The following is a 57671-nucleotide window of genomic DNA, read 5'->3' as shown; positions in this document are numbered from 1 at the left end:
CTCCTTTAGGATGTCTGTAAAATAAGGGAAGACCTAGCTCTTCTTCCAACTTGCGAATCCTTGCCGTTACATTCGATTGTACGTAGCCCAATCGTTCGGCAGCCCGGGAAATGTTCCGTTCTTCTGCGATGGCCAGAAACACCTTCAGATCCGATAGCTCCATTTACGACTAACCCTCATTTCGGTATCAATAATAATGATGCTAGTATGATTTTCAATCATTATACGCCAAGTCGATCCTGCCTTACAATGATATTGCCGAGGGACGTTACTACACACGAAACTACGACAGAATACACGGGGAGGAATCAACAAACATGAGTGATATAACGGTTATTGGGGCGGGTCCTATGGGTTCAGCGTTAGCCCGGACCTTGCTGCGCAGCGGAAAGAAAGTGACGGTCTGGAACCGGACAAGCGAGAAGGCAAGGGCTCTCGTTCAGGATGGAGCGGTTTTTGAACCCGATGCTGCACTTGCTGTGAATGCCAGCCCAATCATTATCGTATGCGTGGCAACCTATGAGATATCGCGGAGCATCTTGGGATCAGAGGATGTCGCCGCTAGAATGGCCGGTAAGTTAGTGGTGGAGCTCAGCACGGGGACTCCTCAAGACGCAAGGAACAGCGAGGCGTGGGCTCATGAACAGGGTGCCGATTATCTGGACGGTGCCATTATGGCAACACCTCCTCAGATAGGAATGCCTGATACACCAATATTCCTGTCAGGCTCGGAAAGCGCATATCGGCGGAGTGAGCCGGTTCTTAGAGTATTAGCCGGAAACCTGATATATCTGGGCGAATCGGTTGGATCCGCCTCTGCATGGGATTTGGCCGCCCTTTCCACGATGTTCGGCTCGATGTTCGGCTTCTTTCACGGCGCGCGCATTCTTGAATCCGAAGGCCACCGGGTCGATACGTTCGGTTCTATGATAGCCGACATCTCCCCAGTTTTCGGACAAATGATCAAGCATGAAGGAGAAGTGATTCAGTCGGAGACTTATAATCAGCCCCAAAGCTCGGTCAAAACCTGCATGTCAACGGCAGAGTTATGGGTGAAGCAGGCGCGCGAGGCACGGATCAATCCGGATTTCCCCAATTTCGCCAAGGGATTATACGAAAAGGCGATACAAGCCGGATACGAAAACGAAGAGCTTGCTGCGGTCATTAAAGTTCTTCGGACGGGCAATGAATGAGGCAAACAGATACCCTCGAGTTCAAATGAAATTTTATTTACATCGACACCTAAGTCATATTGTCTACAGAAATTCGGCGTGATAGAATATGTACACTTACAATCGGTAAAGAAAAAGGGGAATCGACAGGATATGCTCCTCACTGGTCGTTCTGAAGTGCAGGCTTAATCGCATACGAAAGCCGGAAATCGCCATCTTTGACGTTCTGTCAATCAGCAGAGCTTTGATTCGATGCGCCTTTTTCCTGCTTCCCACTTCAGAACATCAGAACAACAAGCAGCACTTCGGCCCAAGGCAGGCGCTCTTTCGCGCTCCTCAGTACCGAAGCTGCAAGCTTCCGTGGACTGTAGTTCCATGGGAGCTTTTTTGCTGCCGTAAAAGGAGAATAGCCATGTACCCTTCTAAAGCTTTACCTTACGTTTTTTTCGGTTTGCAGGGTTTTTCCATGTTGGGGAGCCGCATGACCTCCATCGCGATCGGGCTCAAATTATACCATGAAACGGGACAATCGACCCCCTTGCTGCTGCTGGCACTTTTCAATGAGCTTCCCCTCTTGTTCTTGGGCGGCTGGATCGGCATCGCCGCTGACCGTTGGAAGCGCAAAACGGCCATTATTGCCGGAGATACAGGCCAGGCGGTCTGTACACTGCTGCTCGTGATATGCCTGATGAACATCCATTCCACGCTGTGGCCGGTCTATGTTATTGCTGCCGTGCAGGGATTGTTTGTGGCGCTGCAGAGCACGGCAACCTCCGCCATGATCCCGCTTATGGTGAGGGATGAAGAGCTGGATCGCATGAATGCCATGAAAGAACTGCTCTTTCCGCTTGCAGGGGTGATCGCCCCTTCGTTGACTGGTTTACTTTACGAACCGTATGGAATTAGCATCATCTTGACGGTGGATCTGCTCACCTTCCTGATAGGGACCGGCGTGGTCGCTTTACTCCCGCTGCCTGAAATGAAGCACGAAGAGAGACCGCTCGAGGAAGTTCGCATATGGAACGATGCCGTCCAAGGTTTCCGATTTTTGTGGAGAAACAAACCGCTTCTCTATCTGCTTCTGTATTTTGGATGGTGGAATTTTATTCTGAACGGGCCGCTTGAGCTGGCTATCCCTTTTTTTCTGCAGCGTACGGGGAGCAGCGACGCCTTGACTTTTCTGTTGGGAGCAATGAATGCCGGTGCTTTAGCCGGTGCGGCTGTTGCTGTATGGTGGGGACATTTTCGCTATAAAATCAGGTTCATCTTCGCCGGCTCAATCCTTACCTCCTTGATGTTTGTTCTGCTCGGAACGAGCACTCATGTCATCATGCTGGGAGCCGCCGTATTTCTGCTTATGCTTCCACTCGCGATGACAGGGGCTTTGTTTTACTCCATTTTGCAGCGTAAAACGCCCCTTTCCCTTCAAGGACGAGTATTTGCCGCATATGGCCAGCTATGTGCCGTCACGGCGCCCATGTCATTCCTTATTACGGGGCCGCTGGCCGATCAATGGCTCGAAAGGCTCCTCCCTGGGGCGAAGCTGTCCCCTTGGCTTACCTGGATCATCGGTTCAGAAAAAGGGACCTGGATTGGGTTCATCTTCGTCGTAAGCGGTATTCTGCTGCTACTCGGAGCGATGTGGACGCTATCCTCACGCCAGGTTCGCCGTTTAGATTCAGACATCGACCTATAGGATAGAAAATTTAACGCCGCCGGTATATTACCGGCGGTGTTAAGGTTTTAATCTGATTCGATTAATCAAAATATAATTCCCATTGTGTGACTTGCCGTATTTTGTTCTATCACCGATCCATGGTTGAACCTTCGGCCAAGAAGTAAACGTGATAGCTCTCGTTCTGGACATCTGCCAGCGGAATAAACGTTACGTCGTCCTTTATATAGCGGAATTGGAGCCCTTGCGGTCCGGTTTCCTTGACGAATTGATTGTCCAGATCTTCTTCCTGAAGCGGAAGCCGCAGGTACTCTTTCGAGTCCGATACCGCAGCCAAAATATAAGGCCCGTAAGCAAGCGATACGCATTCTTTCCAGTCAGGAGCCGATTCCAGGCGAATCCGGCAGTCGAGCCTCAAATGAATCACATCGCCGTCCTTCCAATCCCGATCCAGGGACCAATAACCATCTGGCCCCGGCATGTAATCGACCTGGCGGCCGTTGATCTCCACGATGCCGCCTTCCGGGCTCCAGTAAGGTCGGCGGATTTTCAAAATAAACCTACCATCACCCTGTATCCGCAGTGTAATCTCCCCTGGTTCATGCTTTTGCGCAGAAAGTGCTATGGTTATCCCCTTCTCCGCCCAATTCAAGGCGGAAGACACAAAGAGATTGACGAACAGCGACTGCTCATCGTAAAAATAGATCGCTTCAGGATACTTAAAATGATTTTCCAAGCCGGTGCCATGGCAGCAGGTGTTGCTTGTCGAATCGAATGACTTTCTGCCTCCAGGCCCGAGCGGCATGAAGTACGTGCTTCCTCCCGTTGGTTTGCTGTCGCCCGAAGCCAGGATATGATTAAACATCGTCCGTTCGTAATAATCCATATATTCCGCCGCAGGTTCATAGCCGAACAATTCCTTCGTCAGCTTTAACATATTATAGGAAGCGCAGGTTTCAGCGGTTTTATCGCTGAGGTATTCCCCGATCTTGCCCGCCTGCCGAAACATTTCGCCTTCACCTGTTCCTCCGATCGAATAGATGTGGGCATTCGTCACCGCATGCCAAAAGAAATGGGCGATCTCATAATATTTCTTCTCGCCGGTAGCCCGGAAAATGTTCAGGGCACCGATGACCTGCGGTATATGCTGATTGGCGTGAAGCCCGCCGAGCGCATCGATGCGCTCCTGCATCGGAACGAATAGCCGGTCGTTGTCAAACCATTTAGCCGCCGCCAGATGGCTTGGTTTACGCGTCAATTGGTACAGCTCCGCAAGCGAATCGTTCATGCCGCCGAACTCGCCGGCGATGTACATGCTCCACATCGTTTTCAGCACGTGGTTGGGCAGCCTGTCTAATCGGTGATATACCCAGTCGCCGAGACGGTCGGCGATCCCGAGTGCGGTGTCGCTGCCAAGAAGACGATGAACGTCAAGCAATCCGGCGAGGATTTTATGCAGCGTATAATAAGGCGCCCAAATTTCCGGATATCTCGTAAATGATTCCAAGCGGTCAAATTGCTCCTCGGAGTAACCGCTCAAGAATCCCTCATGATAACCGGGTTTTGTGGAAAAAGCCTGCTGGCATTCCTCTAACGAGCCGATCATATAGTTCGCCTTTTTCTTGATGTCTCCATCCCCTGTTGCCGCGTAGCCGAGTGCCAGGGCGGACAGGTAGTGCCCCGTCGTATGTCCTCTGAGCAAACAATCCGGCGAATCCCAGCCGAGCATTTCCGGAGCACCCTTCGTATCCAATCCGGCAGCAGCCCGGAAATTATACAGCATCTGATCGTCATTGACGGATTTCAGAAATGCCAGGCTTCGTTTTTGGGCAGCCTGAAAGGCTGTTTCGCTGCCAAGCCGGACTGCGCTTGGAGAAAAGCTTTTTACAGCGGGAAGCGGATCCATCTTTTCCTGCTCAACTTTGGCTTGAACCAAAATTTCCGCAGTGACCGGAATTTCCGTATCCTTGAGAAAGCCTCGCGCGGCTGCAGGTCCGGTTTCTTGAAACAAGCGTTCTTCCCCGCTTTCCCAAGCCACAGCATGGGTTATGACCTCATGCTCCTCGGTTTCAACCACCATGACGGAAGGCAAATATACCTTCTTACCGAGTTCAGCTCTCAGGGTTATGGGATAAATCCAGGAAACTTTGATGTTATTTTCTTCTTCCAAAATGGTCACGTGATACACTTGTTCCTTTACGCTTTCTCCATAGCGGAACGTCGCAATCAGCGGAACGGTCCGTGTGCCGAGACCGTATTTTGGACGGGTCACCTTGCCGTCATCCTTGATGAACCGGCTATCTCCCGACTGCCAGGAGATCTGCGATCCGTACTTTCCTTCCCTGGGCAAGTTGATGTCGAATTCGACTGTGCCGAGATTACCCAGATACAGGGCTTCCATGTCTTTTAAGACGATCATTTCGTCGTCGTGAATGGAATTCATGTCATCCCTCCTTCTTTATCCCATGCTTCTCCCTCTGAAACCTGCCCCATTTCCGGTAAAATTGCTCCCTGGCCTCCTGGATGCCCGGCCGGAATTGAATGAGCGCGGAGGCGCGCACGCGTCGGACATCCTGCATAGCTTCCAGCACTTCGCGCTCATGATGTTGACCGAGCAGGCCTGCGTCACCGCAAATCGTGGCGGCCGCAAGGCGCCCTTGAGCCATGGCTACCAGCGCGCTCTCGATTCCCGTAATATTTCCGGCTACGTACAGACCTTCGACCGGAGTCCGCATTTGCTCATCGTGAACCGGTACGTGGCCCCCCAGCTCTTCCGCATACACAAACGGGCAGCCGGCTACCGACGCCAATTCGGCCAAAGGGTATAACCCTCCGGCTATTGCCACAAAATCGACAAGCTCCTCCCGCTGGCTTCCCGGAATAACGGCGCCTTCTCCGTTGACATCCGCAAGGGTGACCGATTGAACCTGGCTGCGCCCGTTAATGGATACGGCAACGGTTCGCAAACGTAAGGGGATATCCCAAATCTTGATCCCGCTCCTTGGAATGAACCTCGATACGAAACCCGCCATCCCCAAAGCGTTTGCAGCTTTTCCTCCGATCCTCATCAGCGGTGACGGCGCCAAATGGGCCAATCCCATCAGTTCCTTCAGGCTCTCTTTTGGCGATGCTTCTTCGCCGGTTATCGGCCCAATCCCGGGCAGGACGATGCCTGCAATCGAAACGCCGCTCACCGACAGCTCGCGGGAGATCGCCATGGCGAGCACATTCACGCCTATGATCAAGCCGCGGCGTCCCGGTTTGACGTAATGGACATTGGCCATCACCTGTGCGGCGCCGATCGACATGACACCCGGCAGCGTCCACCCCGGCAGGGGATGAGGAATTTCGGCGCTGCCGGTGGCGAGCAGAACGTTCCTCGCCTGCATGGATCCTTCGGAGGTCTTCAAGACCCAAACGGCACCGCTTCGCAGTATGCTGTGGACGGATGCTCCGCATTGGATCTTCACTCCTAGCGCGGAGCACTTGTCGAGAAGCTGCTCGGCCACCTGTCTTCCGACCCACCAATGCCCTTTCTCCTCGTGAAACTGCCCTAACATGCGGCCTCCCGGTTCGGGGAATTCGTCCAACACGGCAACGCGGAGACCGCGGTCGGCAGCTTCCACAGCCGCCGACAATCCTGCCGGGCCGGCACCGACGATCAACAGATCAAAAGGAATCGCCGGCGTCATGGAAGCCTCCTCCCCGTAATCTCATTGGGAAGCCGCTCCCCTTCAGAGATGCACATCCCCGCTTCCAAAGGAGTCAGGCAGGCTCTCACCGTACCTTTGCCCTGCACGTTCAGGCGGCACTCCATGCAGTGGCCGATAGAGCAGTACAGACCGCGGGGGCTGCCGGATTCCTCATGCCGACGCAGTGTCCGTATGCCCACGGCGAGCAGCGCTGCCGCAATCGGCTCGCCTTTCAGCCCTGCCCATTTCTGACCGTTAAACGTAAAATCTACGGGTTCCCGCTTTGTTTTCCTCGGCCCTAAGATCGGATGATTTTCGATTCTGTCCATTACACCTCTCCCTTCGCCAGCTGCCCGAACGTGACGGGACGGATCGGAGGACGGTAAGACAGCTGCTCCGCATCCCGGGGTAACTGCGGGTTCTTCATATGAACCCACGCGTCGAGCATCTGTCTGCATACCCGGCCCTGGCAGGCTCCCATTGTCGCTCTCGTTTTCATTTTGATCTGCCTGGCTGTACAGCAGCCCGATTGGTAGGCTTCCTCCAATTGTTCCATGGTCACTTCTTCACAACGGCAAACGATCAGGTTTGATGTACTCATGGCCGGCCTCCTACCAATACCGGATGGCGCAGGTTTTCAGCTCGGTATAAAAATCGAGCGCGGCTTGCCCCTGCTCGCGCGAATGTGAGCTCGACAGCTTCAAGCCGCCGAACGGGGATTGGTATTCCACGCCCGCTGTTTCCTGGTTGACGCGGACCATCCCGGCCTGAGCTTCATCCAGAAATCGATGTGCATAAGCCAAATCCCGGGTAAACAACGAAGCGCTGAGTCCGTATAGAGATTGATTGCATAATGCGATCGCCTCGTCGAAATCGGCTGCCTTCATCATCACGGTAACCGGTCCGAAAATTTCTTCCTGAATCAATGGATGGCCTGGATCCACGCCTGCTGCTGCGATCGGCGGAATATAATATCCTTCTTCTTTCGCCTTGGCAGAGCGGCCTTCGGCTACGATTTCAGCCTGCTCCCGCGCAAGCTTCACATAGGACATTACCGTTTCATACTGGCTTGCAGAAGCGACAGGTCCAAGATAAGCCGACGGATCCAGTGACGGAGCCAGCTTGATTCCGTCGATCGCCTTCTTCATCGCTTCAATAAAAGCATCATAAATTCCGGATTCAATGATGATTCGGCTGGTTGCCGTACATTTCTGGCCGGCCGAACGATACGCGCCGCTCACAATCATCGGGGCCGTCTTCTCCAGGTCGGCGTCATTCAGGATCACGGCCGCATTTTTCCCGCCCATTTCGGTCTGATACTTGATGTTTCGTTTCGCACAAATTTGGGCGATGCGGGTCCCTGTCGCCGTTGAGCCGGTAAAGCTTACAGCATCAAGGGAAGTCTGCTCCAGAAGGGCGTCGCCGATCTTGCTCCCTTTGCCGACCACCAGGTTCAGGGCGCCTGGAGGGAGGCCTGCTACCGCAAAAACTTCGCACAGTAGGGTGGCGGTCAATGAGGCGTTCTCCGCCGGCTTCCAAATCACCGTATTGCCGCAAATGAGCGCAGGTGCGATTTTCCATAAAGGGATCGCCACCGGGAAATTCCATGGCGTAATGACACCTACCACGCCCAAAGGAACCTTCTTCGTATGCTGGAGCACGTTTGGCTCGCTTGCGGGGATGACCACTCCGTTTGAGCGGACGCCTTCCGCCGCGTAATACCGAAGCAGGTTGACTCCCCGGATGACTTCGCCTTGCATTTCGGTAATCGGCTTCCCCATTTCCATGCTGGCGAGGCGGGCGACATCCGCGGAGGCGGACTCGAGCGATGCCGCCATGCGATACAAATGCTCACCTCGGGCGGCACCGGTCAAACGGGACCAGGAACGATATGCGGCTCGGGCTGCCTGCTCCGCCTGAGCGATATGCGATGCATCCGACAGATGAAGCACCCCGATCTCCTCATGAATGTTGGACGGGTTCTTCACGGCCAGCTCATCCGACGCGGGGGTGAACCACTCTCCGCCAATCCAATTTCGGCTGTGTACCATACGCTAACCCTCCTTTTTCAATCTCTACTTAAGAGCTCTTCGCTTCACCGGCAGGTTGGTGGTTAACGGCATGCTCAAATGCCCTATGAATCGCTTCGTACTCAGCTTCCGGAAGCGGAAGACGCGGAGGTCTTGTTGGACCTACCGGGAATCCGGCAAGCTCCATCATGTACTTGATCGACTGCACTAACTGGGGACTCGCATCATAATGGAACAATGGGAGCAGGCGGCGGTATAGCGTGGTCGCTTCCTGAACCTTCCCTTGTCTAGCCAGATTAAAAAGCTCCACGCCTTCCTTAGGCAGCGCGTTCGGCACCCCGGAAATCCAGCCCACGGCCCCCATCAGCGGACCTTCCATAGATAAGTCATCGACGCCGATCAGCACATCCAAATCGGTATATTCCAGGATGTCGTGCACCCTGCGGATATCGCCCGAAAACTCCTTCACCGCCACGAGATGCTCCAGTCTCGAAAGCCTGGCGAGCAGCTGCGGCGTCAAATCGACCTTATAATCATGGGGATTATTGTAGGCGATCATCGGCAGGCCGACTTCATTCAGCGCTTCATAATGGGCAATGACCTCATGCTCCAGTGGACGGTACTGGATCGGCGGCAGGGCCATAACGCCTGCAGCGCCCGAATCCTTGGCATGCCGGACCCACTCGGCGGCTTGCCTCGTGGATGGCGCCGCTGAACCGACGACAACCGGTACGCGTCCCGCCGCGGCTTCAATGACGGTATGAACGACCTTTGCCCGCTCCTCATTTGTCAACGTGGCATATTCCCCTAGTGATCCTGTCGGAACCAAGCCGTTGACGCCCTGCGTGATAAGCCAGTCACATAGCTCAGCAAGACGCTTGTAGTCCACTTCAAATGTGGCTGTAAACGGTGTGACGATCGCAACATAAACCCCTTCAAATTTTGGCATATCAAGATGTCTCCTCTCATGATTCAAATTGATATTTGTAAGGCTAATTCAGTACGAACCCATTCGGTAGCGGATCGTCCGGATCCAATACGAAATTCATGAAACCAAGTATATGGGCGGTTCCCGTTAGCTGTGGAATGACGGTTTTATTGCCGGACAGCAGGCTGTCCCCCGCGATGCTTCCAATGACCTGAGCCCCGCTGATCCCCTTGTACACGGCCTGCTGTCCGGGTTCGAGCCATCCACGGGAGCTAAGGACCGCCAAATGAGCGCATACTCCGGCTCCGCCCGGCGACCGGTCAAGCTGCTCCCCGGCAAAGACGCATGCGCTGCGGAAGGACAGACGATCACGTTCATCCCGCTGATAAAAGAACACGCCGTGAATACCGGATATCCAATCCAGCTGCGGATGCTGAAGTTCAAGCCGCATTTCGGCTTCACTGCGGATCATACCTGCCCATTCCCTAAGCTGATGGGGCTCCAAGGAAGTCGCTCCGAACTCGCCTATATCCACTACAGCAAAGAATTCACCGCTAAAAGCGACGTCCACCCGGATTTCCCTCCCTTGAATCGTCACAGGAAGTCGCTCCGAGTGCACATAACTGGGCACATTCCTGAACGACACCGACCGAACCTCGTCTCCCTCCACATCAGCGACCACCTGGACGGTTCCCGACGGGCAATCGATCAGTATACCCGCCGCCGCATCGGACGGGACGATTTGCCCCGTCGCGGTCCAAGCCGTGACCGCGGCGATGATTCCGTGCCCGCTGACGGATGCAAGACCTTGCTGGTTCAGGAACAGCAAACCGAATCGCGCTTCCGGCGTCACCGGCGCTGTAACGATGCCACCGGTCATTGCATAGTGGCCGCGCGGCTCCGACATCAGCAGCTTCCTTGCGTCATCCTCATGCCGCTGGAAGAATAAAGCCTTGTCGCGCATTGTCGAACCGGCCAATGGCGGCAGGCCGCCCGTGATGATCCGAAGCGGCTGTCCGCAGGAATGCACATCGATCGCGGCATACCATTTTTTCGTTTCCATAGTGCTGGCTCCCGTCATAGTGATGTTTAGAGCAGGAAGAACCCCGTATTCAGTTCATCCCGTTCCTGAAGAATGAATTGGTGAAAGCCCATCACCCAAGCCGAGCCGGAAATTTGCGGAATCACGGCCGGCAAATAGCCGACGGTCGTGTCCTCCAGAACACTGGCGCGAAACATCGAACCCACGATGCTCTCATGGACGAATTCCTCTCCGATTGCCAGTTCGCCCTTGGCACGCAGCACGGCTACTTTGGCGGATGTGCCCGTTCCGCAGGGGGAGCGGTCAATCCCCCCGGGAGGGACGACGACCGTATTCCGGCAGTGGGCCACTGGCGATACCGGATCGCTGTAGAACTCGATATGGGTCAGTCCGCGAATGACAGGAATTTCGGGATGGACGATTTCAAGCCTGTCATTCACCGCGTCGCGGATCCGGACGGCGGTACGGACGATCTCCGAAGCCCGCTGGGGAACCAGCGGCAAATGCAGTGATCGGGCATCGACGAGCCCGTAAAAATTGCCGCCGTAAGCAAGATCCAAGGAGACCTCACCGAGATCGCCGACCTGAACCCGGACATCTTGCTTGTAGAGGAAAGACGGAATATTCGTAAAGGTGACCTGTCGGACCTTTCCTCTCTCGATCTCGAGCCTGGCTTCGACAAGGCCGGCCGGCGTGTCGAGCCGGATGACGTCCTTGGTTGCCGGATAATATCCTGCCTCAATCAGCGCCGTGCACAGCCCAATCGTATCGTGACCGCACATCGGCAAATACCCGCCGGTTTCGATAAACACCACCCCAATGTCGGCATTCTCATCGCATGGCGGAGTCAAGATGCAGCCGGACATAACCTCGTGCCCGCGGGGTTCGAACATCAGCGCTTGGCGGAAATCGTCATGATGCTCGGACATGTAGACCATCTTTTCGGTCATCGTTTTTCCGAAGAGCTCCGGAGCCCCGGACATAACGGTCCGGGTCGGATTCCCGCCGGTATGCGTGTCGATCGTGGTGACCATCTTGGACCATCTCATCGAATCACCTCCTGGGGGTGCGGCATGCTACGGAAGCGGTCATAACGAAGACGGTCCACCGGAATGCAGGTCTCCGACCCGCTCAGCAATTCGCTGATCACTTTCCCGGTTACGGCGGCCAGGCTGATCCCGTCCCCTTCATGCCCCGCGGCCACATAGAATCCGGGTACTTCGTCGATTGCGGAAACGATCGGCAGGTGATCCGCCGTCCACGGCCTCAGGCCCGCATAGGTTCTCAGGAGCGGAATCTGTTCCAGCACGGGAAAAAAACGAATGGCTCTTTCCGCAATCAAGCTGATGACCTGCTGATCTACGCCGCTGTCCATCCCGACAAATTGGCGGCTGGAGCCGATCAGGAAGTTTTGCGAAGCGGTAGGCTCGAAGACGAGCGCAACGCCATATCGGTCGAATTTGGGGTCCACGGTACGGGTTCCGCCGAATTTACTCATCAAATATCCGAACTCCATCACCTTCCGTTTCCCGATGTTCGCCCATCGGGATGCGACAAGAATGTGTCCCTTGCGGGGCTCGATCGGAATATCGATGCCCACCATCCGTCCGATATGCTTCGCCCATACCCCGGCTGCATTAATGACGGTGCTCGTGCGGATTCTGCCTTCCGAGGTTTCAACGGCGCGTACTTTCCTTCCCTCGTCAAGCTGAATGCCGGTGACGAGCGTATGGGTTCGAAGCCTTGCCCCATAGTGCCGGGCTGTGGACGCCAACGAGTAGGTTAGCAGCACCGGATTGACCGTTGAATCCGTCGCGCATTCCAATCCGCCTGGCAGGTCTTCGGCCATGTAAGGCCATTCGTCCCTTAGATCCTTCTGACCAAGCATGCGGAAGGGCAGGCCGGCTTCACGCTGACGTGCGACCCAGGATTCGGCAGCGATCATCTCTTCGTCCGACTCACAGACCAGAATGCTTCCGGGAGCCCGGTATTCGAACTCCTCATCGAGATCCCGTACCCACTCCTTGACCAATTCCTGCGACTTCAGCGACATCTGGCTGTCGAAGCCCGGATCCTTGTCGATGGCGAGGATGTTGCCGTCGCATTTGGAAGAGGTACCGCCGGCGATTTCCCCCTGTTCCACGACAAGTACGTCCATGCCGGCTTTCGCGGTATAGTAGGCAATGGACATGCCGATGATCCCTCCCCCGATGATGACAACTTCTGCGGTTTCATCACGCATGGATGCAATCACTTCTTTCGTTTTATAGGACAATCAGCTCTTTGTTTGATTTCGTCAGCACTTCAATCCCGGTGTCCGTCACGAGAATGTCATCCTCAATGCGGACGCCTCCAAAGTCGGGCAAATAGATGCCGGGTTCCACGGTCAAAACCATGCCGGGCTCCAGCAAATCCTCCGTCTTTTCGGAAAGGCGCATCAGTTCATGGATCTCCAGGCCAAATGCATGACCGAGCCCGTGTCCAAAATACTCCGCATACCCATAGCCGGCAATGCAGTCTCTAGCCAAAGCGTCCCCTTCCTTTCCGGTCATCCCCGGCTTTAAGCCTTCCAAGGTCTTTCGATTGGCTTCAAGCACAATCCGGTAAATCTCTTGATGCCGCTCCGTCGGATCACCAATAAAAACCGTCCGCGTCAGATCGGAACAATATCCCTCGTAGCTCGCTCCGAAATCGAGCGTCACAAACTCGTCCCTTCCCAGCGGCTTTGAGCTGGCCAGACCATGCGGCAGCGCCGAACGGACACCGGAAGCCACGATCGTCGGGTATGCGGACGAAACGGCGCCATTTTTGCGCATGAAGTATTCAAGCTCGGCTGCAATGTCCCTTTCGGATACGCCCGGCTTCATGTAGCCCAGGATATGCTCAAAGGCCATGTCCGTAATTTCGATCGACTTTCGAATATGCTCCTGCTCCCGCTCATCTTTGATTCCACGCAGCTTTTCCACAATATTTTGCGTCGGGATCAGTTCAAAGCCCTGAAAGGTTTCAATATAGGTTTGATATGACTCGTAAGTGAGATGATTTTGCTCAAAGCCGAGCTTCCGCACTCCTGCAGCACTCAGCTTCTCCCGAATCATTTCAAGCGGCTGGCCCGTATGCTGTTCAACCTGATACTCTTTGGCCTGTTCCGCCGCTTGACGGGTATAGCGAAAGTCGGTGATCAGCAAGGCCTGATTTTTCGTAATGGCAACAAAGCCGGCAGTACCCGTAAATCCGGTCACATATCTGCGGTTATACGGGCTGACGATCAGTAGTCCGTCGATCCCCTGACGCTCAAGCTCTTCCCGTACCTTGTTGAGACGCTGTGCTTCCATGGTAGGTTCACGCTCCTTATTCATCCTCTCAGCCGTAAAGGATGCAATGGTTTCTTCATAATCAATCTAATGTAACTAAATTCAACCCTGTTGAATGACAGCTGCAGTAATCTGCAATTTTGCAACCTTAACCCTTCATGCCGGTCAGCGTGATTCCCTCGATAAAATACCTCTGCCCGATGAAAAACACGATAATGACCGGCAGGATGACCACTGTGGAGGCTGCCATCAGCAAATGCCACTGCGCGCTGTGAAGCGACTGGAACATTTGCAACCCAAGCGCCAGCGTAAACTTGCTTTCCTCGTTCAAGTACACGAGCGGTCCCATGAAATCGTTCCACGAATTCATGAATGAGAATAAGCCGATGACGATCAGAGGCGGTTTGGATAAAGGAATGATGATCCGCCAGAAAATCGTCCATGGGCCGGCACCGTCCACATAAGCCGCTTCATCGAGATCTCTCGGAATGCTGGCATAAAACTGCCGCAGCAAAAAGATGTCGAATGCGGAACCGAACCAAACCGGCAATATTAATGGCACGTAGGTGTTGATCAGGTCGGCAAGCCTCCACCCGATAAAAGTGGGTATCAGCGTAACTGCACCGGGAAGCATCATGCTGGCAAGCAGCAGTCCAAAGAAAAACTTCTTCCCCGGCCAGTCAAGCCTCGCGTAGCTGTATGCCCCGAGCGAACTGCTGATGAGCGCTCCGAGCAAACAACTGGCGGTGATGGTCAGAGTATTCCGAAAGAATCGGAGAAAGTCGATGGTCGTCAGCGCCTCCGCATAGTTCTGAAACTTGAACGGCGAGGGAATCCATTTGGGCGGCATCTCGAAGATCTGCATGGACGACATCATGGAGCTGCGTACTAACCAGAACAATGGCAGCAAACAGAATACACTCCCCAGGATGAGAATGGCGTATACGATGATCTGTGAGAACCGGCGGCTTTTCCTCATGGGCGCTACACCTCACTTTCATAAAACACCCAAGTTTTAGATGTGCGGAAAAAGATCGCCGTGACGATCAGGATGATGATAAAGAGGATCCAGGCGATGGCTGAGGCCTGCCCCATTTCGCCGAACTGAAAAGCCTGACGGTAAATATAGTAGTTGTAGAACAAGCTGGCGTTATTCGGTCCTCCCTGCGTCATAATCAAGGCTTCCGTAAACACTTGGAAAGCCCCGATCGAACCCATGATCAGGTTGAAGAAAATGATCGGTGTCATCATCGGAATGGTGATATGGCGGAACTTCCGGACCGCACCTGCTCCATCCACGATGGCCGCTTCATACAGGGATCTGGGTACACCCTGGAGGCCTGCCAGGAAAATAATGATCGTGCTCCCCATTCCCCACAGGCTCATGATCACAATGGAAGGAACCACCGTATTTTCAGAGTACAACCAATTTAAGGTGGGCAGATTCAGTGCTTCGAGGAAGCTGTTGAACAGTCCAAGGTCCGGGCTGAAGAGCCAGATCCAGATCATCGAGGACGCAACGGCCGGCACGATCGCCGGCAGATAGAAGATCGTGCGGAAAACCGATTTGCCGCGGATAAATTCCATGTTCAGCAGGAAAGCGGCGATAAATGAGACGATCAGTCCGAGCGGAACGCGGAGAATAACGTATTTAAAAGTCACCCACAGCGAATTGTAAAAATAGGGATCCGTTCCGTCGAAAAGCCGCTTATAATTCGTAAACCCGATGAATTTGGGCGTATTCACGATCCGGTAATCCGTAAAGCTGAGCAACAAGCTGGTGAGCATGGGCAGAATGACAAACAGCATAATCCCAAAGATACTGGGCAGGGCGAAGAGAATGCCCGCCACGGCGATACGGCGTTTGTGCAGCATTGGAATCCCTCCTTTCTGGATCGGTTCGTTCGGACGGGGTTATTTGCCGTAATAGCCTTCAATCAGCGGCTGTACTTTAGGTTCGATCTCTTTCAGTGCTTCCTCCGCTGACTTCTTGCCGGTCCATACCAAGTCAAGGGCAGGGGTCACCAGCGCATTGATTTTATCCAGGTTCTTCACTTCAAAGCCCGGGGTCCGGATGCCGTTTTCAATCGTCTGTTTCATGTAAGCATCTGTGTATCCCTCCGGGTGAGCCTTGTTCCCTGACGCCCATTTATTGATGAGGTCCGGATTCGTATACCACTCTTTCTTGAGCGGCATCCACAAGCCGCCTTCGATCAGCGGCAGAACCGATTCCGGATCCGCCATGTACTTATACAGCATCCATGCCTCTTTCGGATGCTTGGTTGATTTGAAAATGACCGTCGGCGCGCCGTCCAGCAGCGTATTGCTTTTCATTAATTTAGGCAGGACACCGACGCCAAGATTGAAATCCTGTTCTGCAAAAGCCTGGAGCGCCCAGTTGCCGGATACGGTCATGGCGACCTTCTTGGTTTGGAGCGCCATGTCAGGCAGGCTCTTGGTCTGCAGCGGCGTCGGCGATACGTGGTGCACATACATTAAGTCCGCCAGCTTTTGAATCGCGTCGATCGCCTCCGGCTTCGCCAGGCCGAATCCTTTTCCGTCTTCCGTCAGGAAATTGCCGCCGTTCGATACCACCGCTGCCATCATGTTGTACGGGTCGTATTGGAGGCCGAACTGCTTGATCTTATTCGGATTAAAATTAGGATCGAGCGCATTTCGTCCCTGATCGTCCAGGGTCAGCTTCTTTGCGTACTCAATGAACGTGTCCCAGTCCCATGCCTTATCTGCCTGCGTGGGAGGAAGCTCGACTCCCGCCTCTAGGAGCATATCCTTGTTGTACATGAGTCCGTATCCTTCTACAGCTGTACTCATGCCGATCGTGTTGCCCGGTTCGATTTCATACCATACTTGATCCAGATAATCTTCCTTCTTGAATTCCTTGTCCTCCTCGATCAGCGGAGCCAGGTTCAGCAGCTTCCCGTCTTTCCCCCAGCTTAGTGCCGCTCCGGATGATAAATATCCGAGGTCTGGTGCGACATTGCCTGCGACCATCGTCGTCAGCTTGGTCAAATAGTCCGCCGGAATGTGCATAGGCTCCACCTGAATGCCGGTTTTTTGCTCAAAGCTTTCGAGCGCTTCCGTGACCGTCTTCTTTTCGATCGTGTCTCCCCAGAAAGCAAACTTTAGGGTGACCTTTTCTTCCCCGTTGCCCCCATCCTTGGTGCCACCTTCACTTTGGGCTGATCCTCCGCTGCCTGAGCAACCCGAGAGGGAAACGGTTACGGCCAGTAAAGCGGGTAAAGCGATCCCAGCGAGAAATTTGGAAAATCTCATTCTTTTACCCTCCAATCACACAGAATTGATGTTTGTAAATTCATTGTAAAAAACCGGAGGTTCAAAAAAAATTCGAACATTTTTGGAATGGTGGACAATTTTTATGTGTTGTTCATACCGGCAATTTAATTATGACGGTCGTTCCCCTGCCTTCTTCTGAGGTTACGGTCACGCCGTAGGAATGACCGTAGATGAGTTTGATTCGCTGATCAACGTTGCGGATGCCGATAGAGCGGCTCTCTTCCCGTGTCAAACCAGCCAATTTGTGATGCGGGATGCCGATTCCGTTATCCTCCACCATGAAGATCCGCTCATCCCCAATGAGCCGACCCCGGATCACAATCTGTCCACCGCTGTGCAGGCGGGCGAAGCCATGAACGATGGCGTTCTCAACAAAGGGCTGCAGGAACAGCTTTGGGACCTTGTAGGAATACAGCTCAGGCGAGATGTCATAGGTTACCGTGAATTTGCCTTCAAACCGCTGCTCGGTAATCGAAAAATAATGCTTCAACCAATTCAGGTCCTCCTCCAGGTCGCCGATGTCCTGATTGCTTGCAGAAGTATACTGCAGCATCGAAGACAAGCTGACGATCATGGCGCTTAATTCGTTTTGCTCGTTTTCGAGCGCCGTCCAGTTCATGATGTTGAGCGTGTTATACAGAAAATGCGGATTCAGCTGAATGTTCAGGGACATAATCTGGGTTTCTTTCTCTCTCAGCTTCACTTTATAGTTCTCTTCGATCAGGTTGTTGATTTTAACATTCATTTGATTGTACTTGTGGATGAGCAGCCCCATCTCGTTATAGGATTTGACCGGGATGCGGGTATCGAATTCCCCTTCTCCCGTTTTTTTGATCGCTCGAAGCAGCTGTTGAATGGGCTTGGTGATGGAGTTGGCCAGAAAAAATGCCAAGAGAAGCGAGAGCAGCAGAAGGATCAGCGTCAAATAGAACGTGTACGACTTCACCTCTGGCAAAAAGGCACTCCCGAGCGCCTCCGGCGAGATCGTGACACCGGAAATCCAGCCGGTCACCTCGGAAGTGTCGAAGCATACGATGAGCGGCTTACCGTTTCTTGTGATCGTGAGAGTGCCGCTCTTCATCTCCGCCATTCTTTTCAATGAGGTTTCATCCATCGTGGAATCCATCGTGGAATCCTTTTCCTGCGAATCAGCTACCCTCTGACCGTCCCGGCTCATGATAAAAAAAGAAGCCCCGGTGGATGGGAGCACGCTGGCGAAGCGGGAACGGTAATAATCAGGCTGATAGGTAATGACCAGCACGGGAAGCTCGGCTGCACCCTGCAGCTCGATCACCTCACCGTTATTGATCCGAAACAATTTCAGCAGACGGACGCCGGCCAGAAGCTGAACGTTCTCAGAGGGCACGGGGGAACCGGCATCCCGATGAAACATCTCACCAAACGAAAACGTCGGGACCCAGGCCATTCCCCCATCCGCTTGTACGGCAGCCTGATACAGGGCTGTTTGGTTAAACCCTTCATAAGGGATAAAGGTCGTAGCACCGGTAGGCCCGATGTCTGAATAGCTGGTGATTAAGTGGATGGAGTACATGTGCTTCAAGTCTGGAAAATATGTATTCAGCGCCCGGCTTACCTTTTTCTCCATCGTGAACATTTGGTATTCGTCTTTCGGATCGGCGGTGAGGTATTGTTCGTACAGAACCTGCTCCGCGATCAAAGCGAGGCTGCTGTCTTCGACCCTGGCGAGCTCGGCGTCCATAATTTCGTTGTTTTGCTTCACAATGGAGTACAGGTTCTGTCTGGCAAAGTCGGAAATAAACCCGCTGCTCGACACAAAATATCTATAGCTAAGTATCGTTAGGGGAATCGTGACAATGAGGGCATAGGACAACATCAGCTTGGTTCGATAGCTCAGATCCTGAAATCGCGGCATCAATCGGCGGCTTCTCAATGAACATCCCTTCCTTATATGCGGGTAGCGGATAAATGGCGGTATTCATCCGGGCTTGTGCCGTACTCCTTCCGAAACAGCCGGATAAAATATTTCACGTCCCTGTAGCCCACGTTCTCGGCCACTTGGTAAACTTTCTGGGAGGTATGCAGCAGCTGGCTGGCCGCCGCCCTCATTCGGATGTGGGTGATGTATTGGTGGATGGTCATACGGGTGTGGTTTTTAAACAGAATACAAAAATACGAAGGGTTAAAATGAAACCTCACGGCCAGCGTGCTCAGGGACAAATCCTCCTCACCATAGTTGGCTTCAATATAGGTTTTGCAGCTGTCCACCACAGTCTCACTTTTACACTGTCTACGTTGGTCTATATGTTCCGCCATCTCTAAAACCCACTGGAACGCTGTCTTCCGTAATTCGTCCATGCGGCTGCAGCGCATCAGTGCTCCTTCAAGAACGGCATCGGGGAGATGAGAAACTCCCTTTTCCCTCAAAAGTGAAGTGATATGGTGAATCGAGGCGGCGACGGAATACTTCAACCTGGAGGGATCGGGATAACCTTGGGCCAATGTACGATCCAGTTCGGTCTTCAGACACGCATGAATGTCATCCTTTTTGCCGGAAAGAATCGCCTTGGCCAGTTTGCCTGCATCCAAATGGATGATCGTGGACGGGTCTTTAGGGCTCTGTTGGTCAGATTTATACAATTTTCTTGGCCCGTCGTAAAATAAGCTTTGAAGTGCAAAGCGCGCCTGCTGATAAGACAACTGCGCCCCTTGCCCCCACTCTGTAAAGTACATGCCTAAGCCTACTGTTAGTTCCTGGTTATGCTCCTTCTGAAAATGATCCATCAGTTCCTGCAGTTTCGCTTCAAGCGCGCAAGTGACGTCAAACGCGGCATCGGCGCTAAGGATCACCCCCACCAACCATTGATTCGTAAAGTAAAAGGCATGGGCAAGACCAGCTTCCTCCATGATGTGGGCAAGCATGCGTTTAAGCAGGGACAGCATCCGCTTCCGGTCCGTACCGCCTGTGTGTATCACGGCACCCAGAGAGATTCCGCGTCTCCAGCCTGAAAAGGACCTCTGCAGCAAAGTGATGTCTGTTTCGGCAGGACTTCCCTCGAGCAGTTCGGACAAAGCCGATTCGATGGTCGCCTCACGCAGGGCTCCCGCCTTATGTTCGGCTTTCTGAAGGAGAGGCGTAACCTTCTGGGCTTCCACCGGCTTGAGCAGGTAATCGCTTGCCCCGAGCTGCAGTGCGCGCTGTGCATAGGCGAAATCCGAGTAGGCGCTCAAAATCACCACGCTTTCGCTCCCCCCGCGGCGGGTCAAATGCTCCACGAATTCAAGGCCGTCCATGATCGGCATCTGGATATCGGTAAATACCAAATCGATCGGATGGGTCTCCATCCTTTCCAGCGCTTCCGCACCATCCCTGGCATTAAAGATGTGATACTCCGGCCTCAGATTTTTCAGCATCCGCGACAACCCTTGTCTGTGCTTCGGTTCGTCGTCAACGACTAAGACGTTCAGCATATCCAATCCCCCCTGCGTTTGAATGGTACAAAAAATGCCCATCCGGGTTTCAAGTAAATTGAAGGTTATGGCGCTGCCAACCGTTTACAAGAATCCTGTATGAGCAAGTTACAACAAGGACAGAAATCAACTTACCGGGCATTGCTGGTTTGACGGATTCAAGCTTTGGAATCCGAACAGAAAACCGACAAGTACTTTACTTCATCCGTGATGGGCGTATATTTATGATTTTCGTAGGAATCAAAATACAGGCTGTCGCCTGCATGCAGTGTATAAGCTTCCTGGCCGACATAATAAATCATAGTCCCTTCGAGCACATAAATGAATTCCTGCCCGACATGGGAGACCGTTCGCTTCTCCATCTTTCCTTTCTTAGCCACAAAATAAAAGGGCTGCATCAACTTCTCGGGCCGCTCGGCCGCGATGGCCGAAAACGAATATCCTTTCTCTGACGTGACCATCTTATCCAGGGTCCCCGTCATCGAGGAATACACCGTCCCGTTTTGGTCGCTGTCATCAAGCAAAATGGATATTTTGGTTCCAAGCGCTTCGGCGATTTTGATCAGCGTGCCGATGGGCGGAATCGTTTTTCCGTTTTCGATTTTGGACAGCAGGCTTTTGGTAAAGCCGCAGGCATGGGCGATTTCGTCCAGGGTCCGATTTTGGTCCTTGCGAATTTTTCGAATCTTACTCCCCAATTCCATCACATTGATCTCCTAAATAGAATGAAATTCAACTTAGTTTAATAAAATGAAACAATATTTAATGAAGATTGTCAATAAAATTTTTAATTCGTTTAGGCATTTTTGCTGTGTGCGGAAGCACAGAAAACCATCATTCACCGCAAAAAAACAAGGAATATCCGCATCAAGGACACTCCCTGTTCTCAATAATTAATCACATAAATGATTAATATGATGAATCATAAGCTTTCGCGCATCAGCAAGCACTAATTCCAGAAATACTTCATTTCCCTGTAACCGAGATCCCATAATCTCGCATTTCCCTTAATGGTGATCGTAAGTTTATTCGCTTTCTCAATTGGAATTTCGTACGTTTCAGCAGCTCCCTCTTGATAGGTTGGTGCTTCTGTCAGCAGGAGCTGCTGCCCATCGACCGAAATCGCAAGCGTTCCTCCCAGCTTACCCGGTGCTCCATACTTGAAGTAGAGGATGATATCTCTTCCACTTAGTTCAGAGGTGTAAACTGCTGCAGTTTGCTCTTTGAAACTGAACACATTGTACTGAGGCAGCACCTGTTCGCCGCCCAACTCAAAACGATATGGTGGTGTGTGTTGAACTGTATTTCCACTGGCGTCCTTCACTTCGTTGATTGCAACCAAAGGTCCTTCTTTTTTTGTCAGCGCCGTTTCGATAACTTCGCAGCAGCCCCATACGGCAGCGAAAATGAACAATGCGGAATATCCGGAAATTACAAGCTGCTTCTTCATCGTTTTTGCGTTTGATCCAAATTTGTAAGCTGCGTATCCGATGGAAGCCCCTATTGAATTTTGAATCGCGTCGTTGATATCGCCGCTGCCCAGATAAGAGAGCATCTGCACCGTTTCGACCACCATGATGGACAAAAAGAACAATGCAATAAATCGAACGTAGCGCATGGGAAACAACATCGGAATCAAAAAGCCGAAAGGAATAAATGCAGCGAAGTTGCCAAAACCAAACAGAGCCATTAAGGAAAATCGAAACAAATCTGACAAATCCGGTACATGATAAAAATCAATGGGCGTAAAGATAAATTCGTACTCTGTAATCTGGTGCGATGCTTCGAGTCTGCCAAAAGCAAAAAACATAAAATACAAAATGAGGACTGTATAAAGGATGGTGATGATCAGGATAACCTTGCGATTCTTTGCCATAAATTCTGCTCCCCATTGCGAAATGAGTGGATATCTCATGCAAGTTTATCCCAAGATTCATCCTTCTCCTAGGGTTCTTTCTTACACCAAACTTACAGGGTTGTCATATAAGGGAACATTGGAACGCAGCAAAAAGAAGAGCATCAGGTGAACCCTCACCCGTTGCCCTTCTTGAATGTTACCTAGGACCAGCAGCCCGCAGGAGCATGAACACTTCAAGCGGCTGTCTACCAGTTTTGCCTAGGCTTGCAAAGCTTTTGTTATAAGTTCTTTAAGCGTCGTCTGATGTCCGATCAATTGATGTAAATCGTCGGTCGTATTCTCCATAGTTCCTTCTGCAATAGTGTTATAGATAAAGGCCGTCGTTTGAGCTAAAGATTCCGATAAGCCTGCTTGAACGAGCATGGTCTTCTCTTCGTCGAAGGAAACCTTTTGATGGATGATATGCTTACCTGAAACTTCGGAGAGAATTTCCGCCAACTCATCGAAACTCCATGGACGATTGGAAACCAGCGTGTATTCCTTGTTTTCGTGTCCTTCCCCGGTCAGTACCGTCGCGGCAGCAAGTGCCAGATCGCTGCGGCTGACCGCATTCACTCTCCCTGTACCCGTGTTGGTGACGATCGCCCCGCGTTCTACATTTTCTTGAAGGTGGTCATTGATGAAAAACTCCGCATATCCGCCATTTCGCAAAAAGGTATATGGAATACGGGTCGCGCGGATGGCATATTCGGTCGCCATATGAACGAGTGCAAACGGATTTTCCTCGGCAAAAGCAAAGCTGGTGTAGGCAATATGCCTGATCCCCGCATCTCTGGCGGCTTTAATTACATTGGCATGCTGAACGATCCGCAGCGGATCATCGGTATCCGGACTGGATACAAACAGCAGTTTGATCCCGCCTTCAAAAGCTGCGCGAAGCGTTCCCGGATCGTTGTAATCGCCTTGGCGGACTTCCAGCCCTGCCTCCGTTAGCGAAGCAGCTTTATCCAGTTTTCGAACGACTGCAATGATCTGGCTTCCCGGAATCTTTTTCAGTAAATGGTCTATAACGAGCCCGCCTAAGTTTCCCGTGGCTCCTGTGATAACCAGCTTCATCCGATGTGCTTCCTTTCAGAAAAGTATTGGGCGTGAGGAATCATTTCAATTCCTTATGCAACAATCCTACCACAATTAAATGGTAATTAAAGGTTATAACTGAACTTTCCCAGCGCTTATTGATGATGGTCATACGCCGAGATTTTGGCATTTACAGCCAGCTGATAATTAGGTTTAGCCATGCTTCACGACGTTTTCCGAAGTACGGAATGACAAAGCTAGAATCGTCAGTACTGGATTCACTCCGCCGTTGGTTACATGCACGGATCCGTCGCTCACCCACAGGTTGTCGTAACCGTGTACGCGTCCCGTCGGATCGGTGACCGAAGTGGCGGGATCATCCCCCATCCGAAGCGTGCCTGCCTGATGCTGTCCGCCACTAAGCCCGGTTCCCGGAGTCGTTCGCCAAACCTGGCGCGCACCGGCAGCCCAAAGCCACTTCTCGGCCTGTTCGCCCAGCATTGCCGCCGCCCGTAGCGACTCCGGATGAACCTGGCCCGACAGCTGGGCGACTGGCATACCAAAACGGTCCTTGACCGTTCTTGAGAGACGTACTCTCGATTCCGACGTCGGGATCTCTTGAATCGGTCCCTGGATCTGACTGGTGCGCAAATAGCTGTCACGCATCGCTTCTTTGCCTGCCAGCCCCCATCTCGGGTTGTCTGGAGCAAGTGCCCTGTACCAATGGATAAGAGGAAGCCGGGTGAATTCGTTGGCAAGCAGTCCGCCCCCGATCACGCCGCCGCCATTGTCATGGGCGAAGCGAAGCGTAGCGATGCTGACACCAGGGCCAAGGCCGTCCTGGATCGGATCGTCCATGAGACCGTACGCGCCCGTATAGACATGACCCTGCAGATTCCGGCCGACTTGGCCGGACCGGTTGCCGATGCCGTCCGGCTCTGCATCGGTAGCCGAGTTCAGCAGCAAACGCGCGCTTTCGATCGCGCCGGCGGCTACGATGACTTGACCGGCTGCCACCAGTTGACGCCGGATCTTCCCGCCTGCTTCCTGCACCAGCCTTACCCCGGTGGCCCGCTTCCCGCCTTCCGTCTCAATCCGCTCCACCATCGTATCGCAGATGATATCGCAGTTACCTGTGGCGGCCGCTCGGACGAGCATCGTGTTATGTCCCCCGTTTTTGCTGTTGGTTGGACAAGCAAAGCCAACGCATTGGCCGCACTGTCCGCATGCCGGCCTGCCGTCCCGTTCGACCGAGTTGATCAGCAGCGGGACCGATCCGGCGTCCCATCCCAAACGGGCTGCCGCTTCAGCCAGCCGCCGCGCTTCCGCCGTCAAGGGCATAGCCGGCATCGGGTAAGGCCGGCTCCGCTTGGCATGGCCGGTGTGAGCGTTCCCGTCACCGGATACGCCCACCTCCCATTCAGCCCTCACATAATAAGGTTCCAGATCCTCGTACGAGATCGGCCAGTCGCTAAGGGAACTCCCGTCCGGTATGCCGTAGTGGCTTGCCATTCGAAAATCCTCCGGATGGAACCGCCACGCCTGAGCGCCGTACACCCGCGTACCGCCGCCGACCGTCATGGCGTTGTTGTGGTAATCTCCTTCATGCGGAGCAGTGATTCTCTCTTCCCCAGCCTCAGCAAGAAACGTACGCGGACTGCCCTCCAGATCAGGTCCAGTGTTATGGCCGAATTTGCTCAGCCGGTGGTTGCGCAAATGGTCCCGGCCTACCTGGTCATACCGAAGCCAACGGCCGCGTTCGATGACAAGAACGCGCATGCCCGACTCAGCCAGCACCGCTGCCGCTACGGATCCGCCCGCCCCGGCTCCGATCACGACGGCATCGTAGCGGCCTTGAAGCTGATCGAGTGTTCGTAAAGGCAAATCGGCTTCGACTGGCGGTCCCTGCTGGCCGGATACCGGACCCGGCCGAAAACCGATCATTTCCCATGATTTACCCTCGCGATTCCCGCCGGACTCAGGATTTCCATAGTAGCCTTCGACGACAAGCTCCAACAATGCGTTGAAGAACATCGCGGACGAAACAGGCCAATCGCGGACGCGGTCATGCTGGACATCCTGCAGCAATCCATCCTGTTGATCCTCGGTCAGTTCTGAAAATGCGTGCCCATACCGGGCCGACGCTTCTGACTCGAGTGCGCGGAGGCCGGGTTCGATCAGCTTGTTCCAAGCTGAAGGATCCTCATCTGCCCTACGTTCCATATAGACCAGTGCGCCTCCGCTGGCCGCAGACGGCCACTCATTTTCCGGGATAAATCGGTTAGAAACCGCTTCCAGTATGGAATGCCACTCGACTAATCGGGATGTTTGATCGTTCTGATTCATTTGCTGCCACCTTTCTTCTCGTTCGAATTGTCGCTTTTTGGTTTTTCGATACATTCGTAGACTAAAACTGTTCTTCATGCAAAATTGCCGGTTCATCGTAACCGTTCTCACTCTAAGAGATGCATCTAGTATTCTCTTTATTCGTCTCTAAACCCTGCTTGCTTCCATGGTCATTCTGCAAATATACCTAATCATCCATTAAAGATTTTGATTTGACTATATCCAAGTTAAATCATATATTTAATTATATTTAATAAGTAAGTACGTAAGTTTAAGTAAGCAGCAATGACAACATTGCAGATATTTATTTAAAAAGGAGAGAAATCGTATATGAGCAACGTTCAATCCATCGTCAATGAAATTTTGCCGGAGGTGCAAGGACAGCGCAAGTCCGAATACCCGGTTAGCCCGCTATTTCTAAATCGCTGGTCTACACGGGCCTTTTCCACCCGTAAAGTCAGTGATCAGGACCTTTATACCATCCTTGAAGCCGCACATTGGGCTCCATCCTCTTATAATGATCAGCCTTGGCGCTTTATCGTCGCTAAAACCGAAGAGCAGCTCAGCAAATTTCATTCATTTTTAAACGAATTCAATTTAACATGGGCGTCCAGTGCGCCAGTTCTCATTGTGGTCGCTTCCGACAAGCTTAGAGAAAACGGCGACCCGAACGGTGCGCACGCCTTCGATGCCGGCGCAGCCTGGGCTTCCTTGGCGATTCAAGCGACGATCCTCGGTCTGCATACGCATGCCATCGGCGGTTTTGACCGCATTAAAGCCCGTGAAATATTGAACGTACCGGATCACATCGAGCTTCACGCCGTGATTGCCCTCGGCTATCTGGGCGATAAATCCGTACTTCCGGAAGCGATCCAGCAGCGCGAAGTGCCGAATGACCGCCGCCCGCTGAACGAGCTTGTTTTTGAAGGGAAATTCGAGTAAAGTAAGCCGCTCCATCGCATCTATTTAACCAATATGAATACACCTATTAAAAAGCTGGCCGATCTTGGCCAGCTTTTGTTGTGCTGCATCTAATCCCGTGAAAAGAGAACAACCCCTTGGAGAACCAAGAGGCTGTTATGTCTATATTTTCAATTTAAGCCTTGACGGCAATCACTTCGATCTCCACCAGACCACCTTTTGGCAGCTTGGCTACCTGAACCGCACTGCGTGCCGGATAAGGTTCTGTAAAGAATGTGGCGTATACCTCATTGACTTTCTGAAAATCGTTCATATCCTGCAAAAATACCGTCGTTTTAATCACATCGTTCATGGTAAAGCCCGCTGATTCGAGAATCGCTTTTACATTGAGGAGCGATCGCTGTGTCTGTTCCTCTACGGATGCTGGGAAAACGCCTGTTGTGTCCATACCGAGTTGTCCGGATGTAATCAGCATATTACCGATTTGAACTGCCTGGGAGTATGGTCCGATAGCTCCCGGAGCTTCGGTCGTTGCAATAGTTTGTCTCTCTTGTGATGTCATGGTTTCTCTCTCCTTGTCGTGCTTGAAGCACGTTAATGTTTATGGGAATTGCAAAAACTTGGCGTGTATCAACCGTATTTTTGCAAGTACCTGAACGAAAATGAGGTTTTGGTTAATTCGTATGGGCTGCCTTTGCCGCGGCCATCGTTTTCGAATTCATTTCTTCTGCATTCGGACCGTCATATTCTTGCAGCATTTCTTGTTGCTGTTCCGGCGTCAGTTTGGCGATCCCAAAACCAGTGAAGCCCCAGATCATGGCGAAAATGATCCCTGTCCAGCACAGCATAGCCCATGGCAGATAAGAGAGCGTTGCGACGCCCAGCGTACCGGCCATGTAGGCGCCTGCTGCCGTCCATGGCAAGATGGGTTCCGTAATCGCAGCGGAGTCTTCGACGGTCCGCCCGAGATTTTTCGGATGCAGTCCACGGCGAATGTATGTTTCGCGCAGCATTTCACCCGGCATCAGGATGGACACTTGGCCGTTACTAGTAACACCGATCATCGTCAATCCGGTCACGATCGTTGCGACGATCATGGACCCTGTCGAGCGTACATGCTTCAGGATTCGGTTCACGATCAGCTCAAGCGATTTGGTGAGCGATATGGTGCCGGCAAACGTAATTGCGCTGAAACAGATTAACAATGTTCCCATCATGGAGTTCATTCCGCCGCGGTTCAAAAGCTTCGGTACATCCGGAATGACCGCAGCCGGGTCGAATCCTTGGACGTGAACCATCGCGATGTCGAACCCATTCAATACAGAACTTACGACATCATGCAATGTGAAGCCCTGGAATATCAATGCGTTCGCCATTGCAAAGGCAGAAGACAGCAGCATGACCGGCAGCGTAGGCTTTTTCCGGATCGAGCCATACAACACGATGAGTATCGGGACGATGAGCAGTAAATTCCAGTGGTAAATCGTGCCCAGCGTATCCATAATGGTCCCTACTTTTTCAGGGATACCTGCACCTGCAGTATGTGTGTTCAAACCTGTGATGACATAGACGATTCCGGCTACAATAAACGAAGGCAGCGTCGTGTATAGCAAATGACCGATATGCTCATATAGGTTTACACCAGTGGACAGCGCGGCGATATTCGTCGTATCCGATAGCGGCGACAGCTTGTCGCCGAAGTAGGCACCTGCAACCACAGCACCGGCAACGGCTGCCAGATTCACATCCAGTCCGGCGCCAACGCCCATAAATGCTACCCCAATCGTTCCTGCAGAACCCCAGGACGTACCGGTACAGACCGATACGACCGAAGTCACCAAAAAGGCGGTGATGAGCAAAAACTGCGGGTTGATAATTTTAAGCCCGTAATAAATCATCATCGGAATCGTGCCGCCCACCATCCATGCCCCGATCATCAACCCTACGGCAATCAGGATTAGAATGGCCGGCATCGTTTTGGCAATTTTTTGGGCAATGGAATTCAAAATATCGTTGTAACTGTGCCCCAGCCTAACTGCAATGATCCCCGCGACAACCGTTGAAGCAATAATGAGCGGTTCAGGCGGCAGCTCGAACATCACGTATCCCAAGCACAGCAGTACCACCATCGTTATGATCGGAAGTAAGGCTAAAAACAGCGTCGGTTCTTTGATTTGTTTTCCCTTCGTTTGCTCTGTCATCGTTGTATTCCCCCTGGGATAAATGAATTGTGAACTACTTCTCATGCAAAGGATAATGATCTGCCATACGCTGCAGCGCATCCCGAAGAAGAGACCTCGGAGTGGCAACGTTCAGGCGGATATAGCCTTCGCCAATCGCCCCGAATGAGCTTCCGTAGCTGACACTAACCCTGCTCTTGTTTTGAATCCAATCCACTAAATCGCTTTCAACCTTCCCGCAGGCTGTGCAGTCCACCCACAATAAATAGGTACCCTCAGGCTGAATGACTTTAAGTTCGGGCATATGCGTCTGTATAAAATCGATCGTATAGGCGATGTTGTCCGTTATATATGCGCGAAGCTCGTCCAGCCATTCATCGCAAGCCGTATAGGCCACTTCCAGGGCAGGCACGGCAAAAAAGGTCGGATTATGAATCCCTGCCTGCTGCAGCCCATCTTTAAAGCGTTTCCGCAGCTGCTCGTTAGGAATGATGATGTTGGCGATTTCCAGACTCGCGAGATTGAACGTTTTTCCCGGGGATGTGCAAATGATCGAACGGTCTGCCACCTGCTCCGTCAGCTTGGCGATCACGGTATGCTCGTGCCCCTGATGGATGAAATCCGCATGGATGTCGTCGGATACGATCAGCGCATCGTATTGGATGCACAGCTCACTGATCCGCTCCAGCTCATGGATCGTCCAGACCCTGCCGGTGGGATTATGCGGGGAGACTAGCATGACCATCTTCACGCCATCCCTCATTTGCGCTTCCATATCTGCAAAATCGATCTCATATCGTCCGTTCACAAGCAGCAGCGGACTTTCAACCAACTGCCTGCCATTGATCGCAACCGCCTTCGCGACGGGTTGATAAGCAGGTGTATGAATGAGGATGTGGTCACCCTTCTCCGTCAGGTTCTGAATCAGAACCGAGACGGCTTGTACGATTCGTGGGCAGAATACGATCCATTCCTGCGGCACCTGCCAATCATAGGCTTTGGACAGCCAGCCTTGTACCGCTTCAAAATATGGCGGGAACGGATCGGTGTAACCGTAAATGCCGTGTCTGGCCATTTTCGTCATCCGGTCCACCACGGCCGGCGGCGCCGGTAAATCCATGTCCGCGACGGACAGTGCGATCATGTCCTCCCTCTGGGATTGGGCCATTCCGTCCCATTTGGCGCTGTTCGTGCCGTATCTGCTGATGATGTGGTCAAAATTATTTTTCATTGATGTCACCTTCCCTTGATCCTGCGTATGCCAGTTCCTGATTACTTAAGCTTTTGCAAATAACGGTAGACAGTAGGCTCGGATATCGCTAATGCAGCGGCTACTTGGGAAACGCCGCCTTTCAGCAAGAATACCCCCTGCTCGTTTAACTCACGCACGAGCTCGATTTTCTCTTGTGAGGATAACCGGTCGACAGGAATGTTTATTTTGCTGATTACGGATGCGATCATATGAGTAAGCAGATCGTCCGCGTTGCCCTGCAAATATTCCTTGGACTGTTTATCTTCCTGCGGAGCCTCAATCGAAGCTGGAGGAAGCGGCGAGCCGCCTTGCAAAATATGCTGAATCCATTCTGCGGCAGCCTCCATGTGGGTGATGTCAATGTTCAGACACATCAGCCCGACGAGCTCGTTGTCGTCATTTTTGATAAAAAAGGTGGACGATCTGAAGCTTTGTCCCATCTTTCCCGAAGCCTTATAGTTGGCGATAAACTGTTCTTCCCGGTATGCTTCCGCTTTCAGCAGTTTCAAGACCAAGTCCGTGGAGGCGTCTCCTACCTTACGCCCGCTGATGTGACCGTTCTCAATAAAAATAATCGATCGTTCCGGATCGCTGACGTCATGGACTACGACCTCGCATTTGGGCCCAATAATAGCCGCAATAAATGAGGCAATTGGAAAAAACTTCTCAAGGAACTGCCGGTTATCATTCATGTACGGGTGGTCTCCTTCCTTGTAAACCTTATGTGTTGTTATAAAATTTATCAATATAATAAATTATTATCATGATAAGAGTATATTACATTTTTAAAACGGTTTCAATCACTCTTTTGCAAAACTGCGCGAAACATGTCGGAATTTGTTTTTTTGATAAGTACATGGATTATCATTTCTTTAATAGCGCAAAAAAGCCGCCAGGCAAAGCGGCTTCAGCATGATAAATTTTTATCAAATTAATTTAGGTTTACATAATATATCTTACGTTAATCAATCTGGCAATTACTCCTTTTTCAAAGCCACAAGCTCGGCAATCTGCCCAACTAGGCATCCATTGCACGTTTAAACATTCCTTCATACCTTTGTGCGTGTTCTTCGGCTTTCGTATAATGAAGACAATTGGTCATTATAGGAGCCGAAAAATTGTTTATAAGAAGAACCAATGTAAAGGAGACGTTGTTATGTTCGGATTTAGAGCTGCTGCAGGGGCAAGTTCGGTCACCAAGCAGCTATGCAGTTACCTGCGTCAGGAAATTGAGAGTGGTGCACTCGCACCCGGTCTCCAGCTGCCGCCGACGCGCCGGGCCGCCTTAGACCTCGGGGTAGCGCGCAACATCGTGATCGAAGTGTATGAGCAATTGACCGCCGAAGGGTATTTGACGTCCAGAGCCGGCTCCGGAACGTTTGTCGCTGAGGGCATCGAAACCCGCAAAGCTATGAAAATCGACCCTACGCCTTCTTCAGCATCAACCGATCGATCTGAGTCCGTTCCTAAGAAACCGAAACTCATCGACTTTGACGGAGGTTTGCCTGATTTGTCTCATTTTCCCCGCAGGCTCTGGAGCAAATACGTACGGGAGATTACCGATTCGGCGGCGGAAGACATATTTTCGTATGGCAATATTCAAGGGCTGCCTGCACTGCGTGAGGTCATTGCCGGTTATTTGTACCGGGTCAAAGGCATGGCGTGCAGCATGGACCAAATTGTTATTACGTCGGGGACCTCCGAAGGAATTCTGCTGCTTGCGTCTACCCTTTCGGACCGTTATCATACGGTTTACACTGAAGAGCCGACGATCGGGTTTGTCGGAGATATTTTCCAAAGATTAAACTATATCATCCATCCGGTCGAGGTTGATCATCAAGGAATGCAGATCCACCGGATTGAGCATAACTTCCCTGCCGGTCTGATTGTGCTGACGCCTTCCCACCAATACCCGACAGGGAGCATTCTATCGATTCAACGGAGGCAGATGGCTATCGCGCTGGCTGAAAAAGCTGGACATTATATCATAGAGGACGACTATGACAGCGAGTTCCGGCATAAAGGCGGGCCGGTCCCTCCGCTGCAGCTTCTTGCCCCGAGCAAGGTCATCTATGCAGGCACGTTTAGCAAAACGCTGTCGCCCGCCCTGCGGATCGGATTCCTCGTTGTCCCCCCGGAACTGATCGAGCCGGTCATTCGCACCAAAACGGAACTAAACCTGACAACTTCCGGTATCATGCAATCGGCACTTGCGCGTTTTATCTTGGACGGGCATTTTGACAGGCATATTCACAAAATGAGAGCGATATACAAACGAAAACGCGTATATATCGCGGAACAATGCCGCCGCTTATTCGGCGACCGCGTTGAACTGCTGGGTGACGAAGCTGGAATGCATGTTCAGCTCCATTTTAAGCAGGATGCTTACGGGCCGATGGACTGGCACAACATTGAAGGGCTCGGCGTCCGCCTCTCTTCTTTTGAAGACTATGCGGTATTAAAAGGCCGCTCCCCCGGCAAGGTGGTACTCGGATACGGGAATCTGACAGAGAGGGAAATAGCTGAAGGGCTGCATAGAATCCAGCAATTTACCGAATCTTGGAGAAGGATCTGAGATCTAGCTTACGTTTATTGAACTGGTATTTCGTGTCGATCAATCAGTTCCATGGACGGCACTCGAGTTTAAAGTTGAACCTTCAAGTGCTACAACAATATACTTTTGCAATAAGTTCAAGTATATCAAGATAGTTAATTCGCGAAACCGAAAGATTGCATGAATGTTATATGATGACTGTATAAACCATTGGGGAGTGAAATAAATGGAAAAAGTCATCAAGCTCAAGGATTCATCCGAAATCAAAGTTGGTTTGGCGGGACGATCCGGAGGCAAAACAATCATGCTGCCAGTCGCCAAGAAATCCGTGTACGGCCAAGAAGCTGAGAGTCTGAAGCTGTGGGGAGTCGACCCCGAATCCGGACAGCATTTTGTCGAGGGACTGGCTGATATGTTCCAAGTCTTGTACTTTGACTATGAAGGCCATCGCATGAAGCACCCCAATCCCGACCATCTAACACCAGACCAAATCGTAGAAGATCTGCTGTTCATTGCCGACGAAATGAATGTCAGCAGTTTTAGCTATTATGGTTACTCCTGGCTGGCGCTGGTCGGTCTCCAGCTGGCTATCCGTACAGAGCGACTGGAGTGCTTGATCATGGGCGGATTTCCGCCATTGGACGGGCCCTATAAAGAAATGATGGTGGTGACCCGCAGCACTTATGAACAAGCTGTACGCAATCAAAATACCCCTGTAATGAAAGATTGGCAGGATTCGAGCAGCCCGGAAAAGGTGGATTGGGACCAGGTTCAGGTCAAGATCGCCACGAATCAAACCAAACAGTTTATGACGTTGTACCAGCATTTGATGGATTTTGACGATCGGGCGGCCCGTCTGAACCCGGCCGTTCCGAAGCTGGCTTTTGCCGGCGAGAAAGATACGATCGTGTATGGGGAAAACTTCGGCGGCGTCACTGTGGACATTGCCGGGATATTGCAGAGAAACCAACAAGCTTTGGAAGAAATGGGCTGGGACGTTCGCATCTTAACCGGAGACGGGATGGACCATACCAAAGCCATGCACCCGGAGACCGTGCTTCCGGTCATCAAGCCCTGGCTCGTGTCTAGTCTGATGGACAATTAGAGATGTTCCGCTAACGCTTTTAAAGATGAACCAATTGATTATCATTCAAATAAGATTCTTAATTCACCATTTTAAAAAAGGTATCCGGTCGTAGAAACCGGGTGCCTTTATGCGTATATCTCGACAAAAATTTCATAGTCACCTAACGTTTTTTGACTATAGTATCAAGTTTGTTATCTGGAAGCATGGAATCTTCCTTTTATACAATGAATTTACGAAGCGCAAGCTGCAATAGAGAAACCACTGGAAGGAGTGACTAACATGAGTTCAAAAGCCGAGCAAAGCCACAAACGTAAGCGCTTACGTCCACGTTGGCACAAGCAGGATACGGAATTGACCCTGCTCGCCTTGCCGACGACCATATGGTATATCCTCTTCTGCTTTCTGCCTATGTTCGGGATCATTATCGCCTTTAAAAATTTTAGAATTAGCGGCGGATTCCTGAGCAATGTGTTCAACAGCCCGTGGATCGGCTTCAAAAACTTCGAGTTCCTGTTCAAATCGAACGATGCTTGGATCATTATCCGCAACACGATTGGATACAACCTGATCTTTATCGTTCTAGGCATCGTCCTCCCTGTTCTATTCGCCATTATGGTAGGACTGCTGCACAGCCGGAAGGCCAGCAAAATCTATCAAACGATGATGTTCCTTCCCTATTTTTTATCATGGGTGGTCGTATCCGCCGTAGGCTGGGCTTTCCTAAGCTTCGATAAGGGGATCGTCAACCAAATGCTCGTCAGTATGGGCAGCGATCCGGTGAACTGGTACATGGAACCGAAATACTGGCCGTTCTTCCTGATTCTCTTAAACGTCTGGAAAGGCCTGGGCTACGGAATGATTATCTACTTGGCCACCATCACGAGCATTGACAGCACCTATTACGAAGCCGCGGTTATCGACGGCGCCTCGATCTGGCAGCAGACGAGATTCATTACGCTGCCGATGCTGAAGCTGGTCATCGTCATGATGTTCATCTTGGCGGTCGGGCGCATTTTCTACACCGATTTCGGCTTGTTCTACCAGGTCACGCGGGACTCCAATTCCTTGTTCAACGTGTCTACGACCATCGATGTCATGGTATACAAGCAGCTGAAAACCGCTACTGTCGGGATGGCCTCCGCTGCTGCATTCGTGCAGTCCGTCCTGGGCTGTGCGACTATTCTGATCGCTAACTGGATCGTCCGCAAAATCGATCCGGAAAGCGCAATGATGTAAGGAGGTAGGGACGATGTCAACACGAACGGCTTACGATACGGGCCTGGAGAAATTTAATCGTACCCACAGAGTCGTCGACGTCATTTTCCATCTGATATTTATCGTCTTGGCGCTGATCTGTGTCATTCCTGTCGTTGTGGTTCTGTCCATCTCATTTTCCAGCGAAGACTCGATCCGTGAGACGGGATATCATTTACTGCCGACCGTACTATCGGGTGATGCATACGCCTATATCGCCAAACAGGGGACGACGATTTTGAGGGCGCTTGGTGTGTCGGTTCTTGTCACTGTGATTGGGACCGTGCTCGGCGTCCTGCTGACCGCATCCATGGGTTACGTTATTTCCCGCCCCAACTACAAGCTGAAGGGGTTTCTGACCTGGATCGTATTCATTCCGATGGTGTTCAACGGCGGTTTGGTGTCCAGCTACTTTATCAATACGAATTTATTGGGTCTGAAAGACAGCATCTGGGCCCTGATTCTGCCGCTGGCCGTCTCATCCTTTAACGTGATCATCTGCAAAACGTTTTTCAAAAGCACGATTCCCGACGGACTCATCGAATCGGCGGAAATCGATGGTGCGAGCCAGCTGCGGATCTTCTTCTCTATCGTCCTCCCGATCTCGCTGCCTGTGATCGCGACGATTGGATTGTTTCTCTGCTTCGCCTACTGGAACGACTGGTTTCAATCGATGCTGTATATCGACAACCAGAACCTGTACTCGCTGCAGGCCCTGCTCAACAGCCTGATGAGCAATGTCGATGCCCTGGCAAAGAATGCCGCAAGCATGGGCGTCAGCTACGCCGTACTTGTTGCGACGATGCCGAAGGAATCCGCGCGGATGGCTGTTGCGATCCTCATCGTTTTGCCTGTAGCCTGCGCCTACCCGTTCTTCCAGAAGTATTTTATCTCTGGGCTTACGGTCGGTGCTGTTAAAGGATAATGACGAAATAAGCCAAGTCATCTTGGTTTATGATAAATCACTGCTAATCACGGTGATTCAACATCTATAAGGGGGATTTGGAATGAAAAGATCTTTCAGGTTCATCTCGACGCTCTGTTTGCTGACCCTGTTGGCCACAGCTCTGGCGGCCTGCGGCGGTTCGAAGCCTGCTTCTACAGCCGATGGATCGGAGACAACCACGGAGCCGTCGAAGGAAACTTCGACAACGACCAAGGATGTTCCGACGCTAGTCTGGTGGACGATCGGCGGCCAGGTGCCGAGCAACTTCAGCAAGGCGGTTGACGCCATGAATGCCTACACAGCCGAAAAGATCGGCGTGAAAGTGGACATCAAGGTAGCCAGCTGGGGCGAATGGGACACGAAGATGAACACCATCGTCAATACCGGCGAGCCTTTCGACATCATGTTCACGAACAGCGGAAAGTACAGCAAGCAGGTTGCGATGGGAGCTTTTGCCGATATTACCGATCTGGTACAAAGCGAAACGCCTGACCTGTACAAACTGATTCCGCAAAACGTATGGGACGGCACCAAAATCGGCGGAAAATATTATTCCGTACCGACTTATAAAGATTCCGCGTTGACGCAGTATTGGGTATTCGATGACAAGTATGTGCAGAAGTACAATATCGACATCAACAACATTAAGACGCTGCAGGATCTGGATAAGCCGCTTCACGATATGAAGGCCGGGGAAGGTAAAAGCTTCTACCCGCTGCCGATGACCCAAGGTGAAGGTCTGAACGGATTCTTTAACGATTATGACGATTTAACGTTGGGCTTCCCTCCGATTGGCGTGAAAGCGGACGATGCATCGCGCAAGGTCGTTTCCGTTCTGGAGCAGCCTGACGTTATGGCTAACCTGAAGCTTCTGCATCAATGGTATCAAGACGGCATCATCAATCCGGATGCTCCGACCAAAACCGAAGCTGACAAAGGCAGACCGTTCTTTGCGGCACAAGCCTTCCCTGGCGCCGAAATCAGCTGGCAAATCAATGATAACGTCCAGAAATACGATATGGTACAGCATTACGGACCGATCTACACTACGAGTACAATTCAAGGTTCTTTGAACGCGATTTCGGCTAATTCAAAATATCAGAAGGAAGCATTGAAGTACCTTGAACTGGTTAACACCGATCCGAAGCTGCGCAACATGCTGGCCTTTGGCGAGCTGGGCGTAGACTACAAAAACGTCGACGGCGAAAAGGTCATCGAGCGTACAACCGATACTTGGCCGCTGGCTGCTTACACCCAAGGCACGTTCTTTAATCTGGCGGTGACGAAAGGAGCTCCGGAAGATCAATGGGAACAAGTTAAAAAGTTGAACGAAGCGGCCTCCTCTTCCACGATCCTTGGCTTCGCACTGGACATCAGCAATCTGCAGACCGAAGTGGCAAACTGCCAAGCCGTATGGGACAAATACAAGTATGAACTCATTACCGGCGCATCCGATCCGGAGAAAATGGTGCTGAAGATTACCGCTGAACTGAAGTCGGCCGGCATGGACACGATTATGAAAGCGGCTCAAGAGCAAATCGATAACTACTTCAAGTAAAAGAAATTGATGCGCATCCCTTAATGAGACTCTCTTAAGGGATGCTTTTTCCTTCCCATCTATGAAGTTTCGTACGAATCGTGGTACCTTTGCACTAATCGTGGTACATTGGGATTAGCATTCATGCTTTCGACGAGTTGCTGTCAATCGAGGTGTCTTATGGGCTCTTTTTTGCAAATCAAAATTTACCGCCACAAGTTTATCGCCTATGTCATCTTCGTCGTGAGCATCGGACTGACGCTGGGCACGCTGACCTGTGCCATGCTGCTCAACCAATGGGTCGGCAATGCCCGGATCGAGGCGACGAACGCATTCTCGCGCGTGGAGAATGAACTGCAGTATGATGCCGACCGTATCGAGGCTTACATGCAGCGGATTTACTCCAATCCGGGATTGCTCGACGATGCCAGAAGCTTTGCGAGCAGCAGTGCTGAAGGATACTTGACCAGCAGGCTGGATCACAGCATCTACTCGCAGCCGCTGGTTTCCTTTCCCGAAGATCTTAAGACCTACTTATACAGCTGGGCGCAGGGCGAGATCACGCAGATCAGCCTGCACACCGGCGAATACGGCAATGTAGTACGTTTTAACGATAACGGTATCGCCAGTTACACATTCGGACTTCCGAATAAGGACGAGGCTTTTCATGACACGATTACGAAAGGCTTCGTATACCGCAAGAAACTGTCGAATCCTACGCTGGGCTCTCAGGAATTCGGAGAGCTGCGCTTTTTGGTCAGCAGTGAGCAGGTTTTCAGATCGGTCCAAAATTTCCGGGTTGGCGAAGCTGCTGCCGTCAGTGCTGCCGGCGATATCTACCTGATCGGCGGACACGGCGAAGATTTGGAGCAAATGTCCCGCCTGGCCGCGGCAAATGGACGTACACACGGCATTATTTCAAGGGGAATGCTGAAGCCGATATTTTATGTCACCTTCGCCTCCACCAAGTTTAATTTCAAATTCGTCAGCATCATCGATTTGTCCACGCTGATTCGTCAGCATGCCGGGATGCTGATCACCCTCTTCCTGATCGTGCTGGCCGCGATGGTCAGCGTACTGCTGCTCATTGTCTACAATTTACGGGATGATGCCCTCTTCCTGCACCGCATCATCCAGTCGATCGGACGTGTCAAAACGGCCAATTTTACGACGAGCCGCCCGGCCCGGTACCGGAGAAACGAATACGGTATGATCGCCCGTGAGTTGGATGATATGATACAGCAGCTGGATAAGTACATCCGCAATGAATATTTGCTGAAAATAAAGCAGCAGGAAACCGAAATGAAAGCGCTTCAGAACCAGATTAATCCGCACTTCCTGTACAATACGCTGGAGGTGATCCGCTCTACTGCGCTGGTCAACCGGGACACAGATACCGCCGATGCGATTGCGACTTTAGGGACGCTCTACCGCGAAATCGTGAAGAAGGAAAATATCATTTCGATTGCCAGCGAGCTGGAACTGCTGCAGAAATACTTGGAGATTATGGAGTTTAAGTATCCGGGACGTTTTTATTATCAGGTCAATGTCGAACCGGCCCTCCTCTCGATCCCGACCGTGAAATTTTGGGATGCAGCCGCTCGCGGAAAATTTCTTCATTCACGGCTTCGATGCCGGTCATGAGTTTAATTTGTACGTCGTTAATGGCTGGGAAGCCGATGACGGTTATGTGCTTGAATTTGTGGATAACGGGCAGGGAATCCCGGCGGAGCGTTTAAATACCGTTCGGCGCACGCTGTTTAACCCGGATGACGCTTCCTCCGGAAGTATCGGGCTTCGAAACGTATATACGCGGCTGCATTTCTTCTATGGGGACGGCTGTACGATTGAAATCGCGAATAACGAGGAAGCCGGGGTCAAGATTGCGGTACGGATATCAAAAGAGGTGATTGAACATGTACAAGTTGATGATTGTGGATGACGAGCCTCAAATTTTGGAAGGCATGAAACGGATACTGGACTGGAACCAATACGGGTTTGGCCGCATTGAAACCTGTGAAACGACTGAGGAAGCCATGACCAAAGTGGTTGACCTGCAGCCGGACGTAGCCATCTTTGATGTCTGCATTGGCAAGACGCTCGGGTATGAGACCATCAGCAGGCTTAACGAATTTAAGATCCCGACGAAATACATTATTATGAGCGGCTATAGTGAATTCAAATATGCTCAGGAAGCCATTCGCTGCGGTGTCAAAGACTATCTGCTCAAACCGGTGGAACGCACCAAGCTGCAGCAAGTCATTGAGAAAATCATTGTCGAGGATCTTAACGGTTCGATAGGCGATAAGAACAGCGAGGACCTGAACAGGGATCCCGTATTAGGGGTTCAATATGAGCACCTCTCCAAGCTGGTCAACCGCATTTTGCTGATGATCAAGATGGAATACGCCCAGAACATAACGTTAAAATCCGTAGCGGAGCGCTTCCAAATGAACAGTACTTACCTGGGACAGCTGTTTCTTAAAGAGACCGGAATGAAGTTTTCAGAGTACCTCATGGCATACCGGATGCTGCTCGCAGAGGACCGAATCCGTTCAACCGAAGAGAAAATATCTTATATCGCGTTTTCCGTCGGCTACAACAATCTCAATTATTTCTATACGCACTTTCATAGCTTTTTCGGAAAGTCTCCTTCCGAGCTCCGCGGAAAAGCTTAAGCTGCGTACTTTTCAGAAAGGAGGCTGCTGGTGGTCATGAATTATAGACGCAAGCCGGTCTTAATGACCCTCTCTCTGATTCTGCTGCTCTTATCGTCAACAGGCTGCTTTCGTCAGTCCGGCCAAAATAGCGACTCCGATGACGGCGCACCGGTCAATCTGATTTATTATACGATTGGAGAACCTGATAAGGATTTGCAGCTCGTCAACGATAAGATCAACGAAATCATGGCATCCAAAATCGGCGTCACCGTCACGTACATCAAGGTCGGTTGGCAGGAATATGAAGATCGGCTGCACACGCTCATATCCGCCGGCAGTCCATTCGACATCGCCTTTGTTCCCGATTACGCCCCCACGGCAATGCGCGGTGCCTGGCTGAGGCTGGATGACTACCTTCAGGGACTGGGCAAGGAGATGTACGACGAGGTTGACCCGATCTTTTGGCAGGGAGTTCGCATGAATGACGGCGGCATATATGGCATTCCTACCAATAAGGAGCTGGCTGTGCGCGATCAGTGGATGTACCCTGCTTCCATCGTGGATAAATACCAAATCGACATCTCCAAGTACGATACCCTGGAATCGCTTGAACCTCTTCTTAGGATGATTCAACAAAAAGAACCGGATTACGTGCCGATGGAACTCGATCGGGATTCGCACAATTTCTTCGCACTCGACGGTTATGAGTACATCATGAACAACAAAATTCCCTTAATGATCAAATCGCTGGATCCGAGCGCCGAGATTGTCAATATATTCGAAACCAAGGAAGCGCGGCAGATTCTGGATACGCTGCGACGTTATTACAAGGAAGGCTTCATTAACAAGGACGCCGCGCTGCGGGAGCCTGGAGGCTTGAAGCGGGGAGCCAAAGTATTCTGGAAATCCTCCGGCGGCGGTCCCCTTTCCGAGACGACCTGGAGCAAGGACCGCGGCTACAAGGTTGTGGCGAATCCCGTCACGCCGAGCGTTGTCACAACGGAATCGGTCCGGGGAGGGATTATGGCGGTCAATGCCAACACCAAGCATCCCGCCGAGAGCATCAAGTTTTTGAATCTGCTGAACACGGATCCGGAAATACGGAACTTATTTAATTACGGTATTGAGGGCGTGCACTACACGCTTGATGCCAAAGGGCAGGTTGTCCCCATCTCCTCAAATGATAAGGATGGAGCCGATGCCTCGTCCCGTTATGCTGGAGTACAGTATACTCAAGGGAATTGGTTTATCCTGAATACGATGGGCGGCGACTACCCGGAGCCCCTCGATAAATGGGAGCAGTTCCGTCAATATAACGCTGGAGTCGTCAAGTCGGCCGTGCTCGGATTTACGCCGGATCTTAGCAAAATGACGGCTCAAACCGATAACATTGAGATGGTCTGGCAGAAATACTACCCCAGCCTGATGACGGGCTCCGTCGATGTTGGCGCGATCCTCCCCAAGTTTAATCATGAACTGAAGCAGGCAGGTATTGAAGACGTGCGTAAAGAAGTGCAGAGACAGCTGGATGCATGGCGTGCAGTCAGCAGGTAGCCGTTTGCGAATTCAACTTTCGCGTGCAATTCGTTCTTTAAATAGTACTTTCCGGCAGCCGGTCATGCTGCATGTGACCCGCTGCCGGTCATTTCATCGAAAGATACTCTTCTTTTAACAGTCCATAATACACAAGATCCTCGTATTTCCCCTGCTTTTTAGCATGCTGTCGTAACGTGCCTTCATATTTCATCCCCACCTTAGCCATCAATTTGCCCGAAGCGGGATTCCTGCCAAAATGACGCGCAAATACGCGGTTTAACCTTATTTCTTCAAAGGCGTAACGAACGATTCCCTTTGCGGCTTCGGTACAATAACCAAGATTGCTATAGGGCTTCCCGATCCAATAAGCAAGTTCGCCGTGGTCAAATGGCTGATGGAATGCAATGCAGATTGCACCGATCACATATTGTCCTTCCTTATGTACGATAGCCAGCTCGAGGGATCGTCCCTGCTCAAACTGATCTTGGTGGGATGCAATCCAATTCTCCGCTATGCCATCTTCATAGGGATGAGGAATATATAACGTCATATCGGCGATGTAGGGATCCCCGGCTAATTCCTGAACAGCCTTGGCATCGTCTAGGCAAAAAGGACGTAACAGCAGCCTGTCTAGTGGAATGGTCGGCAATGCTTTCATGCACCAGTCCCCCTTTCTTCTTACTTCAATTTAATTAGATTTTAGTTCAAGCGATGGATAAAAAAAAGCCGCTGTTTGGCGGCAGCAAATGGGCACATGTTGTCAGCTTCTCCGATTTCCGGCTAGCCTTGTCGATGATCACTGCTGAACGGACCAGCTCAGCCCGCCATCAGCCGTCACGGCAGTTCCCTGCAGGAACTGAATCCAGCCATGCTGCGGATCGGAAAAGCCAATCGATCGGACGTCTACCATCTCGGCATCCGCGGGAAAAGGATGATCCGCCCAGGTTCGGCCCCCGTCAGCAGTCGTCAGGAGCCGTGTAATCACACCGTCTTTGGCTTCGAAATCTTCAAAAAGCATATACCCGTGCGTTTCATCGCTAAAATAGACAGCGTCCGGATACCAGTCCTTGTCCAGCGTCAATACGGTTTGCGCCGAATGGTCCGCACCGAAGCGAACGAGCTCAAGACTTCCCTTGGTGTCCGTCTGCTTCAGCAGCCATCCACTGGTATAGGAGGTCAAGGCGACTTGCATCTCACTATTTTCTTTGCTCACCAGCGTTTTGCCCCAGGTCTTGCCGCCATCCGAAGTGCGATAAATAGCCTTCCCTTCTCCTGTGGCGAACAAGACACCATGATTTGTGTCAAAAAAACGGAAGGCTGAAACGTCGGATATCCCCAGCTTGTTCAGCGATTCGCTGGAAACTTCATACCAGGTGAGCCCGCCGTCCTGGGTTTTCAATAAAACATGCTGGGGGTCTTTATCCCGGAAAGCGATCATGAAGCCTTCTTTCTCACTGACAAAGCTAATTTTCTCGAGCCGGATATAAGAATCCAGGGAAGCGATGATCTTCCAGCTCGCCCCACCGTCGATCGTTTTCAGGACCTTACCGCTGTCCAGCTGGGTCCCGATGCCAAATCCGAGTTGACGATCGATAAAAGCCATGTCCTCCGTCGGACTGCCATACGGCTCGGATAGCGGATAAGACTCCTGCCAGCTTATTCCCCCGTCAGTCGAGTGAATGAGAAAATCGGAGCCGCTCATCCCATCGACGGCGGCCCATATTACCTTAGCGGACACCATCTGTACCTGATTTACTGCCACCGCCTTGCTCACGCTGGTAAAGCTGCGGCCGCCGTCCTTCGTCAGCCAAATGCCTCCTTCGACCGGTCCCGCGCCTGGGTGCAGCGAAATTACGCCGGATTTCCCGTCGATCAGCTGAATACCGTTTACATAAGGACGTCCCGTCCGCTGTGTGCTCATTTTAGTCCAATGCTTACCTCCGTCAACGGTACGGTAGACGTCCCCGCTCAGCATCCCCTTCTCATTTGTCAGGAGCCAACCGGTATTTTCACTCGCAAACTGGATTTGAAAGGCAGACAAAGGCGAATCCTTCGCAGAGAGATCCAGCTGTTTGGACCATGTCCGCCCACCATTACTAGTCTTTACAACAGCAAGCTTGGTATCATCCTTGCCGACCGTACCGACCACATAGCCGGTGCCGGCTTTCGGAAAGCTGGTGCTGATCGGTTTGAAGTCCTTGATTCCGAACACAGCCGTTTGAAAATGATTTCCCCCATCCTGCGTGAGAAGCAGGCGGCCGTTTACGAGCATCGCGCCGCTTTCCTCATTTACGAACGACAATTTCCGCAGAATGGGATTGCCCTGGCTGTGGTCCTCATGGGATTCGGACTTCCATTTTGTCATCCAGCTGCTGCCGCCGTCTCCGGTTTTCAGCAGGCTGATCTGTTTGCACTGCAGCTGTCCTGCGCTGCTGGAACAGTTGTCTTCGACCAAAGCATACCCGGTTTTGGCATTGATAAAATCCAGGCTGCGTATATACTTCCCAGGCAAAACCTGTTCCTGCCAATGCGTTCCGCCGTCCTGGGTGGACAGCAGCCTTAGTTGAGCGTCAGTGCGCTCTTTGACCGCAAATCCCGTTTTGGAGTCGACGAAATCGATGACCGGGAGATCATACGGGATATTCCCGTTCCAAATGAGCTCCTTTCCCTGCTGCGGCTGAATGGGGATATCAGCCGAAGACAGCGCGGCCGCTGCTGGTTCCGCCCCTTTAGCACACCCCGTAAGAACGGCTGCCAAAATGGACACAAGGACTGCTGCTCTGAAATGCCTGCGTCTTATTCTCATGTTTAACGCCTCCTTCATCCGCGCAAAAAACATTCTGTAAAATAAATCTCCTGTGCTTTAACCGTCCAAGGCTTAAGATTGTTCATGACAAGTTTATTATAGAGTTTGCTTTAGTACGATGGGTTAAGGATTGTTCTCGTTTTGGAGTCAAGATTTTCATATTTTCATGGTTCGATGTATTGTGAGGAGTTGTTTATCCTTTTGTGACTTTTATAGAACGCCGTTTGTGATATTCGCTTGATATGATTCTACTGCTAATAAAAAACGCATGAGCTATATTGCCTGGGCTTGGTGCGAAGAGAAAGGAAGATTCAGAATTGAGAAAGATGTTTGCATTATTTTTGTCATTGGCATTGGCACTCAGTCTGGCTGTCCCCGCCGCAAGTGCGAATGCTGCACCAGACAATCAAAACAGGAAGGATAACCTTCATGTTCAAGTCGTGCTGTTCGATGGATTCGATTTGCTCGACGCCTTGGCGCCCTATGAAGTATTTACCGCTGCGGGTATGTATTCCGGTGACAAAGTGACGGTCGAACTGGTGTCTGCAGAAGGCAAACGTTCTGTTCCGAGCGGGCTGGGTGGACCCTCTCTGGAAGCGAAATCCAAGCTGGACCCCCATCAACCGGGAATTATTGTGGTGCCTGGTGCTGCTGGCAAGCCGGCGGGAAATACTCCTGATACCATTCCGAACCTTCTTTGGAAGGCGAAGCAAACGTCCTTAACCAGCATGATCAAACAGGCAATGAACGATAAAGAAGTGACGGTAGCAACGGTATGCGGAGGTTCCTTATTGCTTGCCATGGATGGACTGCTGAAAGACCGGCATGCCGTGACCAATCCGATTGGCATGGCTGCGTTAGGTGCGGCGGGCGCAATCCCGGTAGAGGCCAGAGTCGTTGAGGATGGACCACGCTTGGTCAGCGGCGGAGGCGTGACTTCGGGATTGGACGTTGCTTTATACTTGGTCGAACGCGAGTTGGGGCCGCAGATCGCTAACGCTGTAGAAAACTTATTCCAGTACGAGCAGCGCGGCACGGTATGGAAAGCCGAAGGCACGGCGCCCATCGACTTTTTCAATAATACAGCTGTAAAATGAGCGAACGCTGTTCTTTTAATAAGGTCAAAGATCGTCGTCTGAGCTGAAAATGTAGTTATGAACATAATAAGGCACCTCTAAAATGCCTCATGGTCATGTAAGAGGTGTCTTTTAGTTAACGTATCAGGATCATTTCGGTCGAGACGAGCTTCATCAGCAGGATAGAAGTAAGTTCGCACCGAGGGTCGGTAGTTTTTGTTATTGGGGTTAGTCGCTGTTAAGTTAGATCTGCTTCAGCTCGAGGTCGCGAGCAATTTCGGCAATAAGGCGGTCGAACCACGGCTTCCCCTGAGGAACCCATTTCCTGGCCGTTTGGGCATACCATGCGAGATGCAGGAAATGATAGATTTGCATAATGCCGATCGGGACGTAACGAACAGGATCAATACCCAGCGAATGTAATAAAGCTGCAGCATCCAGCGATACCGGCCCCCGAATCGGGCGCTGCCAGTCGAGGACCCGGTACCCGTCGTTTGTCACCAGCACATTTTCCGCTTTGAGGTCTGCATGAACATATCCTGAAGGTGAACGGAGTCCGGTAAGCAATGCCGGGGCTTGACTCCACTCGCGCAGTTTGTTGACCTTGCCGATGTCCACTTCCTTGAAGCTTCCTTCATGAATACATTCGGAAATATCATGAAGAGCAGCCTCGATATATGCGGCCCATCCTTCTTCCGTACTGATGTCGAACATGACAGGCAAATCACCATGGATCTGTGAGATCATGTCTATCAGATCATTGGCGATGCTGGCTGCCTCCGAATCTTTTAAAGGAACGTCCTTCAGCCGCGGCGCCTCGATTTCTTCCATTAGCATAGCCGTCATATTGTCCTTCGCTTCGATCACGCGTACCGGCACCAGGAGCGGAGATTGGGCACGAGCATAAAATTGGGCTTCCAGCGTTGGTGGTGCCTGCACTTTATAAATGTAACGGCCTCCCTGCTCCGTAACCATGCGCTGAACACACGATAACGGCCATTCATGGATGGTGATCCGTTGTGAGACCGGGCTGCCTAGATATTCTGCCAGTTCTTCGTCGTCGTGAAGCAGCAAATCAAACGATGGATGACGATGCATATGATCCTCCGCTCCTTTTCAAAATACTCGGCTTATTGGTACTAGTTTTAATTTGGCGGGAAACAATTCGGAATCTTTCTTATTTCGTGATAGCGATCGGTTATCCTCCTTGATCCATTCAACCTTTGCAACCAATGATCGCTGATGAAACGGAGCGGCAGGGTAGGACATCGCGGCAAAAAGCCGCTTATTCAGCGGCTTCGATCTTATCACAATGTACTTACCGTAATCTGGTTTATCTAGAAATACACCTCAGGTCTCTACGGTATGTTTATAACGCGTTTAACGCTTCCAGGATTGGGGTTTCACCACTAATCATATCAAAAGCTTTACCGATCGTATGAGAATTTTCCAATGATGTTAGTAAAGCCTCAGCTACATCTTCACGGGGAATTTTCCCCCGATCCAGGTCAACCGCCGCACTGACCTTCCCCGTTCCGGGTTCATTAATCAGCCCTCCTGGGCGAACAATCGTATAATCCAGGCCGCTCTGCTCAAGCCAAATATCCGCATAATGCTTCGCGGCGCTGTAGTAAGGCGCACTCTCCATCCAAAGCTCACGGTGATGGACCCCGATCGCGCTCACCATGATGAAGCGGCGCACTCCGGCTTGTTTGGCAGCCTCCACCGACTTGATTGCACCATCCAAATCAATCATCATCGTCTTATCGGCTCCTGTATGGCCGCCCGAGCCTGCAGTAAATACAACTGCATCAGCCCCCTCGGCAGCGCGGGCAATCTCATCGATACTTCCTTCCAGGTCAGCAAGCACCGCTTGCACGCCCTGCTCTTCAAATGCCGCTTTCTGCTCGTCGCTTCGCACCATTGCGATGGGGTTGTGTTTATTAGATTGCTGCAGCTTTCTTACAAGATGCCGGCCAATTTGGCCATTGGCTCCGATAATCAGTACGTTCATAATAAATCCTTCCTTTCTTCTATACTTAGATCAAAGTGTTCCGTATACATAGGCTTAATTATGGATAGATAAGATTGTCTTTAATCCAAAAAATGAATTCCACCATTTTCTTTTTTCGCCCGAATCACAATTTTCCCCAAACATTGCTCTGATTTCAAGGCCTTGCTTTCCATATTTGTTATGGATTAGGGCTATCTTTTGGTATAATCATCCTGAGGTGTTTAACGATGGATGGAAAAAGATTTGTACTGATCTTGGTCATTGTTTTAGTGTTGATTGGCGGCTTTTTTATCGCATTTATGCAGCTTTTGAGTTCAATAGGCAAAATCTGACTGGACCTGCAGGTTGATGTGTTTGAACCCGTTCCATCATCGCGGGCTAACTGTACACAAGATCGGCCAGCACTCCCTCCGCAGCTGCCGCTAAGTCCTGCCCACTTAGAAAAATTTGCAAACCCCGTCTTCCTCCGCTAATGCTGACAACTTCCATGGAGCTCACGGATGTATTCATATACAGCGGATACTTCTTTTTCATGCCCAGTGGAGACACGCCGCCCCGGATATACCCTGTTAAGGATTGAATGTCTTTCACGGGCACCATCTCCACTTTTTTATTGCCGCTTGCAGCGGCCAGACTTTTCAGATTCAGTTCCCGGTCGCCTGGAATACAAGCAGCGAGGACCCCTGTCTTATCCCCTTTTAAAATGAGCGTCTTGAACAGCTGGCCGGGCTCCAGCCCTACTTTCGCGGCAACCGTTGCCGCATCCAGCTGATTTTCGTCCCATTCATATTCGTGCAGCGAATACTTGATTTGAAGCGTGTCGAGTATTCGGCAGGCATTCGTCTTGGCTGACAATTTTCTTCACCTTTCCTTTGCAATGACGATTCGTTAAATAACTGGCAGTTGAATAGCTCCGTACTATTTTATCATGGTAACGGACGCCTGGAAAAATCTCATCATCGCTGCCAATAGAAAAACAACCTGAACCATGCTCAGGTTGTTTTCTGTCTTTTCATCGAACCAGCTAACACGATCGCGATTAAAAAATGCTGTCTGGAACGTAATAAATTTTCTGGGTATTCTGCTTACTGTCGGGATTGGTTACGATATTAAAATAAACGTTCCCGTTTTTGTTTTGTACACCCTCGATTTCATGTTTTCCCACGTTGGTGATTTTCACCAGGCTCTTATAAGCTCCTGTGTTAGATATCATAGCAATCTGCGGGGTGTTTCCTTCAGCGCCGCCAGACGTATAAATTTCCGTTTTGCCAAGCAGGTCGGCGCCTTGGAAGGAACCGTTCGGTCTCACGATGGCACTGCCCGACTGGGTAAAGCTGGATATACACGCTGCCTTCGCCGCCGCACTATCCAGACGGACCTGCTCGTTGCTGTCCAGCAGCTTGTTCAGTTTAACCGTATCATAAACGGACCAGGTGACCTTTCCTTGCTTCGTTTGAACCCGGAAAAAGGTATATGTGCTGTTTCCGCCGCCGTCAACACGGTACGTGTCGCCTAGTCTTGTGCCCTTTTTGTTGGCGTAATTCATATACGTGAACCGGTGAAGATCCGTATAATCCAAGGTCTTGCCGGCCGAATATTGAAGTCTCGCAACCTGGAGCGACCAATAATTGCTTGTTGAAGGATCGGCTTTTGAGCTGAAGTAAAAATAGTTGATCCCTTTGTAGGTATACATATCAAGCGTTTGCCCGTGACCGGCATTGGTGATCTTCATTTCATCCTTGTATGTAGCGGTATTGCCGTTGATAACCAGTCTAGATAGATAGACAGTCCCTTTGGACCGCTGGGTAACATATACGTACTTTGAAGCAATATAAGCTTTCTGAACCGCCAGTTTATGATGAAGTCCTTTAAGGTTGTATGCCAGTTTCGCCGAAGCGTTGACGGTTTTTCCCGGCGATGCCGCAAAGGCGGTCAGACTCGACATCCCAAAGAGCAGGATGGAAAGAGCAACGAAGCAGAATAATTTAATATGCTTGTTCCTTGAGATCAATGACTGAAATGAATACATTTTGTTCATACCTCCATTAAGAGTTGTTAGCATTATGCTAATAGAAATAACTGGCTATGAAAACCGTTTTTCAAAGAATTAGGGCTAAATACTCACATGATTTGCCCATATTTGGGATGAACCCAATTCCTAATGCCGCAAAACAATTCTCTCAATCTATCAGAAAAACGAAGATTTGCAAAAATAAAAAAGCGCCGATATGGCGCTTCTCTCTCGTGATCCGGTCAATTCGGTATGCAAAAATTTCTTAATCGAGCTTCATTTGCCGGGCCAAGGTGGAAGGGATCTCCTCTTTGTCCACGATCACGTCAATCACAAAAGGCTTATTGAGCTGCAGTGCCTGTTTAAAAACAGCCGTAAATTCGCTGAGCGTGGTGCACCGTGCGCTGTCCGCTCCCATTGAAGCCGCATACGCTGCGGCATCCAAAGGCTGCTTAAAGACCGTGCCGTCGGTTCTTCCGGTAAACTCGCGCATCCCTTTTAATGCCATATCCAGCTGTCCGTTATTGATGACGATAAAAATAACCGGAAGCTGCTCGGCGACGCAGGTCGAGATTTCGGAGCCCAGCATAAATAAGCAGCCGTCTCCCGTCAAGCAGATGACGTTCTGGTCCCGGTCGGCAAATTTTGTACCAATCGCCATCCCGATCGCATTGGCCATGGAAGCAAAATAGGAATCGAAGAAAAATGTGACGCCCGGCTTTACATCCAGCCAACGGACCGCATGGTACCCATGTGCGCCATCATCAGCAAAAACCGTGGTTTGCTCAGGGATGATATCCCCTACCGCCTGGCAGACTTCCGCGACCGAAAGGGACTGAAGCTCGGGCAGCGGATCATGATACCGCTCACCGAACCGCATGTCATCACTCACATTGTCATTAGGATACAGGCGCAGCAGCTCCTCGAGATTCGTTGTTATATCGCCAAACACATGCATATGCTCAGCCTGTATAATCCCGCCCATAAATTCATAGGAGATATCGAACTGAATGATTCTTTGCGGGAAATAAGAACGGTCCAAGCCCGCCAGTGCGGTATCGCTCAACCGCGATCCCATCACCAGCATAAGGTCGACACCCGACTCCAGCAGGTGCTTGGCTTTTTGGTGCCCGCCCAGACCAAAAGGACCGTAATATTGTGGATGCATCGAATGGATGCTCCCCTTGCCACCGGGAGTTGTGACGACGGGAACCTGAAACTGCTCGGCGAACCTGGCGAGTGGCTCCTGAGCTCCGGAGAGGACGACCCCTTTTCCTGCCAGAATGACCGGGTTTCGGGCGGCTCTCACCTGATTTACCACATCCGTCAGATTGGTTGCGGCATAGTCTAGACGGCTTGACGGAATATGGATATTCGTCTCGGTTACCGGCGAAATCATCACATCAAACGGGATGCACAGATGCACCGGACCTTTGCGCCCGGTCATGGCTTCGCGCAGCGCATGATTAAGGATCGCCGGGAAGGTATCGGCGCGGGAAACCATGGTGCTGAACAGCGTAACGGGTTTCATAATTTCCGCTAAATCGATGCCGAATAACGAGGAATCCTGGCATTGCGGTATTCCGGTTTCCGCCGCCGACTGATGTCCCGTGATGAATAGGACGGGAAGGCAGTTCATTTTCGCATGGGCTGCGGCAGTGACCAGATTGGTCCCTCCCGGTCCTGAAGTTCCGACGACCACCCCCAGCTTTTTCCCCGCAAAAGCATAACCTCCGGCTGCAAAACCCGCCCCGCTTTCATGTCTCCCCAGAATAAATTCGATCCCCTGGTTGCCAAATTCCAGAATCATAGGGGCAACGGATTTGCCCGGAATACCGAAAGCATGCTGAATATCCAGACTGACCAGCGTTTCAACTAAGAGCTCTACGACATTTTTCACACAGGACACTCCTTTAAAATGCCTGACAAAGGTAATCGGATATTGAATTCCGTTCCTGCACCCAATCTGGAATCGACGGTGATCTCTCCGTTGTGGTTGTTAATAATGCGGTAGGATACGGATAGACCCAGGCCCGTTCCGTTCTCTTTGGTCGTAAAAAAGGGATTCTGTATTTTTGTGAGGTTTTCAGGACTAATACCGATGCCATTGTCAGTAATAGTGATGGTTAGATGTTTGTTTTGTATGGTAGAATTTAAGGTTACGGCTTCTTTAGGCTGGGACGCTTCAACGGCATTTTGTAAAATATTGATCAGTACCTGCTTAATTTGCGAAGCATCGGCATACAGGATGTCCTGGTCACCGGTATGGTAATCCCGGATAAACCGGATATCATGCAGCACTGCCTGCCCTTCCATAAAATCAAGCACACTGTCAAGGAACAGATTGATTTCGATCGGCTTGACGATTGGAAAAGAAGGCTTGGACATCGTGACAAAATCCGATACGAGATTTTTGACGCGCACCAGCTCCTCGTTTACAAAACCCAAATAACGGGTCGTGTCCGGGTCCAGCGGCCGCTCGCGGATAATTTGCACAAAGCCCATGATGGAGGTTAATGGGTTACGGATTTCATGGGCTAAACCGGCGGCCAGCTTGCCGATGGCCGACAGCTTTTCGCTGACGATGATCTGCTGCTCCAGCAAATAACGTTCGGTAATATCCCGCAGCTGTGCATAGGCGCCTTGGATGATCCCATTTTCAAATATCGGAATGATGTCGGCAAGGCAAACCGTGCGTGTCCCGCCGGCGTGAAAATGAACCTCGATTCCCCGCTGCCGCTGGCCGTTAGCGATTGTTTGCAAAAAATGCGGTCCGAGCTCCGTAATTTGATAGGAGGACTGTCCGACGGAAATATAATCGGGGATGATGTTTAGGGCGACGTGGTTGAAATCGACTATAATTCCGGAGCGGTCAGCCAAAAGAATTCCGGTATCCAAATTGTCGACCATGAGATGGTGCAGATCCAGCTGCCGCTGGTTTGTTTTCCTGAGCTTCAGCTCCCTTCCCATAGATTCCACCATATTCACAAGCATGGCGAGCTGGTAATTGCTGAAATCAACGATGCTTGTCATCAAGGAGATCGTTCCTTCGCGCACCCCATGATTTCCTGGAACCGAAAAAGGGACGCTGTGGCAGGCCGATTCGTGCAGAACAAGATGATAATGATCCGTCCCTACCGTTTGAAACGGAATTTTGTTCTCCAGTGTGATCAGCGTCGCACATATCCCCACCTCTCTCTCAATCAGCAAGCTCCCTTCTTTAATATTCAGCTGTGAAAGATGTTCTCTAATAATCCGATCACCGAAGGAATCAATTACCAAACCTTTGTCATCCGTGACGAGGAATGAAACCATTTGCCCGTTTAGTAATTGAATCGTGTTCTCTCCAAATCCCTTGGTAACCTCCAGAATGTCGGCATATAGCCGCTTCTGTCTCTGTAGATGTTCTTCGGACACGGTTGTTAAGGGAGAGGGAACATCTGTTGGCTGCATTCCATAAGCGATGCAACGTCGTCGAACCTCGGCGAGGTAATTGTTTTCCATGTGGTCGAACCCCCAAATTACGACTGTACTTCCTATATCTTATAGTAAATCTGGCGTAAGGAATATAAATATTTTGGGGATTAGGCAATATTTTCAAAGTTTATGTCGAACAAACAAAGAGGCGGTCCCCAGGTCTATGGACCCAGGGACAGCCTCTTTATGGTGCTAAAGATAATCACAAATCATCTAATCATCCATGGTTTCAAATCACTGATTTCAAATGGCTTCTTCAACCGAAATCGCTCCGACCGAAGAGGAAAGCGTAATGACCGGGCCCCCGCCGTTGAAGTCGGTAGAACCGCTCGATACACCGGAAATTGTTCCGAGTTCGCTCTGAACCTTCAAGGTGCAAGACAAGGAAGTTGCAAGTGCCGCTTGGACTCCGCCTACATCGGTGCCTACCTGAAGTGTGCTGTCCTTCTCCATTTCCTGGATGTCCACACGGACGCTTCCGGCATCCGATTGGATTCTGGATTTCCCTGCAACATGCGCTCCTTCAACGGTTATACTACCAACACTATTTTCAACCTGATACGATCCGTTCAGGTTTTTCATCGTTATGCCGCCGACATCGTTCACAATTTCATAACCGGTGATCCGATCCGGCACGTTGACGACATATTCGATTAATAGCTCGGATTTCCCGAAACGGGACTCTGCCCAATCCCATAAATCTCGTTTTGGATCCCTCTTTGCATGTGTCACGATTTCCATCGTGTCGTTGTTATCCACAATGGAGGTTTCCGCTTGCTCGGCAATATTGCGGTGAGTTTGATCATTTAAAAACCAGATGGTGGTCTCCACGGTGATCTTATTTCCTGCTCCCCGTACGAGAGTGATATTCCCTGCTTTATGGTGAATTTGTACCGATGAATCCGCCCCAACTTCCCGCTCGGCCGTAAGCTGAATGCTGTCACCCTTGCTTTTGATGCTTTCTTCGATACCGCTCACTTTATCCATGACCGTTGTTCCGGCAGTCATCGCCGTCTCGTGCGCCCCCTGCTTGAGCTTTTGAGCAGCATCCTCCACGGTTCCGCAGCCTGCGAGCAGCATGACGGCAAGTACAGCGGTCGTCCCTGTGATTATGTTTTTCATTTGTACCCCCAGTTTCTTCCTGTTTGGTTATGTATAATATTAATTATAAGGAAAATCGTATGGAGCACACCTATCAAAAGGCCAGTGTGATCACTAGACCTTAGTCGAGGATAACGGAATGGACGAGAAGCCCATCAGCCTGCTGGGTATAGATATGAAAGTCTTCACGACAAAAAAACAGCCCGGATCGTTCCAGGCTGTCGTTCGGTATGCTAATGACCCATTCAGCTTTTAGACGGAAGCTGTTTTTCGCTGTTTTTTCCAAAGCCGGACTCATACACCGTAAAAAAGGAAATGTTCGAAGTTTGCACCCGATGCTCATTCAATTCTACCCATTCCTCGCTCTTCAGCCTGGAAATTACACCGCTGACGTCATCGGATATAATATTGAGTGCTTCTCCGCCGACAAAATGAATCGTAATACTGGTCTCGCTCATCGCTCCCACCTCCCATTCATTTCCTATTGGCATAGTATGGCCCAGGCTGTTACTTCTTATTTACACAAATCAGAAGGAAGGAAATCTGATGGAGGAGCGGCGATTCTGTCGATTACAAAGTGTTGCCATGACGCGCTTCTATATGATATGAAACTATTTAAACAAGTCAGGATACATTTCTTTGGCCAGCTTTTCCATCCCGTCGATCGTATTGTAGCCATAGCCAAACATATAGTTGTAGTCCACCGCATAGATTTGCTTGTTTTTGATCGCCTTCATGCTGGACAATTTGGGATTTGCATAAAGCGCCTCTTTGAGCTTATCCTGGGACGTGCCGCCCGTCGTGCTCCAGTCCGGGATGATGAGTACATCGGGGTCTGCCTGAATCAGCATTTCGACGCTGACCTCGCCCGTTTCATTTTTAAAGACGTTGTCCAGTTTAACCATTTTGAACGCATCATTAAAAAATGTTTCTTGTTGGGCTGCGTATACGCTCACTTCCTTCGGATCGCTCATATGGAGATAGGCGAATGTTTTCTCCGCTTGGATACCCGCTAGTTTGGAAGCGATGCCTTCCTGCTTCCCTTTCAGCTCCTGGATGAACGACTCGGCCTTATCTTGTACGTTAAAAATTTCACCTAGATGTTCAATATCTTTGTAAATCGAATCATAGGTTCCCCCGGTCACGGACGATTCCAGAACATAGGTTTTGATTCCCATGCCGTTCAAGGTGTCCACCGTGCCGACTCCCCAATCGGCGTTATCGAATAAGCCGCCCCGTCCGTAAACCAGGTCAGGATTGGTGCCCAGCGTAACCTCTTTGCCGACGTACTCGTCACTAAGGATATTCAGTTTGTTATATTCCGATTCGACCGCTGGATCCGGTGCCCCGAAATTCGCGCCGACCCCGGCAATTTTGTCGCCAAGTCCAAGGTGAAGCAGCAGTTCCGCTGACGGGCGGGTATTGGCCATGATGCGTTCTGGCGCCTTATCGAATACCTGCTCTTTTTTCTCCCAGTGCGTTCCGCCTTCCGCCTTCGTGAAATTTTCGATCGTGACCGGATAGTGGCTGGCAGCCTGGGCGTCCGGTTCACTGGTTTTCGCCGCATTTCCGCAGGCGCTGAGCACCAGCATTGCCGCAATCCCGGCAGTCAGCAGCAGATGTTTTTTCACTTGTCTTCCTCCCCTTTTATAGACCATAAGCAAATCCCAACCCGTTCGTAACCGGATTGATAAATGTCTTACACTTGATCTGGTACAGCGCTTCAATGTTCTCCGGCGTCAGCACCTCTTCAGGCGTGCCATGCGCATATACCTCGCCATGCTTCATGGCATAGAGATAATCGCAGTAATGAGCGGCCATTTCCAAATCGTGAAGCGCGGCCAGTACCCCGATATCCAACCCTTTGACACAAGTCAAAATTTCGAGCTGGTACCGAATGTCGAGATGATTCGTCGGTTCATCCAAAATCATGAACTTAGGCTGCTGTGCGATCGTTCGCGCCAAAATGACCCTCTGCTTTTCCCCGCCGGACAGCGACAAATAGCTGCGCTCTTTATAATCCAGCAAATTCGTTCTCGCCAAAGCTTCTTCCACAATCGCCATATCTTCCGCTTTGTCGGATTCCAGCCGCTTCTTGTGCGGCGTCCTGCCCAGCATGACCATCTGCTGGACCGTTAAATCAAAATTCATCTCATTGAACTGGCCCACGACGCCAAGCCGCTGCGAAACTTTCTTTTCGTTCGTTTTCAGCACATCCAGGTCGTCTAAATAAACGGTCCCTTTCTGCGGAACCAGGCTCTTGTATATGCTTTTCAACAGTGTGGATTTCCCGCATCCGTTGGGACCGATCAGGCCAACGAACTGCCGGGTTTTGACCTGGATCGAAACGTTCTTGACGATATCTTTTTTGCCGATCCGGACTTGCATTTCCTTTGCGGTCAACTCCATGTCTCACCCTCCGAAATTGTAGCCTTTTTTCACGATCATGTAGATAAACAGCGGCGAGCCGATCACCGACGTCACGATCCCGATGGGCAGTTCCACATTATGAATCAGCGTTCTGGATAAAATATCCGACCAGATGAGGAACAATCCGCCCAGCAGCAGCGTTCCGGCCGTCAGCCGCTTATGATCCGCGCCAAAGATCCCCCTGCCGATATGGGGAATGATTAAACCGACAAAACCGATCATACCCGCATAAGCAACCATCGTACCGGTAATAAGCGCCGCGGCGATCATATAAAACTTGCGGTAGGCACTCAAGTTAATGCCGAGCGTAATGGCTGACTCGTCCCCGAGCAGCATCGTATTGAGCACACGGTGCTGCAAAAGGAACAATGCGCAGCCGAGCAGTACGACCGCCGCCATGATTGGCGTTTTATCCCAGCTGGAGGAAGCCAGACTCCCCATGGACCAAAATGTGACGGTCTTGATGCCCTCCGCGTTGTTGGCAAAATAAATGACCAGGCTGGAAAAAGAACTGCACAAGGCACCGATGACAACGCCGGATAAGACGAGCTTTACCGATGTCGCTTTGCCTCCGATGCTGGATAACACCAGCACGGCAATCGACGTCACCATAGCCCCCGCAAAAGCCCCGAAGGCGACGCCGAACTGGGACAGCAGCGCACCGCTGCCGAATCCGACCAGGATCGCAAAGGTTGCCCCCAAGGATGCGCCGGAAGAAATGCCGAGAATATACGGATCGGCGAGCGGATTTTGCACGACTGCCTGCATGATCGTTCCGCATAAGGAGAGCCCCATGCCGATCAAAAGGGCAAATATGACGCGGGGCATCCGGACTTGCAAAATGATGTTGACGTAGGAGTCGCTCTCGACATGGCTCATCGATCCCCATTTGCCGTTGGTCAAGGCATGAACGATGATCTCCCACGCCTG

The 57671-nt window shown here is 51.1% G+C and carries 50 protein-coding genes (2 of these 50 only partly in view); 13 read left to right on the top strand and 37 right to left on the bottom strand.

What is annotated here, in order from left to right:
- On the bottom strand, positions 1-163 hold the start of the coding sequence (locus ABIE48_RS14390) for a LysR family transcriptional regulator (RefSeq protein ID WP_192714143.1). It extends 695 nt beyond the left edge of the window; only the first 163 of its 858 coding nucleotides appear in the window; its start codon is at positions 161-163; its stop codon lies off the left edge, out of view.
- Between the two features lie 73 nt (positions 164-236).
- On the opposite strand from ABIE48_RS14390, the gene ABIE48_RS14385 reads away from it, so the two are divergent.
- Both ABIE48_RS14385 and ABIE48_RS14380 read left to right on the top strand, forming a co-directional pair.
- Entirely contained in the window at positions 237-1193 is a 957-nt protein-coding gene (locus ABIE48_RS14385; RefSeq protein ID WP_354520636.1) for an NAD(P)-dependent oxidoreductase, read from the top strand.
- A 391-nt stretch (positions 1194-1584) separates the two neighbouring features.
- Positions 1585-2868: an MFS transporter gene (locus ABIE48_RS14380; RefSeq protein WP_145019505.1), complete on the top strand. Its 1284-nt coding sequence runs from the start codon at positions 1585-1587 to the stop codon at positions 2866-2868.
- Between the two features lie 109 nt (positions 2869-2977).
- Here ABIE48_RS14380 and ABIE48_RS14375 read toward each other — a convergent pair whose 3' ends face one another.
- The 19 genes from ABIE48_RS14375 to ABIE48_RS14285 all read right to left on the bottom strand — a co-directional run bounded on the left by ABIE48_RS14375 (position 2978) and on the right by ABIE48_RS14285 (position 25899).
- On the bottom strand, positions 2978-5290 hold the full coding sequence (locus ABIE48_RS14375; protein ID WP_192714145.1) for a beta-L-arabinofuranosidase domain-containing protein: 2313 nt from the start codon (positions 5288-5290) through the stop codon (positions 2978-2980).
- A gap of 1 nt (position 5291) precedes the next feature.
- Positions 5292-6539 carry an NAD(P)/FAD-dependent oxidoreductase gene (locus tag ABIE48_RS14370; protein ID WP_192714146.1) on the bottom strand — a complete coding sequence of 416 codons (1248 nt, stop codon included), beginning with the start codon at positions 6537-6539 and terminating at the stop codon, positions 5292-5294.
- Positions 6536-6868 (bottom strand): (2Fe-2S)-binding protein, encoded by a 333-nt coding sequence (locus tag ABIE48_RS14365; protein ID WP_145019514.1) that lies wholly within the window; start codon positions 6866-6868, stop codon positions 6536-6538. The genes ABIE48_RS14370 and ABIE48_RS14365 overlap by 4 nt, the downstream gene beginning before the upstream one ends.
- Positions 6868-7140, bottom strand: coding sequence for a (2Fe-2S)-binding protein (locus tag ABIE48_RS14360; RefSeq protein ID WP_145019517.1), 273 nt, complete (start codon positions 7138-7140; stop codon positions 6868-6870). Before ABIE48_RS14360 ends, ABIE48_RS14365 begins: the two co-directional genes overlap by 1 nt.
- A gap of 10 nt (positions 7141-7150) precedes the next feature.
- A complete protein-coding gene (locus tag ABIE48_RS14355; protein WP_192714147.1) occupies positions 7151-8590 on the bottom strand; it encodes an aldehyde dehydrogenase family protein in 1440 nt (479 codons plus the stop codon).
- Between the two features lie 28 nt (positions 8591-8618).
- Positions 8619-9518: a dihydrodipicolinate synthase family protein gene (locus ABIE48_RS14350; RefSeq protein ID WP_145019523.1), complete on the bottom strand. Its 900-nt coding sequence runs from the start codon at positions 9516-9518 to the stop codon at positions 8619-8621.
- 43 nt (positions 9519-9561) lie between these two features.
- The gene (locus ABIE48_RS14345; protein ID WP_192714148.1) at positions 9562-10560 is read right to left on the bottom strand and encodes a proline racemase family protein; all 999 of its coding nucleotides are present in this window, start codon (positions 10558-10560) and stop codon (positions 9562-9564) included.
- Between the two features lie 26 nt (positions 10561-10586).
- Positions 10587-11588, bottom strand: coding sequence for a proline racemase family protein (locus tag ABIE48_RS14340; protein ID WP_192714149.1), 1002 nt, complete (start codon positions 11586-11588; stop codon positions 10587-10589).
- Positions 11585-12781, bottom strand: a complete 1197-nt coding sequence (locus ABIE48_RS14335) for an NAD(P)/FAD-dependent oxidoreductase (protein WP_145165204.1) — start codon at positions 12779-12781, stop codon at positions 11585-11587. The genes ABIE48_RS14340 and ABIE48_RS14335 overlap by 4 nt, the downstream gene beginning before the upstream one ends.
- Positions 12782-12803: 22 nt before the next feature.
- Positions 12804-13874, bottom strand: a complete 1071-nt coding sequence (locus ABIE48_RS14330) for a M24 family metallopeptidase (protein ID WP_145019532.1) — start codon at positions 13872-13874, stop codon at positions 12804-12806.
- A gap of 127 nt (positions 13875-14001) precedes the next feature.
- Positions 14002-14832, bottom strand: coding sequence for a carbohydrate ABC transporter permease (locus ABIE48_RS14325; RefSeq protein WP_145019535.1), 831 nt, complete (start codon positions 14830-14832; stop codon positions 14002-14004).
- Positions 14833-14837: 5 nt separating this feature from the next.
- On the bottom strand, positions 14838-15728 hold the full coding sequence (locus tag ABIE48_RS14320) for a carbohydrate ABC transporter permease (RefSeq protein ID WP_183580831.1): 891 nt from the start codon (positions 15726-15728) through the stop codon (positions 14838-14840).
- Between the two features lie 39 nt (positions 15729-15767).
- Positions 15768-17147: an ABC transporter substrate-binding protein gene (locus ABIE48_RS14315; protein ID WP_192714150.1), complete on the bottom strand. Its 1380-nt coding sequence runs from the start codon at positions 17145-17147 to the stop codon at positions 15768-15770.
- A gap of 112 nt (positions 17148-17259) precedes the next feature.
- Positions 17260-19062 (bottom strand): cache domain-containing sensor histidine kinase, encoded by a 1803-nt coding sequence (locus ABIE48_RS14310; RefSeq protein WP_192714151.1) that lies wholly within the window; start codon positions 19060-19062, stop codon positions 17260-17262.
- A 32-nt stretch (positions 19063-19094) separates the two neighbouring features.
- Complete coding sequence (locus ABIE48_RS14305; RefSeq protein ID WP_192714152.1) at positions 19095-20618, bottom strand: response regulator; 1524 nt, start codon at positions 20616-20618, stop codon at positions 19095-19097.
- A 158-nt stretch (positions 20619-20776) separates the two neighbouring features.
- Complete coding sequence (locus ABIE48_RS14300) at positions 20777-21322, bottom strand: helix-turn-helix domain-containing protein (RefSeq protein WP_192714153.1); 546 nt, start codon at positions 21320-21322, stop codon at positions 20777-20779.
- Positions 21323-21567: 245 nt separating this feature from the next.
- Positions 21568-22494: a VanZ family protein gene (locus tag ABIE48_RS14295; protein ID WP_192714154.1), complete on the bottom strand. Its 927-nt coding sequence runs from the start codon at positions 22492-22494 to the stop codon at positions 21568-21570.
- Positions 22495-22734: 240 nt separating this feature from the next.
- Positions 22735-23592 (bottom strand): SDR family oxidoreductase, encoded by an 858-nt coding sequence (locus ABIE48_RS14290; RefSeq protein WP_145019553.1) that lies wholly within the window; start codon positions 23590-23592, stop codon positions 22735-22737.
- A 174-nt stretch (positions 23593-23766) separates the two neighbouring features.
- Positions 23767-25899, bottom strand: a complete 2133-nt coding sequence (locus ABIE48_RS14285; protein WP_192714155.1) for a GMC family oxidoreductase — start codon at positions 25897-25899, stop codon at positions 23767-23769.
- A gap of 330 nt (positions 25900-26229) precedes the next feature.
- Between ABIE48_RS14285 and ABIE48_RS14280 the strand changes: the two genes are divergently transcribed.
- Positions 26230-26841 carry a nitroreductase family protein gene (locus ABIE48_RS14280; protein ID WP_192714156.1) on the top strand — a complete coding sequence of 204 codons (612 nt, stop codon included), beginning with the start codon at positions 26230-26232 and terminating at the stop codon, positions 26839-26841.
- Between the two features lie 154 nt (positions 26842-26995).
- Here ABIE48_RS14280 and ABIE48_RS14275 read toward each other — a convergent pair whose 3' ends face one another.
- From ABIE48_RS14275 to ABIE48_RS14260, 4 genes are all read right to left on the bottom strand, one after another.
- A complete protein-coding gene (locus ABIE48_RS14275) occupies positions 26996-27382 on the bottom strand; it encodes a RidA family protein (RefSeq protein ID WP_145019562.1) in 387 nt (128 codons plus the stop codon).
- A gap of 112 nt (positions 27383-27494) precedes the next feature.
- On the bottom strand, positions 27495-29021 hold the full coding sequence (nhaC, locus tag ABIE48_RS14270; protein WP_192714157.1) for a Na+/H+ antiporter NhaC: 1527 nt from the start codon (positions 29019-29021) through the stop codon (positions 27495-27497).
- A gap of 34 nt (positions 29022-29055) precedes the next feature.
- Positions 29056-30231, bottom strand: a complete 1176-nt coding sequence (locus tag ABIE48_RS14265; protein ID WP_192714158.1) for a MalY/PatB family protein — start codon at positions 30229-30231, stop codon at positions 29056-29058.
- 41 nt (positions 30232-30272) lie between these two features.
- Positions 30273-30944: a helix-turn-helix transcriptional regulator gene (locus ABIE48_RS14260; protein WP_076165552.1), complete on the bottom strand. Its 672-nt coding sequence runs from the start codon at positions 30942-30944 to the stop codon at positions 30273-30275.
- A gap of 464 nt (positions 30945-31408) precedes the next feature.
- On the opposite strand from ABIE48_RS14260, the gene pdxR reads away from it, so the two are divergent.
- From pdxR to ABIE48_RS14215, 9 genes are all read left to right on the top strand, one after another.
- On the top strand, positions 31409-32827 hold the full coding sequence (gene pdxR, locus ABIE48_RS14255) for a MocR-like pyridoxine biosynthesis transcription factor PdxR (RefSeq protein ID WP_192714159.1): 1419 nt from the start codon (positions 31409-31411) through the stop codon (positions 32825-32827).
- Between the two features lie 205 nt (positions 32828-33032).
- Entirely contained in the window at positions 33033-33911 is an 879-nt protein-coding gene (locus tag ABIE48_RS14250; protein ID WP_192714160.1) for an alpha/beta fold hydrolase, read from the top strand.
- A 261-nt stretch (positions 33912-34172) separates the two neighbouring features.
- Complete coding sequence (locus tag ABIE48_RS14245; protein WP_076165559.1) at positions 34173-35129, top strand: ABC transporter permease; 957 nt, start codon at positions 34173-34175, stop codon at positions 35127-35129.
- A 13-nt stretch (positions 35130-35142) separates the two neighbouring features.
- Positions 35143-36072: a carbohydrate ABC transporter permease gene (locus ABIE48_RS14240; protein WP_076165561.1), complete on the top strand. Its 930-nt coding sequence runs from the start codon at positions 35143-35145 to the stop codon at positions 36070-36072.
- An 82-nt stretch (positions 36073-36154) separates the two neighbouring features.
- Positions 36155-37651 (top strand): ABC transporter substrate-binding protein, encoded by a 1497-nt coding sequence (locus ABIE48_RS14235; protein WP_192714161.1) that lies wholly within the window; start codon positions 36155-36157, stop codon positions 37649-37651.
- Between the two features lie 159 nt (positions 37652-37810).
- The gene (locus ABIE48_RS14230; protein WP_354519116.1) at positions 37811-39274 is read left to right on the top strand and encodes a sensor histidine kinase; all 1464 of its coding nucleotides are present in this window, start codon (positions 37811-37813) and stop codon (positions 39272-39274) included.
- Complete coding sequence (locus tag ABIE48_RS14225) at positions 39222-39572, top strand: sensor histidine kinase (protein WP_354520783.1); 351 nt, start codon at positions 39222-39224, stop codon at positions 39570-39572. Before ABIE48_RS14230 ends, ABIE48_RS14225 begins: the two co-directional genes overlap by 53 nt.
- A complete protein-coding gene (locus ABIE48_RS14220; protein ID WP_145019586.1) occupies positions 39547-40308 on the top strand; it encodes a response regulator transcription factor in 762 nt (253 codons plus the stop codon). The genes ABIE48_RS14225 and ABIE48_RS14220 overlap by 26 nt, the downstream gene beginning before the upstream one ends.
- Before the next feature lie 36 nt (positions 40309-40344).
- Positions 40345-41844, top strand: coding sequence for an ABC transporter substrate-binding protein (locus ABIE48_RS14215; RefSeq protein WP_192714163.1), 1500 nt, complete (start codon positions 40345-40347; stop codon positions 41842-41844).
- 88 nt (positions 41845-41932) lie between these two features.
- Here the strand turns inward: ABIE48_RS14215 and ABIE48_RS14210 are convergent, their stop codons facing one another.
- Positions 41933-42484 (bottom strand): GNAT family N-acetyltransferase, encoded by a 552-nt coding sequence (locus tag ABIE48_RS14210; protein WP_192714164.1) that lies wholly within the window; start codon positions 42482-42484, stop codon positions 41933-41935.
- A 138-nt stretch (positions 42485-42622) separates the two neighbouring features.
- The gene (locus ABIE48_RS14205) at positions 42623-44632 is read right to left on the bottom strand and encodes a WD40/YVTN/BNR-like repeat-containing protein (RefSeq protein ID WP_192714165.1); all 2010 of its coding nucleotides are present in this window, start codon (positions 44630-44632) and stop codon (positions 42623-42625) included.
- A 341-nt stretch (positions 44633-44973) separates the two neighbouring features.
- Here ABIE48_RS14205 and ABIE48_RS14200 point away from each other — a divergent pair, with 341 nt between their 5' ends.
- Positions 44974-45729, top strand: a complete 756-nt coding sequence (locus ABIE48_RS14200; protein ID WP_354519113.1) for a DJ-1/PfpI family protein — start codon at positions 44974-44976, stop codon at positions 45727-45729.
- 222 nt (positions 45730-45951) lie between these two features.
- Here the strand turns inward: ABIE48_RS14200 and ABIE48_RS14195 are convergent, their stop codons facing one another.
- The 11 genes from ABIE48_RS14195 to ABIE48_RS14145 form a co-directional block, all read right to left on the bottom strand.
- A complete protein-coding gene (locus tag ABIE48_RS14195; RefSeq protein WP_192714166.1) occupies positions 45952-46806 on the bottom strand; it encodes a phosphotransferase in 855 nt (284 codons plus the stop codon).
- Positions 46807-47077: 271 nt separating this feature from the next.
- Positions 47078-47722 (bottom strand): SDR family oxidoreductase, encoded by a 645-nt coding sequence (locus ABIE48_RS14190; protein ID WP_192714167.1) that lies wholly within the window; start codon positions 47720-47722, stop codon positions 47078-47080.
- Between the two features lie 378 nt (positions 47723-48100).
- Complete coding sequence (ybaK, locus tag ABIE48_RS14185; protein ID WP_192714168.1) at positions 48101-48577, bottom strand: Cys-tRNA(Pro) deacylase; 477 nt, start codon at positions 48575-48577, stop codon at positions 48101-48103.
- 184 nt (positions 48578-48761) lie between these two features.
- The gene (locus ABIE48_RS14180) at positions 48762-49751 is read right to left on the bottom strand and encodes a phage baseplate protein (RefSeq protein ID WP_192714169.1); all 990 of its coding nucleotides are present in this window, start codon (positions 49749-49751) and stop codon (positions 48762-48764) included.
- A 247-nt stretch (positions 49752-49998) separates the two neighbouring features.
- A complete protein-coding gene (locus ABIE48_RS14175; protein ID WP_192714170.1) occupies positions 49999-51633 on the bottom strand; it encodes a thiamine pyrophosphate-binding protein in 1635 nt (544 codons plus the stop codon).
- Positions 51630-53237 carry a two-component system sensor histidine kinase NtrB gene (locus tag ABIE48_RS14170; protein WP_354519109.1) on the bottom strand — a complete coding sequence of 536 codons (1608 nt, stop codon included), beginning with the start codon at positions 53235-53237 and terminating at the stop codon, positions 51630-51632. The genes ABIE48_RS14175 and ABIE48_RS14170 overlap by 4 nt, the downstream gene beginning before the upstream one ends.
- A 216-nt stretch (positions 53238-53453) precedes the next feature.
- Positions 53454-54332, bottom strand: coding sequence for a hypothetical protein (locus ABIE48_RS14165; RefSeq protein ID WP_192714172.1), 879 nt, complete (start codon positions 54330-54332; stop codon positions 53454-53456).
- A 224-nt stretch (positions 54333-54556) separates the two neighbouring features.
- Positions 54557-54769 carry a hypothetical protein gene (locus ABIE48_RS14160; protein WP_192714173.1) on the bottom strand — a complete coding sequence of 71 codons (213 nt, stop codon included), beginning with the start codon at positions 54767-54769 and terminating at the stop codon, positions 54557-54559.
- A gap of 153 nt (positions 54770-54922) precedes the next feature.
- Positions 54923-55942 (bottom strand): ABC transporter substrate-binding protein, encoded by a 1020-nt coding sequence (locus tag ABIE48_RS14155; protein WP_192714174.1) that lies wholly within the window; start codon positions 55940-55942, stop codon positions 54923-54925.
- A gap of 16 nt (positions 55943-55958) precedes the next feature.
- Positions 55959-56720, bottom strand: coding sequence for an ABC transporter ATP-binding protein (locus ABIE48_RS14150; RefSeq protein ID WP_192714175.1), 762 nt, complete (start codon positions 56718-56720; stop codon positions 55959-55961).
- A gap of 3 nt (positions 56721-56723) precedes the next feature.
- Positions 56724-57671: the 3' portion of a FecCD family ABC transporter permease gene (locus tag ABIE48_RS14145; RefSeq protein WP_354519106.1), read on the bottom strand. It continues 132 nt past the right edge of the window; 948 of the gene's 1080 nt are visible here — the last part of the coding sequence; its start codon lies off the right edge, out of view; its stop codon occupies positions 56724-56726.

The sequence above is a fragment of the Paenibacillus sp. OAE614 genome (genome assembly GCF_040546645.1).
Taxonomy (GTDB): Bacteria; Bacillota; Bacilli; order Paenibacillales; family Paenibacillaceae; genus Paenibacillus_AQ; species Paenibacillus_AQ favisporus.
The sequence above is the reverse complement of the archived record's forward strand: the minus strand, read 5'-3'. Positions and strand labels throughout refer to the sequence as shown.

Coding starts and splice junctions, on each gene's coding strand:
- ABIE48_RS14380 (WP_145019505.1), top strand. CDS start 1,585: ATGTACCCTTCTAAAGCTTTACCTTACGTTTTTTTCGGTTTGCAGGGT.
- ABIE48_RS14375 (WP_192714145.1), bottom strand. CDS start 5,290: ATGAATTCCATTCACGACGACGAAATGATCGTCTTAAAAGACATGGAA.
- ABIE48_RS14370 (WP_192714146.1), bottom strand. CDS start 6,539: ATGACGCCGGCGATTCCTTTTGATCTGTTGATCGTCGGTGCCGGCCCG.
- ABIE48_RS14365 (WP_145019514.1), bottom strand. CDS start 6,868: ATGGACAGAATCGAAAATCATCCGATCTTAGGGCCGAGGAAAACAAAG.
- ABIE48_RS14360 (WP_145019517.1), bottom strand. CDS start 7,140: ATGAGTACATCAAACCTGATCGTTTGCCGTTGTGAAGAAGTGACCATG.
- ABIE48_RS14355 (WP_192714147.1), bottom strand. CDS start 8,590: ATGGTACACAGCCGAAATTGGATTGGCGGAGAGTGGTTCACCCCCGCG.
- ABIE48_RS14350 (WP_145019523.1), bottom strand. CDS start 9,518: ATGCCAAAATTTGAAGGGGTTTATGTTGCGATCGTCACACCGTTTACA.
- ABIE48_RS14345 (WP_192714148.1), bottom strand. CDS start 10,560: ATGGAAACGAAAAAATGGTATGCCGCGATCGATGTGCATTCCTGCGGA.
- ABIE48_RS14340 (WP_192714149.1), bottom strand. CDS start 11,588: ATGAGATGGTCCAAGATGGTCACCACGATCGACACGCATACCGGCGGG.
- ABIE48_RS14335 (WP_145165204.1), bottom strand. CDS start 12,781: ATGCGTGATGAAACCGCAGAAGTTGTCATCATCGGGGGAGGGATCATC.
- ABIE48_RS14330 (WP_145019532.1), bottom strand. CDS start 13,874: ATGGAAGCACAGCGTCTCAACAAGGTACGGGAAGAGCTTGAGCGTCAG.
- ABIE48_RS14325 (WP_145019535.1), bottom strand. CDS start 14,832: ATGAGGAAAAGCCGCCGGTTCTCACAGATCATCGTATACGCCATTCTC.
- ABIE48_RS14320 (WP_183580831.1), bottom strand. CDS start 15,728: ATGCTGCACAAACGCCGTATCGCCGTGGCGGGCATTCTCTTCGCCCTG.
- ABIE48_RS14315 (WP_192714150.1), bottom strand. CDS start 17,147: ATGAGATTTTCCAAATTTCTCGCTGGGATCGCTTTACCCGCTTTACTG.
- ABIE48_RS14310 (WP_192714151.1), bottom strand. CDS start 19,062: ATGCCGCGATTTCAGGATCTGAGCTATCGAACCAAGCTGATGTTGTCC.
- ABIE48_RS14305 (WP_192714152.1), bottom strand. CDS start 20,618: ATGCTGAACGTCTTAGTCGTTGACGACGAACCGAAGCACAGACAAGGG.
- ABIE48_RS14300 (WP_192714153.1), bottom strand. CDS start 21,322: ATGGAATTGGGGAGTAAGATTCGAAAAATTCGCAAGGACCAAAATCGG.
- ABIE48_RS14295 (WP_192714154.1), bottom strand. CDS start 22,494: ATGGCAAAGAATCGCAAGGTTATCCTGATCATCACCATCCTTTATACA.
- ABIE48_RS14290 (WP_145019553.1), bottom strand. CDS start 23,592: ATGAAGCTGGTTATCACAGGAGCCACGGGAAACTTAGGCGGGCTCGTT.
- ABIE48_RS14285 (WP_192714155.1), bottom strand. CDS start 25,899: ATGAATCAGAACGATCAAACATCCCGATTAGTCGAGTGGCATTCCATA.
- ABIE48_RS14280 (WP_192714156.1), top strand. CDS start 26,230: ATGAGCAACGTTCAATCCATCGTCAATGAAATTTTGCCGGAGGTGCAA.
- ABIE48_RS14275 (WP_145019562.1), bottom strand. CDS start 27,382: ATGACATCACAAGAGAGACAAACTATTGCAACGACCGAAGCTCCGGGA.
- nhaC (WP_192714157.1), bottom strand. CDS start 29,021: ATGACAGAGCAAACGAAGGGAAAACAAATCAAAGAACCGACGCTGTTT.
- ABIE48_RS14265 (WP_192714158.1), bottom strand. CDS start 30,231: ATGAAAAATAATTTTGACCACATCATCAGCAGATACGGCACGAACAGC.
- ABIE48_RS14260 (WP_076165552.1), bottom strand. CDS start 30,944: ATGAATGATAACCGGCAGTTCCTTGAGAAGTTTTTTCCAATTGCCTCA.
- pdxR (WP_192714159.1), top strand. CDS start 31,409: ATGTTCGGATTTAGAGCTGCTGCAGGGGCAAGTTCGGTCACCAAGCAG.
- ABIE48_RS14250 (WP_192714160.1), top strand. CDS start 33,033: ATGGAAAAAGTCATCAAGCTCAAGGATTCATCCGAAATCAAAGTTGGT.
- ABIE48_RS14245 (WP_076165559.1), top strand. CDS start 34,173: ATGAGTTCAAAAGCCGAGCAAAGCCACAAACGTAAGCGCTTACGTCCA.
- ABIE48_RS14240 (WP_076165561.1), top strand. CDS start 35,143: ATGTCAACACGAACGGCTTACGATACGGGCCTGGAGAAATTTAATCGT.
- ABIE48_RS14235 (WP_192714161.1), top strand. CDS start 36,155: ATGAAAAGATCTTTCAGGTTCATCTCGACGCTCTGTTTGCTGACCCTG.
- ABIE48_RS14230 (WP_354519116.1), top strand. CDS start 37,811: ATGGGCTCTTTTTTGCAAATCAAAATTTACCGCCACAAGTTTATCGCC.
- ABIE48_RS14225 (WP_354520783.1), top strand. CDS start 39,222: ATGCAGCCGCTCGCGGAAAATTTCTTCATTCACGGCTTCGATGCCGGT.
- ABIE48_RS14220 (WP_145019586.1), top strand. CDS start 39,547: ATGTACAAGTTGATGATTGTGGATGACGAGCCTCAAATTTTGGAAGGC.
- ABIE48_RS14215 (WP_192714163.1), top strand. CDS start 40,345: ATGAATTATAGACGCAAGCCGGTCTTAATGACCCTCTCTCTGATTCTG.
- ABIE48_RS14210 (WP_192714164.1), bottom strand. CDS start 42,484: ATGAAAGCATTGCCGACCATTCCACTAGACAGGCTGCTGTTACGTCCT.
- ABIE48_RS14205 (WP_192714165.1), bottom strand. CDS start 44,632: ATGAGAATAAGACGCAGGCATTTCAGAGCAGCAGTCCTTGTGTCCATT.
- ABIE48_RS14195 (WP_192714166.1), bottom strand. CDS start 46,806: ATGCATCGTCATCCATCGTTTGATTTGCTGCTTCACGACGACGAAGAA.
- ABIE48_RS14190 (WP_192714167.1), bottom strand. CDS start 47,722: ATGAACGTACTGATTATCGGAGCCAATGGCCAAATTGGCCGGCATCTT.
- ABIE48_RS14180 (WP_192714169.1), bottom strand. CDS start 49,751: ATGTATTCATTTCAGTCATTGATCTCAAGGAACAAGCATATTAAATTA.
- ABIE48_RS14170 (WP_354519109.1), bottom strand. CDS start 53,237: ATGGAAAACAATTACCTCGCCGAGGTTCGACGACGTTGCATCGCTTAT.
- ABIE48_RS14165 (WP_192714172.1), bottom strand. CDS start 54,332: ATGAAAAACATAATCACAGGGACGACCGCTGTACTTGCCGTCATGCTG.
- ABIE48_RS14160 (WP_192714173.1), bottom strand. CDS start 54,769: ATGAGCGAGACCAGTATTACGATTCATTTTGTCGGCGGAGAAGCACTC.
- ABIE48_RS14150 (WP_192714175.1), bottom strand. CDS start 56,720: ATGGAGTTGACCGCAAAGGAAATGCAAGTCCGGATCGGCAAAAAAGAT.